The following is a 57,671-nucleotide window of genomic DNA, read 5'->3' as shown; positions in this document are numbered from 1 at the left end:
CGACGCGTCCCCGTGCCTTTTTCTCACCGAGTAGGAGTTGGACCATGACCGCCCCACTGATCCGTTCTATCCGCAAGACCCTGGTTGGCGCCAGTCTGGCTGCCGCCGCATTGATGTCTCCCCTTGCTGCGCAGGCAGATGATTCGCTGACCATAGGTACCGTGGTTTGGGCCGGTTATGGTCCCTTCTATGTTGCCGACAAGCTGGACTTGTATGAACAGTTCGGCCTGGATGTGAATCTGCAGTTTTTCAACGATCCGGCCTTAATTCCCTCGGCTATGGCTAGCCGGGCGGTGGACGGCGGCATGCTGACCTATGACCAGGTCGTAGGCTCGGTCGCAAAGGGGCTCAAGCACCGGGTGGTGATGCCGATCGATTTTTCCGATGGCGGGGACGCGATCGTGGCGGACAAATCCATCACTTCTGTTGCCGACTTCAAGGGTAAGCAAGTGGGCTACAACCCGCTGTCGCCTTCCGACTTCCTGCTTGCCTATGCGCTGCAGGTCAATGGTATGAGTGAAGTGGATATTCGTCCGGTCAACATGACTCCAGAGGCCATCCCCAGTGCCATGGCCTCGGGTAATCTGCCTGTGGGTGTGACCTACGAGCCCAACGTGTCGCAGATCGTGGGGATGGGTCAGGGTGAACGTTTCCATGTGGTCTATTCCTCGAAGGAGGCGCCTGGCCTGATCACCGACGTACTGGTGTTCGACGAGAAAGTCATTGCCAACAACAGCGCTGCCATTACCGCGATGATCAAAGGCTATCAGGCAGGGCTGGAATACATGGCCGCAAACCCCGAGGAGTCCGCCGTCATCATTGGTGAAGTGCTGGGTGTCAGCGGCGAAGAAGCGATCGAGCAGATGGAGGGTGTTTACAACATTCCATTGAGCGAAATGGCGCGGAATTTTGAAGAGTCCGAGTCGACGATGTCGTTCTTCGGTAGTGGCGCGGTCATTGCCGATATTCTGATCAAGAACCAGCAGATCAGTGTAGCACCTGACTTCGCCGATACCTTTGATGCCAGCCTCGTTGAAGCCCTGAACAAATAACCTGGGCCGCATCCTTAAAGCTGCCAACCGGAGGAGCTATGTCTACGTCCAAGCCCGCTTCCAAGCGAAAACCTCTGTTCCGTTATGCCGACGGCACCCTGCCCAATATGCTAGCCATGACCTACAGCTTGGCCGGGTATGTTGTGGGTATAGGTCTGTTGCTTGCCGACGCCTGGCTGCTGAAGGCGGGCGGCACACTGCTGCTTGCTCATGCGATGGTCATCGGCGCTTACTTGATACACGAATTCGCCCACGGCACCATATTCAGCGTGCCGGCGCACAACGCTCGGGCCGGCGTGGTGTTCAGCTGGATGACCGGTGGCTGTTATGCCGCATTCCAGGATCTGCGGCGCAAGCATATGCGCCATCATGTCGACCGTGCCGATGTGCTCACCTTTGACAGCAAGCGCTTCATCAACGCTTTGCCGGCGTGGGTGCGCAAGGCGATATTGGCCTTGGAGTGGGCCTACATTCCCGCCGTCGAGTTGCTGCTGCATGGCTACGTGATTCTGTTGCCGTTCATCAGCAAGAGCGACAAGCAACGCGCCCGTCGTCCCGCTGTCGCCTTGACGATGGCGGTTCGGCTTGCGGCTTTTGCGCTGCTTGGCTGGCTGTCCCCGGTGGCGCTGGTGCTTTACGCGGTGGCCTGGTTGATCATGATTACCGTACTGCGCTTTACCGATGCCTATCAGCACACCTACGACGCGTTCGCAGTGCTTGAGGAAGGGGACATCCCGGCTGACAAGTTGCGTGACCGGGCCTACGAGCAGCAGAACACCTTCAGCAATCTGGTGTCATTGCGCTGGCCGGTACTGAATCTACTGGTGCTCAACTTCAGTTATCACAATGCGCACCACGAGAAGCCGGTGGCGCCCTGGTATCGCTTGCCCGCCTTGCACGCGCAGCTTTACAGCGACGGCTACCGGCAGGTCGTGCCGATGAAGGAGCTGGTCAGCAGCTTTCACCGGCACCGGCTGCGCCGGGTCACCGATGACGACTACGGTCACTTCGGCGAAGGGCCCCAGCGCGCCCAAGGCTTTTACGGCGCCGTGGGCGTGTCGTTTCTGACGGCGGTCTGACCATGCAGACCCTCAATTACAGCAACCAGTGCGTGGTGATAAGCGGTGCCGCCAGCGGTATCGGCAAGGGCCTGGCTCAGGCGTTTGCCAGCCAGGGCGCAGATCTGGTGCTGCTCGATCGCAACGCGGAAGCTCTGCAGGTGGTTGCCCGTCAGCTTGCTGAGCACAGCAGCGCAGCGGCTAACCGGATCAGGTCTTTCTGTGTGGATCTTGCCGATGATGCCGAGGTATTGCGCTGTGCCGATTGGTTGCACGCAGACGGTATGCCCGTGGACGTCTTGATCAACAACGCCGGAATGGAATTGCCTACGCCGCTGATCGACGACCAGCCTATGGCCAATCAGCGCTGGCAGGCCCAGCTCGACAACAATGTGGTGAGCATGGTTCGCCTTACGCGTGCTCTGTTACCGCTGCTGCGCGATGGCGGCAGTGTCATCAATCAGGCCTCGATCTGGGGGCTTAGCGCGGTGGCGGGGTTCTCGGCCTATTGCGCGAGCAAGCACGCGGTAATCGGCCTTACCCGTTCCCTGGCCTGGGAATTAGGCAGTCGGCGTATACGCGTTAACGCGGTTTGCCCAGGTTGGGTCGGCACCGACGCAGCCATGGCCTCGCTGCGGGTAATGGCACAGGCCAGCGGCCGCAGCGAGGAGCAGGAGCTGGCACAGGTTCTTGCCGGGCAGGTGATTCCCGAGCTGCTGACGCCAGCGCAACTAGCCGGCACCTTCCTGTTTCTTGGCAGCCCACTGTCACAGGCGATCACCGGCCAGGCGCTGGTAGTCAGTCATGGCGAGGTGATGCACTGATGATTGATTACCGGCTTGATAACCAGCGCATCCTGATTACCGGAGCGACCACCGGGATTGGCCGGGCTTGCGCCCACCTGCTCGCCGCAAGTGGCGCGCAGGTGTGGATCAACCACCATGAACAAACCGAGCAGGCGGCCGGGCTCGTCGAGCGTATTCGCGCCGACGGCGGCCAGGCCTGGGCTGTCGAGGCCGATGTAACCCAGGCTGATGCGGTGAAGGTGATGTTTGCGCAGGTCTGCGCGGATGGTCCACTCCAGGGGCTGGTGAACAATGCCGGCATCATTCTGGAAAAACCTTTTCTGAACACCGACGAACAGGATTGGCAGCGAGTTATGGCGGTAGATCTGGATGGGGTTTACCGCTGCTGCCGGCATGGCCTCAAGAGTATGCAGGCGGCGGGGACCGGCAGCATCGTCAACGTCAGCTCTGATCTCGGTTTTCTCGGCCGCGAGCATTACGTTGCCTATTGCACCGCCAAGGCCGGGGTTATCGGCTTGACCCGTTCGCTGGCACGTGAGTTCGCGCCGCATATCCGTATAAACGCGGTGGCGCCGGGGCCTATCGAAACACCAATGCTGACAGCGGAAAACATGAGCGCGGACTGGCTGGCCAAAGAGCTTGCCATTCCGGCGCAGCGCTTCGGCAAACCGGAAGAGGTGGCCGCCGCCGTGGCTTTTCTGTTGTCGCCCACAGCGAGTTTTTTTACCGGACAGATACTGGGCCCCAATGGTGGCTCTTGGATGGGCGGCTAATGCTACGCCCTGAACCCATATTGACGAGGAGCACGGCCTGATGAACAACCTGTATATGGATCAGATTAGCTGGGTGGAATACCAGCGGCGCGTCGAGGCTGGCGCAGTGGTGTTTTTGCCCTGCGGAGCCACTGAGCAGCACGGCCCTCACCTGCCGCTGGGCACCGATGCGCTGTTGTCCACCGCGCTCAGTGCGGATGTGGCAGCCCTGGTCGGTGGCATCGTAGCGCCGGCGCTGGCGTACGGTTACAAATCCCAGCCCAAGTGCGGAGGTGGTCAGCATTTTTGTGGCACCACCAGTCTGGATGGCGCCACCCTGACCGCGCTAGTACAGGACGCCGTGCGCGAATTTTCCCGCCACGGCGTGAAGCGCCTGGTATTGGTGTTGGGTCATTATGAGAATCAATGGTTTGTGGCCGAAGGCATCCAGCTTGCCCTGCGTGAGCTGGGCCGCGACTGCGATCTGGAAGTGATGCGTCTAGAACATTGGGACTTCTGCCGCGAGCAAACCTTGGTCGATATCTTCCCCGATGGTTTTCCGGGTTTTGCGCTGGAGCACGCTGCGGTGATCGAAACCTCGCTGATGCTGCACTACCACCCGCAGATGGTCGCTCTGGATAGCATTCCAAATGACCCGCCAGCGGACTTTCCGCCCTACGATATGTATCCGTCTCGCGTGGACTGGGTGCCGCCTTCGGGCGTGCTGTCGTCGGCCAAAGGTTCCACGGCGGAAAAAGGTGCGCGCCTGGCCGGTGACATCGTCGAGGGTATCGCCGCCGCCGTGCGTCACGAATTTGCTCTGGCGCCATGAATATGCGCAGCGGACTGCACCCCGCCCACTGCGCGCTGCTGTTGATCGATATGCAGCGTGACTTCTGCGCGACCGGTGGTTACGCCAGCCAGGCTGGCCTTGATATTCAATGCCTGCGTGCGCCTATCGCAGCCCAGCAGGCGTTGTTATCGGCGGCACGCCGGGCGGGCATGCTGGTAGTACACACCCGTGAGGGGCACCGTCCGGATCTGACCGATCTGCCGGAGTGGAAGCGTCTGCGCGCAGAGCGCAGCGGAGCGCCGATTGGGCAGCAGGGCCCAATGGGCCGGTTGTTGATCCGCGGCGAGTACGGGCACGGTTTGATCGACGAACTGCAGCCACTTGAGTATGAGCCGGTCATCGATAAGCCAGGATACAGTGCCTTCGCCCATACCGACCTCGAATTGCTACTGCGCAATCGTGGCATCAGTTGCCTGCTGCTCGCCGGGGTCACCACTGAGGTCTGCGTCAGCTCGACCCTCCGCGCCGCGATCGATCTGGGGTTCTGGTGCCTGACGGTCAGCGACGCTTGCGCTTCGCCAGATCCAGACCTGCACCGCGCCGCGCTGCGGATGATCGGCGTAGAGGGAGGCATTTTCGGTGAGCAGTGCACCAGCGCAGAGCTGATAGAGCGGTTGGAGGCCTGCGCATGACCGAGGTATTGCAGCTATGGCCGTTGCCCACCGCGACACCGCCGCTCACTTGTGGCCCAACCACTATATGGCCTGCTGGCGGGGTCTTAAACGCTTTCCGGAGTATTACGCATGAATAATGTACCAGACGCCTATTTAGGCGTTTGGCAGCGCACTCTGCTGCGCACTGCCGATGGTATCGAAGATCGCGTCACCCGCGTTTTCTGGCTGCAGACACCCGCGTTGCATGCTGATGTGCGTTTGCCTGATCCTGCACCCACGAGCATTACCCAGCGCATCAGCCAGGCTGGCTTCGCTGGACTTACCGAGGTGCAGGGGGATCGCTGCCAGTGGCACCGGCTGGTGGACTTCCATCCCGATAGCGGCACGGACGTAGGCCTGATGACATTTATTACTCCGGATGAAGTGCAGGAGACGGCGCCGGATGGTAGCTATGTGGAAATCTGGCAGCGCCTACCTGAGTCTATTGGCTCTACTCAGGCCATCTGGCTTGCGGCAGCGGGCGATGCCCCGCGTCAGGGCTGCCTGCTGCTGGCCGGGGATTGCTTTATGTTTGTTGCTGACCGGCCAACGCCGGCACGCAAAGGGTTGTCGCTCGCGGCGCAGATCAATGGTCTGAGCGCTGATCAGGTCGAGCTCATGATGAGCTGTGAATTCTCCTTTGGCCGCATCGCTGGCGCGAAGGTGCCTTGGGAAATAACGCTTTCGACGGTTCCCGGACGAGCCGGGCGCTGCCTGTTACTCGACCCGCCTGAAACCAGCCTTGAGCAATGGCCGGTCGAGAGTCTGGCGACCTTGGGCGGTTACCCGCCGCCGACCGGTTGGCAACGCGCGCCGCTCCCCCTATTGAATCTGCCCGTAGAAGAGGTGACCCCATGAATGCAAAAGTCCCGATTCCGGAACAGAAGCCAGTGGCTGCTGCTCGCGTCAGCCGTCCGCGCTGGTGGGTCATTCGCGGCGACATGAGTGGCCGCACTACCGCTGTGCTGGCAGCCATAGGTCTTGCCGCGCCCTTTCTGGCCTGGTGGCTGTACACGCTGTTGGGCTTTGCCGATCCGCTATTCATGCCCGGCCCCGGCGCGGTAGCTGAACGCTTCTGGCGCTGGTGGGCCACCGAAGGACTGCTGAACGATACCGCGATCAGCGTCTACCGGGTTATGGTTGGGTTTCTGGTCTCGGCCTTGATTGCCTTGCCGTTGGGCTTGTATCTGGGCACCTATCGCCCGGTGCAAGCGACGCTGGAGCCGTTGATCGACTTCATCCGCTATATGCCAGCAGTCGCGTTTATCCCGCTGGTTATGCTCTGGGTGGGGATCGGCGAGAGCTCGAAAATTTTGATCATTTTCATCGGTACTTTTTTCCAGATGGCGTTGATGGCGGCCGAAGACGTGCGCCGGGTGCCCATGACGCAGATCGAAGCAGCGCAGACGATGGGCGCCAGCCGCAGCGAGATCATTCGCCTGGTGATATTGCCCTCTGCTCGCCCGGCATTGCTCGACACCTTGCGCATTACCTGCGGCTGGGCCTGGACATATCTGGTGGTCGCCGAGTTGGTGGCGTCCAACTCCGGGCTGGGCTACGCCATACTGCGCGCTCAGCGTTACATGCACACCGACAAGATTTTTGCCGGCATCCTGCTGATTGGCCTGATTGGTCTACTGACCGATCAGGCGTTCCGCTGGATCGGTCGTCGGGCCTTTCACTGGCAGAAGAGGTAATTCATGGAGCAGCCCTGTATCGCCATCCGGGACGTCGGCAAGGTATTCCGCACCCGGGAGCAAGACATTCAAGCCTTGACCAGCGTCAATCTGGACGTGCGGCCGAACGAATTTATTACCTTCGTTGGGGCCTCCGGTTGCGGCAAATCCACTCTGCTGAGAATCCTCGCCGGCCTTGAGACCCATTCCCATGGCGAGATTTTGCTGCATGACCAGCCCATCGACGGGCCAGGCGTAGACCGCGCGATGGTTTTTCAGCATTACAGCCTTTACCCCTGGCTGACGGTGATGCAGAACATCCGCTTCTGCCGGCAGTTGAAAGTCATATCGGATACTGTTTACAGCCAGTCGGATGTGGAAACGGCCAGTGGTCGGGCCGATGCGCTGCTCAGCCTGATGGGTCTCAAGGCCTTTGCCGACGCTTATCCCAGCCAGTTGTCCGGCGGCATGCAGCAGCGGGTGGCTATTGCCAGGGCGCTGATGCCGCGGCCGGATATTCTGTTAATGGATGAGCCTTTCGGGGCGTTGGACGCGCAAACCCGCGAGGTCATGCATGATCTGATTCGTCACGTGCATCGGTTGGAGAAGAGCACCATTTTGTTCGTTACGCATGACGTCGAGGAGGCTATCTATCTGGGAAGCCGGATCGTGCTGATGGCGCCAAGACCGGGCCGCATCGACAGTATCTATGATGTGCCGCTGCCCGCCGAGCGGCATCAGGACATGAAGCTTGAACCGGCGTTCATCGAACTCAAGCGCGAAATTCTCACGCGTATTCGCGAAACCTCCGGGGTGCAGACTGATCTGGACCAACTGGCGCGACTGACAAAAGGGGCTGGCGCGTTAAGCTGACAGAAAAAAATTGTCGCCAGTACTAGCCAAATTCTCCCATTGAGCTATAAATAGCGTGTTTTCCTTGGGAGGGGCTTGAATGAGTGACGATGATATTGATGAGGATGACCTGAACGCCGCGGATGATGATGGTGATTCGGATGATCTGCCGGAAGTAGAGGACGACGGTGGTGCTGAGGGTGATGAACCCGCAGCTAAAAAACGCAAGAAGGCGGCTACCGCCGAAGAGCTGCTCGAAGGGCTGTCAATTGAGGCCAAAGCGCGGGAGCGGGAAATGCTCGCGCGGCAGATGGAGGAGTTCATGGCCAGGGGCGGAAAGATCCAGGAAGTGGATCCTAACGTGGTTGGGGACCCGCCAAGAAAGCCTGACAGCAAATACGGCAGCCGGCCTATCTAAGCTGACTGGCACAGTGTGCTCGGCCAAGGTGCAAAGTGCCGTGCACATTGGCTGGTTTCAAGGCAGACGCTCGGCGGCGGTCTGTGCTGGTCTGAACAACGGCTCGGAACAGCCCGCTTTGAACGGCTGGCATTGTATGTGGATTATGTGCGCAATCCGGTTAATTTCGCGGTATAGCCATCCAGCCAGGCTGGTATCTGGCTGAGGCACCGCACTTCCCCATCAGGTCGTACTGCATCCGGCCACGCCGCGCCCATGCGGTTGAACCACAGCGTATGCAGGCCTGACTCGCGGGCACCCTGCATATCGTCTACCGGATGGTCACCGATATGCAGCGCATGCGCAGGTTCTACTCCAGCGCGCTCAAGGGCTGTCAGAAAGGGCGCGGGATCCGGTTTGCTAATACCGACTTCGTCCGCCGAGACAATCACGCTGAAGTATTTGGCCAGGCCCAGCCTGCGTACATCCGCGTTGCCGTTGGAGATGGTTGCCAGGGTGTATCGGGTCGATAGCTGCTCAAGCAGCGCCTCGGCGTGCGGGAACAGTGTCAGTGCATGGCGTGCTTCGAGAAAGACTTCAAAGCCCTTCTGCGTGAGCTCCTGCACCTGCTCTTCGGCATACCCCGCCCGCGTCAGCCCTAGCGCCATTACCGCGATGCGGAAGTCGGTGACCCGGTGCCTGAGCAGTGGGTCGTTGGCAAGCACCTCATGCCGCAACGCCTTGCGCGCGTCGCTGTCCAGACGCTCGGCAAACTGTGGGGCATGCTCGGCATACCAAGTCATCAGGGTCTGCTCGGCGGCAGCGACCACCGATTCGGTTTCCCACAGGGTATTGTCCAGATCAAAGGTCAGCAGGCGAATCATTCAAGTCTCGTTCTTGCGTTTGGCTCGGGGATGGGCCTGATCATACACCTGGGCCAGATGCTGGAAATCCAGGTGTGTGTAGATTTGTGTCGTGCTGATGTCGGCATGGCCGAGCAGCTCCTGTACCGCGCGTAGGTCGCCGGAGGATTCCAGCATATGGCTGGCAAAGGAATGCCGCAGCATGTGCGGGTGCAGGTTCTGGCCAATGTGCTGCACGCCCCAGGCGCGCACGCGCAGTTGAATTGCCCGGGCGCTAAGGCGCCGCCCCTGTTTGCCGACAAAGAGCGCGGGGTTGTCGCCAGCGACCAGCGTGCGTACTCGCAGCCAGCGTGCCAACGCCGCCAAAGCCAGACGTCCGACCGGGACCAGACGTGTCTTGTTGCCTTTGCCGAGCACCCGGACTTCGCCCTGGGCGCTATCCAGCGCGTGCACATCCAGACTTGCCAGTTCGGACAGGCGTAGCCCAGAGGAATAGAACAGCTCGAGCATGGCGTGGTCGCGCACGGCCAGCCAATCGTCATCGCTGTTGTCATTGAGTAATTGCGAGGTCAGGTCGGCGTCCAACGCCTTAGGCAGTTTGCGCGGTGATTTGGGCGCGCGCAGGTCAACCGCCGGGTTGTGCTTGCACAGCCGTTCGCGGATCAGATAGCTATAGAGGCTGCGCACGGCACTGAGCAGCCGCTGCAAGCTGCGGCCGGAAAGGCCTGCCTGGTGCCGCTGGGCGACGAATAGGCGCAGTTGTGGGCTGTCCAGCGCCTGCCAGCGGCCAATCTTGCGCTCGACGAGAAAGTCGCGCAGCCCCTCCAGATCATGCCGGTAAGCCTCAAGCGTGCGGGGAGATAGTTGCCGTTCGTTGCGCAGGTGCCGGTAAAAGGCATCCAGTTCTTTCTGCAGCAGTTCGGCGGGCATGCTCAGCCCCGACCCTCGTCTGCCAGCGGCCGCTGGCGCAATAGCACACGCGCCAGGGCGTCGGCGATATAGCCAAGAAACAGGGTGCCGGTCGCATTGCGGTAATGATTGGCGTCGCGGCTGCCCAGCGCAATAACCCCATGCATGCCCTGATGCTGGATTGGCGAAATCGCGGTGGAAGCGACCTGGGCGGCTGACTCGCCAAACAGGAAGGCCAGTTCGTGGGGGCGCAGTACGCCGCTGAGGGTCTTGCCGCTGTCGAGCAAGTGACCGATGGCGTCGCGTGCGGCGCTGTGAGTCACGCAGCGGGCGTTACTGAAACGCGGTGTTTCGCTGAACAGGATCAGGCTGACATAAGGCACCTGAAAGTCATCGCGCAGACTGTCTTCGATGCTGGCAATCACCTGTTCCAGGCTCTGTGCCTCAAGCAGATTGAGGATCAGCCGCCGACTTTTTTCAAATAAGCGATCGTTCTCGCGAGCCACGTCCATCAGTTGCCCGAGGCGATGGCGCACATCGATATTGCGTTCGCGCAGCAGCTTGACCTGGCGCTCGACCAGCGAGACCGCTTGGCCGGATTGATGCGGAATGATCAATTCCGGCAGCAGCTCATCGTATTCGGCAAAAAACGCCGGGTGCTGGCGCAGGTATTCCGCCACCTGGAGGGCATCCAGTTCAACAGCGGGCTGGCTCGGTTTGTCGCTCATACGCGTATTTGTCCTTCATAAACCCGAGTGGCGGGGCCGGTCATCAGCACCGGCTGGCCGGGGCCGGCCCATTCAATGTGCAGCGCTCCACCGGGTAGCTGAATGCTCACCGGCGACGCCAAGTGGCCGAGGCGGATGCCGGCGACGGCAGCGGCGCAGGCACCGGTGCCGCAGGCCAGGGTTTCACCAGCACCGCGTTCGTAGACGCGCAGGCGGGCGTTATGCCGGTCGATCAATTGCATAAAACCAGCATTTACCCCTTGGCCGAAGCGCGGGTGTTTTTCGATCAGCGGGCCAACGGACAGGACTGGGTAGTTGTCCAGATCATCCACCAGCGTTACGCAGTGCGGGTTACCCATGGATACCGTGGACACCTGCAGTTGCTGGTCGCCAGCTTCCAGCGAATAGGTTAGCGCTTCAGTATCGGCTTGAAACGGGATCTGCGCCGGGGCAAAACGCGGTGCGCCCATATCCACGGTTACCTGGCCATCGGCGTTGACGGTGAGGACGATCGGGCCACCGGCGGTTTCCACCTTGATCTCGGATTTGGCGGTCAGGCGCTTGTCCTGCACGAAGCGCGCAAAGCAGCGCGCGCCGTTGCCGCACTGCTCCACTTCGCTGCCATCGGCATTGAATATACGGTAGCGAAAGTCCATGTCCGGATTGCCCGGCGGCTCGACTACCAGCAATTGGTCAAAACCAATACCGGTGTGCCGGTCGCTCCATTGGCGGATCAGTTTGGCTGACAGCTGCGCATGCTGAGTCACCAGGTCGATGACCATAAAGTCATTGCCCAACCCATGCATTTTGCTAAATCGCAGCAACATCTCAGACCTCGGGTAACAGGGATTCGCCAGCAAAAAGCTCGCTGATGGTTTCACGGCGGCGCACCAGATGGCTGTGTTGACCATCGACTATGACCTCGGCAGCGCGCACACGGGTGTTGTAATTCGAACTCATGACAAAACCGTAAGCCCCTGCAGAGCGCACGGCCAGCAGATCGCCCTCGGCTAGCGCCAGTTCGCGGTCCTTGCCGAGGAAATCACCGGTTTCGCAGACCGGGCCGACGATATCCCACGGCAAAGGCGCAACATCACTACGCGGGGTTACGGCGTCAATGCCCATCCAGGCACTGTAGAGCGCCGGGCGGATAAGATCGTTCATTGCCGCGTCAATAATCGCGAAGTTCTTGTGCTCAGTTGGCTTGAGCAGATTGACCCGGGTCAGCAGCACGCCGGCGTTGGCGACAATCGACCGGCCGGGCTCAACCAGTACGGTCAGATCGCGGTCGGCCAGTTGCTTCTGCACCTTGCCCAGATACGCGGCAGGGGTTGGCGGTACTTCATCGCGGTAGGTCACGCCCAGTCCGCCACCCAGATCCAGGTGGCCGATATGGATGCCTTCTGCGGCCATCTGGTCGATCAGCGCCAGCAGCCGATCCAGCGCATCGATCAGCGGCGTGTCGTCGGTCAACTGCGAGCCGATATGGCAATCCACACCGCAGACGCGGATGTTCGGCATCTGTGCGGCGCGCCGGTAAACCTCGGGCGCCTTGGCGATATCGATACCGAACTTGTTTTCCTTCAGCCCGGTGGAGATGTAAGGATGGGTCATGGCATCCACATCGGGATTGACCCGCAGCGATATCGGCGCCATGAGGTTCATCTCGGCGGCGACCGTTTGCAGGCGCTCAAGCTCGGCGTTGGACTCGACGTTGAAACAGTGAATGCCTACTTCCAGCGCGCGGCGCATTTCATCGGCGGTTTTACCCAAGCCGGAAAAAACGATGCGCGAGGGTTCGCCGCCAGCGGCCAGTACCCGCTCAAGCTCCCCCATGGAGACGATATCGAAGCCCGCCCCCAGGCGCGCTAGCAGGTTCAGCACCGCCAGATTGGAATTGGCCTTGACCGCATAGCAGACCAAATGGGGAGTGCCGGCCAGGGCCTGATCCCAGGCCAGCCAGGCTTGTTCGATGGCCTGACGCGAGTAGACGAAACAGGGGGTGCCATACTGATCGGCAATCGCGGATAATGGCAGTGCTTCGGCGTGCAATTCGCCGTTCTGGTATTCGAAGGCTGTCATTGGTGCTTTCAGTTTTCCGTAGGTTGCTGGGTCATTTCCTCACGGGCCGGGTCTTCCGGTTGTCCAGAGGTCCCTTCAGGCATGTATAACGGGCCTTTCTGACCACAACCAGTTAATACCAGCAAAGCAAAGATCAACGCTGCGGAAAGCTTCATGGTGAAATCCTTATTGAAAAACGAGCAATATACGGCAGTATACCCAGCCGCCCGCCTTGGCGCACCCGACCGACGTCAGTATCAGACAGAAGAGAAGCACGCATGCATGAACTGAGCGAAGACGAGTTTCACAGACAGGCCGATCAGGTGCAGGACCAGATCGAGCACGCAATGGATGCCAGTGGGCTGGACCTGGATATGGAGCAGAAGGAAGGCTCGCTGGTGCTGATGCTCGCGGAAGGATCGCGGCTGGTTATCGGGCGCCAGCCAGCCTCACGCGAAATCTGGTTGGCCGCACCTGACAGTACCCGGCATTTCGGTTACCACCCCGGCGAAGGCTGGTTGCATGATAGCGACGATGAGCCACTGGCCTTAGTGCTGGCGGGCATACTGCAAGACCTCACCGGCGAGGAAGTAGAGCTGGAGCTGGACCTTGACGCGGAGTAACCAATCGCTGCCCGGCAGGCAGCCGTCGCCCTGTGTGCGTAAGTGCTGCCTGGACGATGACGAATGTGTGGGCTGCGGGCGCCTGATGGCAGAGATCCTCGAATGGTCTGCCGCCAGCAATCAGCGGCAGTTGCAGATTGTCGCCGCCGCCCGTCAGCGGCGGGAGCAACGCCAGCAGCCTTGGGTCAGTCGCTAATGGCCTGCATCGCGGCGTTCAGTGCGTCTTCCAGTTGCTGCCGGTAGCGTAGGTACTGCACTGTCTGCAGGACGCCAGCCGGATCGATAGCGGACAGATCCAGATCGGTAATGTAGCAGGGGTAGTGCTCGTTGCTGCGGCGCTTGTGCAGAATATGGCGGGCTACTTCGGCATACAGTCTGGTTCCGTATTCCAGTTCGGAAAACTCTCGCTGATCACAGAAGATACTGACCTGCAGCCGCTGGCCGGCGCCCGGTTCGGCGATCGCCTGGACAGCATAGTAATCTGCCTCGACGCCTTGTGCCGGTAGTTTTTGCCGCTCCAATCGCAGGTTTTTGCCTTCACTGACTGGCAGGATCGTGGTCAGTTGGATGGGCTCTTCGCGCAGGCTACTTTCCAGGCTCAGATTGACTTGCCGGCGCAACCGCACGCTATGCAGAAAGCGTAGCAGTGGCAGCAGCAGCGTTGTCTCGTCGCGATAAGCCTGGCGGTGAGTCCACGCCGAGCCGAGCTCGTCGAGCACGGTAATGTCGGCTTGAAACTGGGGCAGCAGGCGGTAAAACACCTGGATACGCTCGGCCTGCGCCTGTTGCAAAATCAGTGCTAGATCCTGGCCCTGCAGCGCGTAACGGTCGAGGATCAGCGCGCTGTAATCAGCCCGATTGGTACCCAGGTAGTGGGCCAGCCGTTCACGGTCGGCGATTTGAGTGACATCGATCTGATTACCTTTGCGCTCCAATACCTGATAGCTATTTTGCACCTGCAACAGGAAGCGCGCTGGCGGATCGCAGAGCAGCTCGCGTGTGGCATCGCGGAACAGACGCTCAACGCGCTCGGTTATGGCGCTGGAGCGGTTACGGCAAAAGCATGCAACACTTAGCTCAGCCAGTCGTTGATGTTCATGCCCTTTGTTCAGATAGTCGCAGAGCGCTTGAATGCAGGCCTGCTCGCCTTCGAAGCGAGTGACCAGCAGCTCATTCCAGCTGTTCAGCGTGACCTGGTCGATGCTCAGAATAAGATTCTCGCGCAGCCCCGAGTAGCCCAGTGCATCGGTGTGGCTACTGATCAGATGCAGGTTTTTCTGGCTGCTGGCCGGCAGGGGGTCCAGGCCAACGTTGATGAGTAGCAGGTTGTGGCAAGGCTGGCTGGCGCGTGACAGGGCATCCTCGGTGAGCGCCGGCAGCGGCAGGGGAAAGTTCTGTTGAATGGTCGACAGCAGATTGCCTAATTCGAACTCATTCAGGGCGCTGTCGCCAGGGTGCAGGGCTATCCGTGTTGCGGCGTCGATCAGGCCGTTGCGGTGCGCCCATGCCAGCAGCTCGATCAGTTGGCGGCTGCGTTTGAGCGGAGGGTGATCGCCGAGATCCTGTTGGTTGAGTGTGCCACGGTACAGGCTCCAGTGCGCCTGGCGGCCGTCTCCCCCTGGGCGTTGCGCTAGCGTCAGCAGGGCCTCGCTCAGATCGGGCGCGATGCCCGGATTGACCACCTCTACCTTGCCCGCCTTGCGTTCGAAGGCGGCGTAGAGCCGCCGTCCCAGCAATGACAGGTCGCGACTGTTGACCTGATTGATCACATTCTGACTGCGGCCGAATTGCGACAAAAAACGGTAGCTGTGGGTCAATTCGCTGACCAGTTGCAGGCGTTCCTGCGCCACTTCGCGCACGCGCCAGAACTGGCGATTGTCCATTTGCTGCAACTGGCGGGTATCCCACTGCCATTCTTGCACCAGCTTTTCCATCAGGCTGCGCTTCCAGCCGAGAGTCCCTGTGCGCCGGCTCAAGCGCACATCGGCCTTGATATACAGACAGCGGCGCACCAGCTCCAGCCGTTCATGCTCCTCGCGTTTGAGCAGATAGGCTTCGATGCGTCGGTAGAGCATGACGTAGGGGTCAAGCTCATCAAGGTTCAGATAGTTGGCGTAGACCTTACGCTTGAAATCCAGGCTCAGGCATTGCACGCCAGGGTGCTCGCTTGCGTATACCTCGGTCAGTAGCAGCTTGAGTACTGACTTGTATGGCGATTCGATGCCTTTGAACAGTTGCCAAAGTCCGGCGCCGACATACTCCCCGGCCGGAATGCACGCCATGTGTCCCAGGTCGAGGCTTTCCTGTTGGCGAATAAAGCGTCTGTCGATCAAGTGTCGAGTGTAGCTGGGGTAGTTCTTCTCTTCGCTGGCAGGCACCAGCCACCAGAGCGGGAAGCGGCCACCGATCAATATCGCCGTGCGGTAGAACTCGTCGAGCAGCAGGTAATGTTGGGTGCTGCCGCAATCTTCAATGGACAGTGCATTGTTACGGTAACCGAGGCTAAACGTCTCGGGGTTAACCAGGTGAAAATGCGCCTCATTGCCCTGCGTGGCGGCCCAGTCGGTAATCAGTTGGCATTTGCTGGACAGCTCCGCGATGGCCTGGGCGTTCAGGTCGGGGGAATGACAGACCCAGATATCCAGGTCGCTCTGGTCCGATTGGCCAATAGTGCCGCCGCTGCCCATCAGGTATAGCGCCTGTATGCCAGGGGTAAAGCCGGCGGGGTGGCGCCGATAGCTGAAGCTGCGAGTCAGCGCCTGGGCGCCGAGCAGCGTTGGCGGGCCGGGGATATATCCGGGTAGGCCGTGCGGTGTGTCCCGCGCGACATAGCCCGGGAGCAACGGGTGGTTCACATCAAACAGCAAAGGGATCAACTGCAGCACGTTGTACTGGCGCGGGGGCAGCGCTTGCAACACGCGTTGCAGGCGGCTCTGATTGATCCCCATAAAGCGTTTGCGCAGGGTTGTCAGCGCTTTGCGGTCAATGCCTTCGTCAAGCTGTAACTGAATTTCCCCACGCTGGGTCATAAACGGCTATTTCATCCTCACTCGGCGCGCAAGATAGTTAGCAGCGCCTGGCTGTGTTCAGCCGCATCCAGGCCCAGGCTGGTCAGGTAGCCACCATCTGGCAAGGTAGTCAATCCACGTTCATGCAATCGACCCGCGGCTGCAACGACGTCCGCAGACGCCTCGTGCTGATGAATCTTCAGTCCTTCCAGCGAGCTGGCCAGGTTGAACTGGTTCAACAGGTTGATTTCGGCAATTTCTTCCGGTTTCAGCATAGTGGGCAGTTCCTTTTTCGGGTGTTGTTCTCGCAGTCTAGCGCTAAACCCGGCGCAAAAGCATAGGGTTTCTCGTCTATTTGTATTAGTGGGCTGGGCATTCAGCGGGCTTATGCCGCTGGAAATTTTTCCGGCGCAGCGCTACAACAACAGTACACAAGAATAACCCGCCTCGGAGAGTTCCTTTCATGCTTAAGCTTCATGGTTTTGCCGTCAGTAATTATTTCAACATGGTCAAGCTCGCGCTGCTCGAGAAGGGCCTGGATTTTGAGGTCAGGGTTGTTCATCCCAGCCAGGACCCCGAGTTTCTCGCCATCAGCCCGCGCGGCAAAGTGCCGAGCCTGGAAACCGAGTACGGTTTTATCAGCGAAACCAACGTGATTCTGGAATATCTCGAAGAAACCCACGGCGGCAAGCGTCTGTTGCCGGAGGACGCCTTTGAACGTGCCAATGTGCGGGCGTTGACCAAGGAGATTGAGCTGTATATCGAGTTGCCGGCGCGTAGTTGTTATGCCGAAGTGTTTTTTGGCGGTAAGGTTGATCAGGCGATCAAGGACAAGGCCAAGGCTGATTTGCTCGCCGGTGTCAGCGCGCTCAAGCGACACGGCAAATTTGCGCCCTATGTGGCGGGCAGCGAGATGAGCATCGCTGATCTTATGTTTCTCTACAGTATCGATCTGGCCAGCGTGGTGGCGCGCAAATTGTTCGACACCGACCTGCTGGCGGATTGGCCGCAAGCGCAGGCGCTGCTGAAAAAACTCAGCGAGAATGCCAATGTGCAGAAGGTCGAAGCTGACAAGAATGCCGAAATGGCCGCGTTTATTGCGGCGGCCAGGGCTGGTAAGAAGTAGCACTTTCGCTTCGGCGACTAGGGACCTGTTTTCGGCAATGTTCCAAAGGTCAAAATGGATTCCCGCTTTCGCGGGAATCCATTGAAAATTCCGGAATCACACACCCGCGTCGGATTGACACCAGAGCCGCCTAAATCATGTCCCCAAAGCGATCATCCTTGCGGAACACCAGCGGCTTGTTGAAGCCGGGAACTCGGATATGGTCCCGGGTGATCTCGATGTGTTTATCGTCGATCATGTTCTGCCCGAAGTTGTAGATGATATCCAACTGGCCCTTCAACGCGCGCTGGTCATAGGCCTGGGCGGCGCTGCGGGTTTGTTCGCGGCGTGTCAGGTAATCGGCAAAAGCGGCCTCGCCATAACGCTTGCGCAGCATCCTTTCGACCACATTCGGCGCCAGTACCACGGCGCTGGCGTTGTTGCCGCCAAAGCCCTTGGAGTTGATAAAGCAGACTTCCAGCGGGTTATCCGCGCGGTCGACGTCGTGTATATTGATGCGCAGGTTTTGCTGAAACACGTCTTCAGCAACGGCATCGATGGTCTTGATACCGGGTACGATCTGGTACTTAAAGGAACCCAAGGCTGACGCCAGTTGGTCGGCGCTGGCGCTGGCCAGCGAGTGGCCGACAAAGGCCTTGACCGCGGTCAGCGGCAGCTCATGTATGCCGAAGGCGTCGGCCACACGGTCCAGCAGTTCCGATTCAGTTGTCCGGTTGGCTGGCGTGCTGGAGCCGTGGGCGTGGATGAAGCTGCGTTGCTTGACGGCGGCCTCACCGACAATCTGCATGGCGCTGTGGATGGACTTGGACATGGTCAGGTAGTTGCCCGGACCAGGGGCGGAAATGGACTTCTTGAAGCCGTCGGCGTTGACGAACACGTCGGGCACCGCGCCATGAATATCCGCGCCTAGCTGCAGCGCCAGCTCGTCGTCCATCAGCATGAAAAATTGGCTGGACTCGGCCAGGGTAAAGCCGCAGTTCTGACTGAACGGCCGGCTGGCGCGGCGGAAATCGACGGCGTCCCGGCCTTCGATGCTGCGCAGGCCTTCTTCGGTTGCCAGCGCGCCCATGGCGCCATAACCCTCGATACATTCCTGGGTAATCGGCGCTTCGCCATTACCCACCAGCACCACACGGGCGCGGCCACTGGTGATCATTTCGGTGGCTTTTTGCAAGTTGTACAGGAAGCTGGCGCAGGCGCCGCTGATGGCGCCGGTAGTGCCGACGCTGCCGAGGATGTAGGCGTTGATAAAGTCCGCCGGCATGCTGTTCAAGCCCAACGCAAGTTGCTTGGCGCTGACCCGATTGCCCTTCAGGCGCGACTGCATCAGGCCGCCAAAGCTGTTTTCGTCCAATTGGCTCATGGCGCTGCTGGCGAACACGGCGATCTCGTCCGGCTGCACACAGTTGACGATGGTCTCCCAGGCAATGCCGGTGGAGCGCAGAGCATCGGTGGCGGCGACGATGGTCATTTGCAGGCCGCGCGGATGGAAGCGTGAGGCGTACTGTTCACCGGGCTCGAAGCCACTGGGAAGCTGGCCGGCGGACTTGACCGGCAGCGAACGATAACTGTCGACCTTGATGTCACAACCGTCGTACACGGTAACCATGACTTCAGTATCGTTAAGGTTCTCGATCACCCAGTCAGTGGGCAGCGGCTCGGGCAGTTGTTTGGCCAGGGTGATGAAGGAAAATGGCTTGCCGGCTTCACCTGTGATGGTCAGGTTTTTCTGCCAGTGGGCGGCATCCACATCCAGGTAGCGCTTTTCGATGCGGCGCACCAGGGTGCCGTCGAGAATCTGCGGACCAAAGCGCGACTCGATGTCCGCCGGGTTCAGTACCTGACCTTCGGCGTCGACATACTGGTCGTTTTCTACCTGTACCAGTTTCATCATAACCGCCAGTCCGGCCAGGGTTTCCTGGCGCTCGGCGCTGGGCAGAGACTCGATCACGGTGCGGCGAAACCCGTGGTGAAAGGAACTGCGGCCGGCGGCGTTGTAACCACCGAATCCGACAATAACCGGCAAACGCGACATAACGCATGACTCCTGGCAGTGCCCAACTGCTCCGCCGGCATTATTGCCAAGCTGAGCATTGGTATGTTCTTCGATTGCTTATGCTGACGAGAACTGTAACTGCTTGGTCACGTTTAGACCATGCCGATTTCACTTTGCAGTGAGCCCGGCGGGTCAGTTATGCGCCGCCGTTTAGCTGCCGGACTGTTCGAAGATCACGTAGACCTTGCGGGTTGGCTTGAGCACTTCCCAGCTGCCGACAAAGCCCGCAGGTATCACGAAGCGGTCACCGGCCTTGAGCTTGCGACTGCCGCCCTGTTGATCATGCAGGATGGATTCGCCTTCGAGAATTTCGCAATACTCGTGCTCGCTGTAACTGATGCTCCAGTGGCCGGGCTCGCAGGCCCAGACGCCGGTGGAGAACTGGCCACAGGGGCTGCTGTAGTGGTTTTGCACGCTTTGCGCCGGGTCGCCAGCCAGTACTTTGGCCGGGTCGGGGCGGTAGTGTTCTGCCGGAGTGCTGGCGATTGCGAAGTCGATGATGTCTTTGATCGGCATGCTGGGTTCTCTTGAGATAGCTTTCGCGGCGAGGCCTGTGGGAGCGCCGGCCTCGGCGCGAAAAAGGATGAAAACTACTTCATGGTCGGAATGCTGAACTCCGCACCCGAGCGAATACCGGTCGGCCAGCGCGAGGTAATGGCCTTGCGCTTGGTGTAGAAACGTACGCCGTCCGGGCCGTGCATATGCAGCGGACCAAACAGTGAGCGCTTCCAGCCGCCAAAGCTGTGGAAGGCCATGGGCACTGGAATCGGCACGTTGACGCCGACCATGCCGACCTGGATCTCGTTGCAGAACTGCCGCGCGGCGTCGCCGTCGCGGGTAAAGATCGCCGTGCCGTTACCATACTCATGTTCATTGATCAGTTTTACGCCGGTGGCATAGTCGGGCACCCGGACGATACAGAGTACCGGGCCGAAGATTTCTTCCTGATAGATGCTCATATCGGCGGTGACCTTGTCGAACAGGCAGCCGCCCATAAAGAAACCACCTTCCAGCCCAGGCACGCCAACGTCACGACCGTCGATCACCAGCTCTGCGCCTTCCTTCACGCCCAGGTCGACATAGCCCTTGACCTTGGCCAGGTGCGCGGCAGACACCAGCGGGCCCATTTCCATGCCGTCGCGCATGCCATTGCCGATCTTCAATGCTTTTACCTGTGGGCCCAGCGCCGCCACCAGCTTGTCGGCGACTTCGTCACCGACCGCGACGGCTACCGAGATGGCCATGCAACGCTCGCCGGCACTGCCGTAAGCTGCACCCATCAATGCATTAACGGTCTGATCCAGGTCGGCATCGGGCATCACCAGCATATGGTTTTTGGCGCCGCCCAGGGCCTGCACGCGCTTGCCGTGGGCACAGCCGGTGGCGTAGATGTATTCGGCGATCGGCGTGGAGCCGACGAAGCTGACGGCCTGCACATCGGGATGAGTGAGCAGTACGTCGACGGCTTCCTTGTCGCCGTTGACGACGTTGAGCACGCCATCGGGCAGGCCTGCTTCAGTCAGCAGTTCGGCCAGGCGCAGGGGTGTGCTCGGATCTTTTTCCGAGGGCTTCATGATGAAGGTGTTGCCGCAGGCAATCGCGATCGGAAACATCCACATGGGCACCATCGCCGGGAAGTTGAATGGCGCAATACCGGCGCACACACCCAGCGGCTGATTGACCGTCCAGGCATCGACGCCGCCGCCGACCTGTTCGGTATGCTCGCCCTTGAGCAGGTGCGGGATACCGCAGGCAAACTCGACCACTTCCAGGCCGCGGGTCAATTCGCCCTTGGCATCGTCGAACACCTTGCCGTGTTCACGGGTGATCAGCTCGGCCAGCTCGTCGGCATGGGCTTCGACCAGCGCCTTGTATTTGAACAGGATGCGCGCGCGATTTAGCGGGGTGGTTTTTGCCCAGCCCGGTTGCGCGGCTTTGGCTACCGCAATCGCCTGCTCTACTTCGCTGACGTTAGCCAGGGAAACCTGGCCGCGCTGTTCGCCAGTGGCGGGTTCGAATACCGGCTGAGTGCGCTCGCTGGCGGCGGTGCGCTTGCCGTTGATAAAGTGGGTCAGTTGCAGGGTCATTGGGTCACCAGTTTCACATTAACTTCGATTTGGGTTTGTTGCCGCTACGCACGGAGCTAAGCAGATGCGGTGGCGGATAGCCTGGTCAGGACCGTCGATGGCAGGTCGAAAATTGCTCCTGCATTTTCGACACTTCCGCCTTCCCTGGCGGTCGGGATGCCATCGCCGAGCTACAGGGATGTACTTGCGCGTATCCTGACCAGGCTGTCCGTTACCGCACCTCCCGCAAGGCGTAACAGAATCTTGAATTTAAAAAACCGCTTACGGAGTACGACGAATCACGTCCCCAAGTATATTGATCATCCGGTCGATATGGCTCTTTTCGACAATCAGCGGTGGCGACATGGCAATAATGTCGCCTGTGCAGCGTACCATCAGGCCGTCCCAATAACAGGCTTCGAACACCTCGTAGCCACGTGCGCCGGGCTCACCCTCGCGGCTGGCCATATGCACAGCACCGACCAGGCCAATGTTGCGAATATCGATCACGTGATGCAGATCCTTGAGGCTGTGCAGCGCCTCCTGCCAATAGATCTCCAGCTCCTGGGCGCGGGTCAGCAGGCCGTCTCTGGCATAAATGTCCAGGGTCGCCAGCGCTGCGGCGGCGGCTACCGGGTGACCGGAATAGGTATAACCGTGGAACAGCTCGATCAGGCCCTTGGGGCCGTGCATAAACGCCTGCTGAATCTGCTCACTGACAAACACCGCGCCCATGGGAATGGCGCCGTTGGTCAAGCCTTTAGCGGTGGTCATGATGTCCGGGGTAACGTCCCAGCGCTGCGAGGCGAAGGCGTCGCCGACCCGGCCATAGCCGGTAATGACCTCATCGAAAATCAGCAGAATGCCGTGCTTGGTGGTGATCTCGCGCAGACGTTTGAGATAGCCGACTGGCGGCAGGATCACCCCGGCGGAGCCAGACATCGGCTCGACGATGACCGCCGCGATGTTTTCCGCGCCGTGCAGTGTCACCAGTTTTTCCAGCTGTTCGGCCAATTCCGCGCCGTGTTTCGGCAGGCCGCGGGTAAAGGCGTTGCGCTCCAGATCCAGCGTATGCGGCAGGTGATCGACGCCCGGCAGCTGTACGCCAAAGGCTTTGCGGTTGTTGACCATGCCGCCAACGGATATGCCGCCAAAGCCGACACCGTGGTAACCCAGTTCGCGGCCGATCAAGCGGGTTCTTGTGCCTTCGCCGCGGGCGCGCTGGTAGGCCAGGGCGATTTTCAGTGCGGTATCTACCGACTCGGAGCCGGAGTTGGTGAAGAACACCCGGTTTAGGCCCTTGGGCGCAATCTCTACCAGTCGCTCGGCGAGTTGGAATGGCAGCGGGTGGCCCATCTGGAATGTCGGGGCGAAGTCCATTTTGACGATCTGTTTGCTGACCGCTTCGGCAATTTCCTTGCGGCCGTGCCCGGCGTTACAGCACCACAGGCCGGAGGTGCCATCGATGATCTGCCGGCCCTCCACATCGGTGTAGAACATGCCTTCGGCGCTTTCCAGCAGGCGCGGACGGCTCTTGAACTGCCGGTTGGCGGTAAAGGGCATCCAGAATTCGTCAAGGCTCAGGTCCTGAGACTGGGAGGCGGGCTGTTGCATGATGTTCATGAGGCTTTCCTGGCGCTGTTAAAGCGGATGGCTACGGAGCAAAAGATTGTCCCGAGTTTATGTCAAAAATAACAAACGAAAAAGACCGCGTTTAGCATTTAAAAGCAATATTTAGCGACCTTCTGTCAAATATATTGAATTTAAAGGGTGGGCTGATTACTGTTTGCCAGATCGAAGCCGGTCCCTTATGCCTTTTTTTGCCCATTGATCGGCTACTCAGGGAGCGTGCACTGGTCTTACTGTTTCGCTCTTAAGGGTGGGGTAGGCACGAGTATGGATTGGAAAACCTATGGCGTTGTTACCACAGCAGTGATCTGTGTCGGGCTGGCGCTGGGTATTACCTTGCCGCTGGTGTCGTTACGGCTGGACGAGTGGGGCTACGACGCCTTTGCCATCGGCATCATGGCGGGGCTACCGGCGGTGGGCATGCTGATCGGCGCGAAAATGACCGCTGGCCGGTTGGCTGGGGACCGAAAATGCCATGCGCCTGGTCATGCTGTGCAGCGCAGTATCGGTTGGGTTGTTGGCGGTGTCGCCGAGTTATGCGTTGTGGCTCGCGTTCAGGCTGGTGCTTGGCGTGTCGCTGACGGTGACCTTTGTGCTGGGCGAAAGCTGGATCAATCAGTTGATCGAAGATCGCCTACGTGGCCGGTTGGTCGCGGTATATGGCAGCGCTTTCGCCCTTAGCCAGTTGTGCGGGCCGCTGCTGCTGGGCGTGATCGGCACCGATAGCGATATCGGCTTCTGGTTGTCCAGCAGCTTGCTGATGCTGGGTCTAGTGTTGCTCCTTCAGGCAACGGGTGCGCCGGTGGTGGATGCCGCGAGTACTTCGGGGAGGGCTTTAATGGGTTTTGTGCGCAAGCTTCCCGCTGTTGCCTGGGCGGTGATGTTGTTCGCTGCCTTCGAGGCCATGACCCTGACCTTGTTGCCGGTGTATCTGATTCGCGAAGGTTTCGACGCGCAGCGCGCACTTTTTATGGTTGGCGCCGTGGTGATAGGTGATGCAGCATTACAGGTGCCGATTGGCTGGTTGGCGGACAAATTATCGCGGACCACGCTGTATAAGGCCTGTGGTTTGGTTTTGCTGGCTTCGAGCCTGGCGCTACCGGTGCTGCTGCAGAGCGTGCTGATCTGGCCGGTCCTGGTGGTGTTTGGCGCCAGCGCCGGAGGGCTTTATACCTTGTCGCTGATTTTGATCGGGCAGCGTTATCGTGATGATGCGCTGGTGCGCGCCAATGCACATATTGCCATGCTGTGGGGTATTGGTAGTTTGCTCGGACCGTTGTCCACCGGTGCCGCCAGTCAGTGGCTGAGCAGCCATGCGCTGCCGCTGTTGATGGCTATGGCGGCTTTAATATTCATTGTTCTTGCCTGGCAGCGCGGCGCTTTTAGCGATGTGGCTGTTGTTGAGCCTACCGCTCAGGCCTGATGGGGGACGAGCTGCATCTTCACCTGGGGTGTTGTGGTTGAGCACGCTGGCCGAGGTGGAACTCGGCCTTCCCGGGAGCGGTGTTTGGGAGTTCGAGTTCCACCTCGACCCGCGGCGTGGCGGCAAATAAATAGGCGCCAGACCTATTGCCACTGATATTGCAAGCCGACCCCGACCAGCCATTGGCGGTCCGGTGCGGGCTCGTAGTAGCGGGCCCCGGTGCCATTGACGATCAACGAGCCGATATATTCACGGTCACCCAGATTGTCGATACGTGCGAAAGGTTCGACTTCCCAGCTGCCCACCGCATGGGTGTAAGCCGCACGCCAGTTGAATACGGCATAGCCGGAGGCCTCGGCGGTATTGTCATCCGTCGCATAGCGTTGGCTCAGGCTCTGGGCTTCCAGCGCGGTGATAAAACCGCTGCCGGGCGGCCGCCAGCTGAGCTCAGCGAACAGGCTGTGGCGCGGCACGCCGGGGAGATCCTTGCCGGACAGGTCATTGCCTTCACTGTCGATGTAGCTGTCGAAGCGGGCATCCAGCAGCGTATAGGCCAAGTAGGCGCTGATACCGTGGTCGAAGTTCTGTTCCACCGCCAACTCCACACCGCGTCGGGTCGAGCGGCCAGCGTTGACGAAAGTGCTACGCCCGGTACTGAGCTGATTGGGACCGGTGACGATTTCGTCTTTGACGCGGCTATGGAACAGTGCCAGATTGATGCGGGTCTGTTCATGGTGCAGTTTGAGGCCGACCTCGGCATTGCGTGACTCGCTGGGCCGCAGGCCGAAATTCAGTCCACTGCCCTGTTCCTGATAGGCCAACTCCTGAAAGGTCGGTGTTTCAAAGCCTTGGCCCAGCGCAGCATACAGGCTCACTGCCGGCGTCCATTGATAGCTTAAGCCCAGCGCGGGATTGGTCTGACTGTAGCGTACGCTGCCACTGTCGTCCTGGCCGTCGCTCAGATAGTCGTCGTCAGAGTCAAACTCAACGCGGCTATGGCGTACGCCGGCAGTCAGTGTCCAGCGTGGGTCTAGTTGCCAGGTGCTGATCAGGTATAGGTCCTGGCTGTCTACGGCGTTGAATTCATCTCGTCGTTGAGCACCCTTGTTGCCGCCACTATTAACAAAGCCCTCGCGCTGTTCGCCCTGATAGTCGTAGGTGATGCCCGCGGCCAGTTCGACGGGTAAGCCAAACAGCTCAGTATTGCGCTGCCAGCCGAGCTCGCCGCCGCCAAAGCCTCGATCAAGTTCGATAACGCCACCGCTGCCTGGACGAAACTCGTCGTCTACAATGGTGTTGTTGCCGGGAAACGCCAGATACTGCTGCACATATCGCTCGCCGCCATAGACCATCAACGTGAGCTGATCATCATTGCTCAGCCGGCGCTGATAATTAAGCCCTGCCTGGTTATGCCGCACTGTCTTACGTGTGTCGTACTCGTAGGCGCGGCTGAAGACCTGGCGCCGATCCTCGCGTACCTGCTGCGCGGTCAAACCCAGCGGGTCCTGGGTTTCGGGTTGGTCGAGGCTGTTGATCAGCAGGGTCAGGCTGGAGGCATCGTCGATATCCCAGCCCAGGCGCAGATTCGCGGTATCACGCCGCGTCTTGCTATGGTCGCGATAACCATCGGTCTCTAGCCGGGCGACGTTGGCGCTGATGTTCAGGGCGCCATGTTGGCCGCCGTAGCGCAAGCGCGAGCGGCGCAAACCGTCGGGGCCGAATGCCGTGCGATTTTCCAGCGTCGGGTAAAAGCTGCCTTCGCCGGTGAAGCCCTGAATGATGCCGCCGGAAGCATTGCCGTAGAGCGTGGTCAGCGGACCGCGCAGCACCTCGATACGCTGCAGGCTATCCAGATCGAACAGTGCCGGCTGGCCCTGGCCGTCGGGCATGGTCAGCGGAATGCCATCCTGGAGCAAACGCACTCCACGCACGCCAAACGCCGCACGCGCGCCGAAGCCGCGGGAGGATATCTGCAGGTCCTGGGCGTAATTCTGCCGGTTGACGGCCACCAAGCCGGGCACACGTTGCAGTGACTCGGATAGATTGGCGCCCAGATTGGCCGTCTCCAGTTGCTCGGCGCCGAGGGTGTCGCGAGCCAGCGGCAGCCGCCTATTCTGCTCCTGCGCCTCGCTACCGAGTATCACTTGAGCAGGCAAGCTGAGTTGCCGGTCCTGCGCGAAGCTGATGCTAGTGGCGCCAAGGCTGGCGAACAGGCCAAGGGCGCAGGGTGTGAGTTTTTTTATCAAGTTATACTATTCCGCTTCAGGCAAACCCTGACTATACCGCGCCAGGGGATGCCTGCCGATGATCAGGTTTTGGGTTTATGTTGCGAAAGAATGCGCTTTAACGGCGGCAATACGGTATCGCTGGCGCTGACGGTTTCGTCGCTCAGTTGCTCGCGGAAGTTCTCCAGCGGTGGGTGGTTTTTCTCGTCATGTTCGAATACCGGCGCGCTGAACATATAAGCCACTAGCAGACGGTTTAATGCGGCCAGGCTATCGCGGTGGGTGCGTTCGTAGCCGTGGGTCGCGTCCGTGCCAAAGCCAATCAAGGCTATACGCGTGTCGGTGCCGGAACGGATCGCTGATTCTGCGTCGCTGTGGTAATAGCGAAATAGATCACGGCGCACCGGTATCTCGTCGCGGTGGCAGAGGCTCTGCAAGTGCCGTGTCAGGTGGTAATCGTAAGGGCCGCCGGAGTCCTGCATGCACAGCGTGACCGAATGCTCGGTTGTGCTCTGGCCGGCAGCCGAGGGGGCGATATCCACGCCAACGAACTCACTGACATCCCAGGGCAGCACGCCAGCGGAGCCGGTGCCGGTTTCCTCGGTAATGGTGAATACCGGATGGCAGTCCATCGGCAGCAGTTCGCCACTATCGACCACCTGCTTGATTGCGGTAAGCAGCGCCGCCGCGCCAGCCTTGTTATCCAGATGCCGGGAATTGATATAGCCAGTATCGGTAAATTCGGGACACGGATCGAAGGCGACAAAATCGCCAACATGAATGCCCAGGGCCTCAGTTTCGGCATGGCTGGTAGTAGCGGCGTCCACGCGCAGCTCGACCGTATCCCAACTGACGGCCAGGCTGTCTACGCCCTCATTGAAGGCATGCCCCGAGGCCATCAACGGCAGTACGCTGCCGCGCAGGCAGCCGTGGTCGCCAAACAGGCTGACCCGGCTACCCTCGGCAAAGCGGCTGGACCAGTGGCCGATAGGGGCTAGCTGCAGACGACCGTTATCCTTGATGCCGCGCACCATGGCGCCAATAGTATCCAGATGGGCTGCTATCGCGCGGTCCGGGGTGGCCTGCTTGCCCTTGAGTGTGGCGCGAATGGTGCCACGCCGGGTCAGCTCATAGTCCACGCCCATGGCGTCCAGATGCTCGGCGACATAGCGCACGATGCCATCGGTAAAGCCGGTGGGACAAGGAATAGCGAGCATCTCCAGCAGGGTGCGCTCGAGAAATTCCATATTCGGTCCGGGGTAGATCTCGGTCATGCATTCCTCCGTTTTGTGCCTGTGTTTCTTGTGGCTATGTTGCCGTCATGATTGTGAACGGCTAAGCGGAAACAGCAGGTCGATAAAGCGTTCTGCGGTCGGTTGCGGTTCATGGTTGGCCAGGCCGGGGCGTTCATTGGCCTCGATGATGACGTAAGCCGGCTCATCCGGTTCTGGCACCATCAGGTCCAGCCCGGCCACGGGTATTTCCAATGCCTTGGCCGCGTCGATCGCGGCCTGCCTAAGCGTCGGATGCAGCTTGCGGGTAACGTCTACCAGCATGCCGCCGGTATGCAGGTTGGCGGTGCGGCGCACGAACACTTGCTTTCCATAGGGTATTACATCATCCAGGCTGAAGCCTTGGGCTTCAACCGTACGCCGAGTTTCGTCGTCCATCGGTATACGGCTCTCACCCTGAGTGCTGGTCTGGCGTCGGCGGCTTTGTTTTTCAATCAGTTGCTTGAGGGTTTTTACCCCATCGCCACAGACCTCGGCAGGCCGTCGGATCGCTGCGGCCACTACCTCGTAGTTGATAACCAGCACACGCAGATCCTGGCCTGGGTGATAGCTCTCCAGCAGCACCTCGCTGTCGAATTGATGGGCTGCAGCAATAGCTGACTCCAGCGCGTCGGCATCCCGGATATCTACCGCGACGCCCTGCCCCTGCTCGCCGTCGTTGGGCTTGACGACCAGGGCGTGGTGTTCGGATAGAAACGCAGCGTTATCTGTGGCCGCGCCCGCTAGCTGAAATTGCGGTGTGCTCAATCCGGCCCGGTGCAGCGTGCGATGGGTAAGATGCTTGTCCTGGCAGAGGGTCATGCTGATGGCGCTGGTCAGGTCGCTGAGCGATTCCCGGCAGCGGATTCGCCGGCCGCCGTGGGTCAGGCTGAAGAGCCCCGCTGCGGTATCGTGGATATTGACCTCAATGCCCCTGCGTCGAGCCTCGCGGGTGATAATCCGGGCATAGGGGTTCAATTCCTGATCCGAATCCGGACCAATAAACAGCACCTGATTGATGCTGTTCTTGCGCTTTAAAGCAAAGGTGCGCAACTTGCGAAAACCCAGCTTGCGGTACAGTGCCTTGGCCTGCTTGTTGTCGTGCAGCACCGAAAGATCGAGGTAGGAACAGGTGCGGCTCATAAAATACTCAACCAGGTGTCGAACCAGCGTCTCACCAACGCCGAAACGCTGGGTGCTGCTGTCTACCGCGAGGCACCAGAGGCTTGATCCCTGCTCCGGGTCATTGAAAGCCTTATGGTGATTAAGGCCCATCACGGTACCGATCACTTCACCGCTGTCCTCATCTTCGGTCAACCAGAAGATCGGGCCGCCGGCCTCGCGGGGGGTGATTTTATCCGGGTCCACGCAGGCCATATTCTGCGACTTGTACAATCGATTGATTGCCTCCCAGTCTGCATCGCCATGCGGGTGTCGTAGGTTAAATCCCTGGGGGCTCTCGTGCGCAGGCCGATAGTCGCTGAACCACAGGCGTAGGGTGTCGGATGGGTCGAGGAACAGCTGCTGTGGGGCGAAGGACAGCACTACCTGCGGATCTTCGACGTAGAGCACGATATCGCGCTCGCCGGTTTCTTCATCCAATAGCGTCCCGGCCAACAGGCGATAGTCGGAAAAGGTCTGCCCGAATAACAGCCTGCCCCAACCGCAATGCACCGTCGCATCGGTGGCCGCGCCTTGGCTGGTGCCCTGCTTGGCATGGCTGGCGCGCAGGCGCTCAAAGGTGGGGGCAGTACCGCGCTGCAGGCGTTGTTGATCCGGTGGCATGGGTCTGGACATGGTCAGTCATTCCTTACAGATTGTGCGCATCAAGCCACAAGCCCAACATCGCCAGCTGCCACAGTTTGGAGCCGCGCAATGGCGTGATGTGCGCCTTGGGATCGCTGAGCAAGGTGTCGATATAACCGGGATTGAACAGGCCGCGCTCAAGGGCGCGCTGGCTGGTAAGCGATTCTGTGACCCAGTCCAGGGTGGAGCCTTCCAGGTATTTCAGGCCGGGCACCGGAAAATAACCCTTGGGCCGGTCGATCACTGCGGCGGGAATCACCTTGCGCGAGGCTTCCTTGAGCACATATTTGCCATTGTCGGGCAGCTTGAAGCGGCCGGGCACACGAGCTGCCAGCTCTACCACCTCGTGGTCAAGGAAGGGCACGCGCGCTTCCAGGCCCCAGGCCATGGTCATGTTATCCACGCGCTTGACCGGGTCATCGACCAGCATCACCTTGGTGTCCAGGCGCAGGGCCTTGTCCAGGCCGCTGTTCGCGCCCGGTTGGGCAAAATGTTCGCGAATAAAATCGCCGGCATAGTCGTGTTTGGCCCAGCCTGGGCTGACGGTTTGCTGGTATTCCGCGAAGCTGCGATCCATAAAGGCCTGTTGGTAGGCGGCGACCGGATCGGCTGCTTGGTCCACCTGCGGATACCAATGGTAGCCGGCAAAAATCTCATCTGCGCCTTGGCCGCTCTGTACCACCTTGCAGTGCTGGCTGACTTCGCGCGAAAGCAGGTAGAAGGCGATACAGTCATGGCTGACCATAGGCTCATTCATCGCGCCGATGGCGCTGGGTAGTTGTGCGATGATTTCTTGCTCGGGGATCATCAACTGGTGATGCTCGGTGGCGAAGTGCTCAGCAATCAGATCCGAATATTGAAACTCGTTTCCCGCCTCGCCGTTAACGTCGGCAAAGCCGATAGAGAAGGTCTGCAATTTTTCCGCGCCGGCTTCGCGTAGCAGACCGACCAGCAGGCTGGAGTCGACGCCGCCGGAGAGGAGCACGCCGACATCCACCGCCGCCAGGTTGCGCCGTTTAACCGAGGCGCGCAGGCTATCGAGCACCCGCTCTTGCCAGTCATCAAAGGACAACGACTGTTCGTCGGCACAGGCACCGTATTCCAGATCCCACCAACGCTGCTGCTGACTGCTGCCGTCGCTTTCCACGCGCATCCAATGGCCGGGCGGCAGTTTCTCTATGCCGTTGAGCAGGGTCAGCGGCGGCGGTACTACGGCGTGGAAAGACAGATAATGATTCAGCGCGACCGGGTTGATGCTGGTATCAACGCCGTCGCCTTGCAGTAACGCGGTCAGGCTGGAAGCAAAGCGCAGACGCTGATCCGTGCGGTTCAAATACAGCGGCTTGATGCCCAGGCGGTCACGCGCAAGAAACAGCCGATGGGTATCGCGCTCCCAGATGGCCATGGCGAACATGCCGTTGAGGCGCGGCAATAATTTCTCGCCCCAGGCATGGAAGCCCTTGAGTACCACTTCGGTATCGCCGCCAGAAAAGAACCGGTAGCCCAGGCCCTCCAGTTCGGCGCGCAGTTGCGGGTAGTTATAGATGGCGCCGTTGAATACCAACGACAAGCCTGCTTCGGCATCCACCATCGGCTGCCCGGAGGCTTCAGCAAGGTCCATGATCTTGAGTCTGCGATGGCCCAGCCCCAGGCTTCCTTGCGCCCAAAGCCCCGACGCGTCCGGGCCGCGCTGGGCCATGTGGCGGGTGATACGGTCCAGGGTCGCCATGTCTGCCGGCAATCCATCAAAACGAAACTCTCCTGCAATTCCGCACATACTGACGCCCTTTTTAGGGGGTGAGTGTAAGTGGGCTGTTTCGCCCTGTTGCTAAGGTATGGACAGGCTGTCGGGCTTAGAGTTGCGTTTAAAAATGGCAGGTTGGTTGTGTAGTTAGTTGGGGAAAGAGGCGGGTAAAAGACATCAGCCGGGAGGGCCGGCTGATGTCGATAAAACGCTTACGACTTACGCGGAAATCGGCGTGCGCCAGTCGTCAGAGCCGGACGTGCCGGAGACTTCATGGGTCCAGACAATCTTGCGGTAAGTGAAGTACACATCTTCCAGGTGGGTAAAATGGGACTGAGCCGGATCCTGGCAGTTCGGCATATGCGACTGCACGTCGACGATGATGGCGTCTTGCAGTTCGATGGTGAAGTAGTGCTCCTGGGTTCCGGTAGAAGAGGTGCGGAACCACTCCAGACGGCAGCTGCTCAGACGCTCGCCGGAGGTCAAGGCGTTGAAAATCAGCGGGGAAGACTTGTCAAAGACCTTGGTGATCATCAGCGGTTTGTGCACGCGCTGGCCGGTGGGCTGACCCGATTGCGGATCGCGTGGAATGATGACTTGGTGATCAAAGGCCTGAACCAGAATCTGGTCTTCATGACCTTCCTGGAAAATGTTGCCTACCGAATCTTCGGTAAAGGTGCCGGCAGTGATCAGACCTTGCTTGGTACCTTCGATGGACATATATGCGGGTGTTGGCATTATAGCTCTCCTTGCCTGGTGGATTGGACTGGGTGTCCGGAAGCTCTAATCATTACAAGGCCCGTGCCATCATTTTTAAATCCATTTAAATCAATTGCTTATGGGTAGCCGTCAAAGTAGGGAAGCGCTGCTGTGACCTTGGTCACGGAAATGTGAGCAAGGGTTGGCGCACCGATGCGCAAAAAGTAGCGCACTGGCTTAAGCGGCCTGCATTGGCTGGGTTTACACAACTTATGCACAAGCTTATGCACAGACGGGTGTGCAAGGGCTGGCGCAGTATTTACTGGTGCTCTAGGGCCCTGCGGTGGTGGGCGGTTTATCGAAGCGCATTTAGCGGTACTGCCACATCTGATAAAAGCCGGCGAGAATAGTCAGGCTGGTCGGCTTATGCAGGGGCTTGAGTCGCAGCAAACTATTTTGAAGTAAAAATAAATTTGTTGTAATCTAGCCAGACGAAAAACTGGATTTATCGCAATAGCTGGGTTTAGATGGGCGCTTGATACCCCCGCACCCAGAAATCTAGTTACTACTGTAATATTTAGACTTTATGGCAAAATGCGCCCTCGATTGAGAGTGCGGCCGGGAGCTGAGCATGTATATGATGCACGACCTTTACCTTGCGTTGCGACGCTTGCAGCGCGCTACTGAAATACATGCCAAGCGCTTGGGCCGGCATAGTGGTCTTACTCCTATCCAATTATTGATCATGCATAGCATCCAGGCGATGGGGGAAGGTACTCTCGGCGATCTGGCAAAGAAAGTCAGCGTCTCTCAGGCTACGCTCAGTACCATTATTGACCGTCTTGAGAACCGTGAGTTGCTGCAGCGCATCCGTAGCAAGAGTGACAAGCGCAAAGTCCACCTGGCTTTGACGGTCAAGGGATCGGCTGCGATCCAGGCTGAGCCTGCGTTGTTACCGGCGGCGTTTCTTGAGCGTTTTGGCAAGCTGCCCGATTGGGAGCAGTTGATGATGCTGGCCAGCCTGCAACGGGTAGCCGGTTTGCTTGAGGCCGATCAACACGGCCCGGCTGAATTGTTTGAAAGCGAGTCTGCGGCCTGACCGTAGACGCGCCAGCCACCATGGCTATGCTGCGAAGGACCGCGGCCTGACATCACCGCGTTACAACATTCCCTTCGGTTTTCGATTCTCGATTTTTTGATTAGGGCTATTGCCTGATTCCTTTCTGCGCCTTAGCATGTTTGAAATATCAAACATCTATGTTGTAAATGCATTACGCCTGATGGGCGACTGCTTTACCGGTTATCAGAGAGGATTATCATGGAATTGCACGCCCCGGATCTGTTTCGGCAACAAGCCTTTATAGCTGGCCATTGGTGTGAAGCCGATCTCGGCGCGCGTACTGACATATTCAACCCGGCCAACGGCGAGCGGCTGGGCAGCGTGCCGAATATGGGTGTGGACGAAACCATTCGTGCCATCGAGGCCGCCCGGGCAGCCCAGCCGGCCTGGCGCAAACGCACGGCCAAGGAGCGGGCGGCAGTGTTGCGCAAGTGGTTCGATCTGATGATGCTGCACCAGGAGGATCTGGCGCGCATCATGACCGCAGAGCAGGGCAAGCCATTGGCTGAAGCCCGGGGTGAAGTCGCCTATGCCGCCTCCTTTATTGAATGGTTCGCCGAAGAGGCCAAACGCGTGTATGGCGAGACCATCCCTGGCCACCAACCGGACAAACGCATCATCGTGCAGAAAGAGCCGGTGGGCGTGACAGCGGCAATCACCCCGTGGAACTTCCCGGCGGCAATGATCACCCGCAAGGCTGCGCCAGCGCTTGCTGCTGGGTGCGCTATGGTGCTCAAGCCCGCTCCGCAAACGCCCTTCTCCGCACTGGCTCTGGCTGCACTGGCAGAGCAGGCTGGCTTGCCGGCCGGCCTTTTCAGTGTGATTACCGCGGATGTCGACAATGCCATCGCGGTGGGAGGCGAACTGTGCCGCAATCCGATTGTGCGCAAACTGTCGTTTACCGGCTCCACCGGGGTGGGTATCAAGCTGATGGAGCAGTGTGCGCCGACGCTGAAAAAGCTATCGCTGGAACTGGGCGGCAATGCGCCCTTTATCGTGTTTGATGACGCTGATCTGGATGCGGCGGTTGAAGGCGCGATGATTTCCAAGTACCGCAACGCCGGCCAAACCTGTGTCTGCGCCAACCGTATTTATGTGCAGGACGGGGTTTACGATGCGTTCGCCGCCAAGCTGGTCGAGGCGGTGAAAAAGCTCAAGGTCGGTGACGGTGCGTCTGCAGACGTGACCACTGGGCCGCTGATCAACGCGGCGGCGGTGACCAAGGTGCAACAGCATTTGCAAGACGCGACCGACAAGGGCGCCAAGGTGCTGATCGGCGGCAAGCCCCATGAATTGGGCGGTTTTTTCTTTGAGCCTACGGTGCTGGCGGATATCGACAGCAGCATGCTGGTGGCCCGTGAGGAAACCTTCGGCCCGCTGGCTCCGCTGTTCCGTTTCAGCGATGAAGAGGATGTGATACACCAGGCCAACGATACTGAGTTCGGCTTGGCAGCTTATTTCTATGCGCGCGATCTGAGCCGGGCTTTCCGGGTCGCCGAGGCATTGGAATACGGCATGGTGGGTATTAATACCGGCCTGATTTCCACCGAGGTGGCGCCTTTTGGCGGGATGAAATCCTCCGGGCTGGGCCGCGAAGGGTCCAGGCACGGCATCGATGAGTACGTCGAAATCAAATACCTGTGCCTGGGTGGCATCTGAGCCCTGCTTCAGGGTCAGCACTGTTGGAGGTTGAATATGAGCAAGACCAATGAATCCTTGATGCAGCGCCGGCACGATGCGGTCGCCCGTGGCGTCAGCCAGATCCACCCGATATTCGTGCAGCGTGCGGAAAACGCCACTGTCTGGGACGTCGAAGGCCGTCAGTATATTGATTTCGCCGGCGGTATCGCCGTGCTCAATACCGGCCATCGACATCCCAAGGTGATGGACGCGGTGAAAAGGCAGATGGAGCAGTTTACCCATACCTGCTTCCAGGTACTGGCGTACGAGCCCTATGTGGCGCTGTGCGAAAAGCTCAACAGCCTGGTGCCCGGCGACTTTGCCAAGAAGACGCTGCTGGTGACCACGGGCTCCGAAGCACTGGAAAATGCGGTAAAGATCGCTCGGGCGGCGACCGGGCGCGCGGGTGTGATTGCGTTTACCGGTGGCTACCACGGTCGGACGATGATGACGCTATCGATGAACGGCAAGGTCTCGCCCTATTCTGCGGGTATGGGCCTGATGCCCGGTGGTGTCTACCGCGCACAGTTTCCCTGTCCGTTACATGGCGTCAGTGATGATGACGCGATTGCCAGCATCGAGCGCATTTTCAAGAACGATGCCGAACCGCGGGATATTGCTGCGATCGTTATCGAACCAGTACAGGGTGAAGGTGGTTTTTACGTTGCCAGCCCGGCGTTTATGAAGAAGCTGCGCGAACTCTGCGATCTGCATGGCATTGTGCTGGTGGCTGATGAGGTGCAGAGCGGTGCGGGGCGTACCGGCACTTTCTTTGCGATGGAGCAGATGGGTGTCGCGCCGGACCTGACCACTTTTGCCAAGTCGATTGCCGGTGGCTTTCCGGTCGCTGGGGTCTGCGGTCGTGCCGAGTTGATGGACGCGATTGCGCCTGGCGGCTTAGGTGGCACCTACGCGGGTAATCCGCTGGCCTGCGCTGCGGCGCTGGCGGTTATCGAAGTGTTCGAGGAAGAGAATTTACTCGCGCGCAGTTGCACCCTGGGCGAGATGATCATGGGTCGGTTGCGTGACATTGCCACGCAGGACAAGCGCATTGGTGATGTGCGTGGCCTGGGTGCAATGGTTGCATGCGAACTCTTCACTCCCGAGTGCCGGCCGGACGCCGAACTGGCTGCCAAGGTAGTAGCGCTGGCCCGTGATAAGGGCTTGATCCTGCTGTCCTGCGGCCAGTACGGCAATGTGATCCGTATTCTGGTGCCGCTCACGGCCAGCGATATGGAAGTGCAGGCGGGGATGGATATCGTCGCTGCGTGTTTTGCCGAGCTAGGGGGCAACTGAGCTACAAGCGGCAAGCTTCAGGCTTCAAAAAAGGCAGGGACGCTACTTTTGCTTGCCGCCGCGCCAGCCTCTGCTGGCGCCTAGAACGTCGATATCCCGGAAAACTCCATAAACCGGTAAAGCGCATAACGCCAGCGTGAGTGGTCGGCAAAGTCGGCGTAGGGCAGGCTGTGCTGCTCGCCATTCGGGTTATTCCAGCTACGTTCAAATTGTTCGCGTGCCGCGTGCATGACAGCCTGTTGGGCTGGCGCCAGTAGCCTCACGCTGGTTTCCAGGTTCAGGTCGTCCAGATTGCGCCGGGTAAAATTGGCTGAGCCGCTAATCAGCTCGCTGGTGCCATCGGCGCGATCCAGCCGCAGCCATTTGCGGTGGCACTGCTCGCCCTGGGTGGCGCACCAACGCACCTCGATCCCGGTCTTGTGCAGCTCCCAGGCAACCTGCCGGTTAGGCACGCCGTTCTTCTCCCGGCCGAAAGCGTCACGGTTAGCATCCATCAACACGCGCAATTGCACGCCCCGCTGCTGCGCGCGGATCAGCGCTTCAATCAATGGGCGATGGGAGAAATAGAATACTTCCAGATCAAGCCGGTCACCCGGTTGCGCACTGTCGATCAATTCCAGCAGCGCGTCACGTATCGCCGCCTCGGTCAAAACCTGCAGCTGTGCGCCTTCGTTGGCGGTGGCTGGTGGCGGGCTCGGCCAGTCAGAGGTCTCTATCTCAGAGGAAAAGTGCAGGACCGCCGCCTCGCTGGCCAGCAGGTCCAGCGCCGCAGCGCCACTGAAGCGCAGGGCATTGTTGCTATGTCGGCTGCTGGCGTCATGTGGGTTGCCTGAAGTGACCAGTCCGGTCCAGCTGTCACCCTCATCGACAATCAGCGTCTTGCGGTGGTTGGCGCGGAAGTTGAGCAGGTGCAGATAGCTGCGCAGCGTGACTTTGCCTGCACCGACCGGATTGGGTACCCAGCCGCTTTGTGCATCGTTGCCCAGGTAGCTGCAACACAGGCGCCAGATACCCGACCATACTGGATTGGACGCCGGGAGTTGGCCGATGTCGGTCATCACCAGCGTCACGCCGCCGTCTTCCAGCGCCTGCAGGTGGGCATTGTGCACGCCACCGTAGAGTGTATTGAACGGGTCGGTGATGACCACGATGGGCATGTTCGGATGGCGTGAGCGTGCCTGTAACAGACTTTCCGTCAGCTGTGCCGAAAGGGGCCGATAGCTATCCTGGCCGGCGAAGTCATTGAACAAAAACATATCTACGACGATCAGTTTTCGAGCCTGGCTTATCAGGTCCAGCACCTCGTCGAATACCTGTTGCTCGCTGACGCGCTGCTGTTCGCTGGTCACATAGGTTTGGTCAATCAGTAAGCCGACATCCTGCGCTTCGCGCAGCGGTGGGCTGTTCGATAACCCCGGGGGTAGCGGTTGAAACGCCTGGCAACCGCTCGCCAGTAGCCAAACGCAAAGACCTGCTAACACGATCCAGCGTAATGGCCGGTAGCTTGACCGGCGGCGGACGAAGAAGAGCGGTGAGGGCATGCACATTACTCGGGGGAAGAGCGAGCGGTTGCTCGCTCGCGGGACGATCAGGCGAGCGTTTCGCCATCCATGCCCTTGGGGTCAGGGCCGTATTGGTTGCTGCCTGGCTTACTGTCGAGCACGGTAAAGACCAGCAATACCAGCGCGCCAATCAGCGGTATAAAGGCAATCAGTATCCACCAGCCGCTACGGCTAATATCGTGCAGCCGCCGCACGGTTACCGCGAGACTGGGGATAAGAATCGCCAGCGCGTAAATGCCGCTTAACAGCCCCATGCCAGCCTCCATGCTGTAGAGTCCGATCATGCCGTCGACAAATGACAGCACCAGCATGGCGAGCATATTGAACAAGGCAAAAAACCAGTATTCCTTGCGCCGCGCTCGACCGCTGAATACGGCGTATTTTCTCAGTACTTCAAGATACCAATCCATAGTGTCTCCTTGGTTAGGCCGGGTTACCGACCACAGCGTGCAACCAGTCCCTGTGACAAGTTGCTAGGCCGAGTGATTATAGGGAGGGTAACGGCACTCTGCTACTGGAGTAGATCAGCAATGTGCGCTGTCTTACATGCTAATCTGGCGAAAACACCGACAAGAGGCAGTGCATGCGCAAGGCGTTGAGCATAGTAGTGGGGCTAGTTTGCCTGATTCTGCTGCTGATGGCGGTCGCTGTGTTTCTCGCCCAGCGGGCGTTGACGGCGGCGGGCGTCGAGCAACTCGATTGGCAGGGCCTGCGCTTGGATCACAGCGGCTTGCAGATTGAGCAGTTAAGCGGCCGTTATCGTGACCAGCAGGGGCTGTTGGGCTTCCAGTTCGGCGAGCTGACTGTGCGCTTGGGCGGCGAATCGCCGCTGCGTCTGGCGGCGCTTGAGGTACAGAATCTGGCTCTTGATTGGCAGCCCGGTGCAACGCTGGCGCAGGAAGATGCCGGAGCCGTACCTGATCCGCTGGCGTGGGCCCAGCAGCTCGCATGGCTGCCGGACCGCGTGCAGGTTGAGCAGCTTCAAGTGCGGCTACCCTGCGCAGCTGGGCACTGTACAGCCGAGGGTCAATTGCAGCTAAGCAGGGCCGAGGCCGAGCGTTTTGTCTCGCGAGTGGTACTGCGGGCCGCCGAGGGCACGCTGGAATTGGACGCTCAATTGCAACCCGGCACCGATGCCTTGGCGTTACAGGCGCAACTGCAATTATCCGGTCGCCCTGCTGCGGTGCTTGAGGGGCGCTGGTCCGAACCGGAACAGACGCCTGTCTGGGAAGGCCGGCTGCAGGTGTTGGAGTGGCCGCAGGCTGACTGGCTATTGACCTATATAACGCCCTGGTTAGGCCACCAGAATTACCCTTTTCAGCAGTTACCTACGGGCATGCAGGCGGACATGGAATGGACGCTGGCGGCCCAGGTGCAACCGCTGCAATGGACTGATCTATTTGAAGGCCAGGTGCAGCTACGTGCGGAGATGAGCTTGCCACAACCTTGGTTCTGGCAGGACGTTGGCGAGTTGCAGGGGCGGCTTGAACTTGATCTGGATGGAGATAACGGCCGTTGGCAGTTGCGCCAGGGTACAGCCCGGCTGCTCATAGAGCAGCCGGCTTTCAAGGTGCTGGCGGATCTGCCTGCCGACCTTCGCCCTACTCGCCTGAATGTACAGATCGATCCGCAAAGCGGCAGTGTATTGGACGCAGCCACGGCGATTTCGCTGGAAATTAAGGGGCAGGCCAGCGGGCCGGTGGAGTTGAGTTTGGCCGGAGGCATCGTGTTGGCTTCACAGCCGCAATGGCAGGCGCAATGGCAGCAGTTGATGCTGACGGGCAGTGCCGACAGGCTGGAACTGGAGGCACTGAGCTTGCGCGGGATCAAGCTGCAATGGCCCCTGAAAGGCAAAGTCAATGCGCAGCAACTGGATGTGCAGCTCGGCAGCGGCGCCACATTGCGCGCGGCTTCCGCCTCGGCCCCCTCAGCCGACATGCTCTTGGCCACGCCCAGCCTGGATCTGAGTGGATTGCAGCTACGTACGCCGCTGGACAACCCGCAAGACACCATCGCGCAAGGCCGGCTTAATCTGTCGGCGGCCAGTGCCAGTCACGCTCTGCTCAAGCCACAAGGGTGGATGCTCGAGGGTCAACTGGATTATGCCGCTGAGCGTATTGGCTGGAAGGGTGTGGTCAAGGGTGAGCGCGGCTTAGCCATGGATGTGCAGTTTGCTTGGCCCAGTGGTGGAGCGTGGCAGGCAGACGTGGCCTTGCAGGAAGTGTTTCTGCGTGCGGCCAATCCGCTGGCCGCGACGCTCGCTGATTGGCCGGCGCTGCTGAGCTTCGCGAGTGGCAGACTTACCGGCCAGGTGCAGGCGGTCGGATCCTCTGGCCTGGACAGCCTGACAGGACAGCTAAGGCTATCCGGCGGCAAGGGCATTTATGATCGGCTGACGTTCGAAGGTATGACGGCCACCGCAGCGGTGAGCCTCAAGGGCGAGGCACTGCTGGTTGATTTTCCCAATCTGCGACTGCAAGCGCTAGACCCCGGGATGCCGCTGGGCCCACTGACCTTCACCGGTGATTACAGCGCGACGCTAGCGGCGCCTGACAAGGGCCGGATTAGGATCAAGGCGGCGCAGATGGGCATGCTCGGCGGCGAACTCAGGCTGATGCCGACCACTCTGGTCCTGGCAGAGCCTCGGCAAAGCGTGATTGTGGAATTGGCAGGCGTTGAACTGGCCAGTCTGTTCGAGGTCTATCCTGCAGAAGGGTTGAGCGGGCGTGGCACGCTGGATGGTCGCCTGCCAGTCAGCTTGGAAGCGGGTAAATTATTAATAGATGAGGGTCAGCTGCAGGCCCGTGAGCCCGGTGGTTTTTTGCGCTATCGGTCGGCAAAGTTGGAAGATCTGGCGCGTACCAACGTTGGCATGCGCCAAGTGGCGGCCGCACTGGATGATTTCCATTACAGTGTATTGTCCTCGGATGTAGCTTATGATCAGGATGGCTTGTTGATTCTGGGTCTGCAGCTGCAGGGGCGCAATCCTTCTCTGGAAGGCGGCAGGCCGATTCATCTGAATATCCGGCTGGAAGAAAATGTGCCGGCGCTGTTGGCCAGTTTGCAGCTTAGCGGGCAAGTCAGCGAGATTATCCAGAAGCGGGTGCAGGAGCGATTTTTACAGCAGCGCTTGGCACCAGCCCCATGATCAAGGAGTAGTAAGCATGCGATGGCGTCTGATACCGGTAACGGCCGTGGCGTTCTGCGTTCTGGCGGGCTGCACGCCGACAGTGCAATTGGCAGCCCCCAACGAGCCGATCAATATCAATCTGAATGTGAAGATCCAGCATGAGATCTATATCAAGGTCGACAAGCAATTGGACGAACTTTTCAGTGAATCCAGTGGCCTGTTCTAGGGGGAAATGACATGCGCATGAATAGTCGGTTTTTTGCAGTATTGCTGGCGCTCCTGATGAGTTCGCCAGTGTGGGCGCTGAGTCTTAATGAGGCGATGTCGGCCCTGCCTGCGGCCAAGTCGGCGGGTCTGGTTGGCGAGCAACCTGATGGCTACCTCGGGGTGGTGAGTGCGTCCGGTAACGCCGGTGATATTGCGCGCCAGATCAATCAGGCGCGGCGTCAGGAATATCAGCGGCTGGCCCAGGAGAACGGCATCCAGCTGCGCGACGTGGAATCTATTGCCGGGAAAAAAGCCTTGGAACGCACGCCCTCTGGCCAATACATTTTGCTCAATGATGTGTGGATGAAAAAATAACGCCGGGCTGACTTCGGCGGGTCTAGTCGCCCTCGGCATGCCAACTGATGCTGCCATACCAACCCGTTGCCGGCTGTTGACTATTGTCGCAGTCGGTCATGATGGCAATGCCATCGATACTGCCTGGGTCCATCCCGTGGTAGGTTTGAAAATCCTCTCGCACGTTGCGCCGTTCACTGACCAGCTTACCCGCAGCGGGCGGCTCACCGCTGCGCAGCGCCAGCATATGTGCGTTAGCGGTGTAGGCATTTGGCCAATCAGACCCGGCCGGCTGCGTACTTGACCATACATAGTTCAGCGCTTTGGTGCGCCAGGGCAATAGGCCGCCGTCCTTAACCACATACAATCTCACCGGATAATCGTCACCGGCCTTGCTGGTTTCATCAATATTGGCGAAGGTGTTTGCCACTGCCCAGGACCATCTGAGCACCGGCGTCTGTTGCAGATCGATGCTCTGCTCCAGGTACAGCGCCGAAGCGCCATTGATACATTGCGCACGCAGCAAGGTCTGGTTATCGCGTTGTTCCAGGCTGTAACGGGTGGCGCCAGAAAAGTCGCGGCTGTCCCAGGTGAGCATCTGGGCGGGGGATATGTCAGCAGCCGTGGTCATGGACACTACCAGCAGGGTTAGCACTATGGTCATCGCAGGCAGAGCTGATTTAATCATGATTCGGCTTTTTCTCAGTCGATTTGGCCTGAGCCCTCCGGGTTTCACTAGCCTGAAACGTCGCCCAGCCCTCCCAATCATGTGGGGCGCCACTGCGCGGTCCGGGTGCAGTGGCAAGCAGTTTTGGCGTCTGTCGGCCTATTCAGCCGCCATATCGAGCAAGCTGCTGACTCGAACGCGCTCGTTGGCGCTGAAGCGGCTCTCAAGTAGCTCCTCAATCGCGGCGTGCTTATCCTCTTCGGCCAGGCCATGATAGCGCAAAATCGCTTCCCGCTCGGCGCTGAAGGCATCCATACGTTTTTGCCATTGCAGGCGTTCCTGGTCCAGTTGTTCCAATCGGCCGGTCGCTTCGGGGCCGACCAGTGACAAGCGCAATTCTCGCACTTGACTCGGCTCCGCGCCCTGCTCAAGCAACTGCTCGGTCTGCACCGTGAGTTCCTGATGAATCTGCGGTATGAGTAGATCCTGTACGTCCTCGGGCAGGCTTTGGCGCAGGTTTTCGATCATCGCCGCCTTGTCCACATCGTTCAGGTTGGGGTCTTGCAGAATCGCCAGCCGCTCCAGGGTGAAGTGGTTGTAGACCTCTTCTGCGGCAAAAAAGGCAGCATGGGCTTGCGCGCTGAACAGCCGGGCACGCAGCCGCTGTACCTGGTCTTCTCTGGCACGTAATGCGGCAATGTCAGCCACTACCGGAAAGCCCTGCTCCAGCTCTACGAGCTCGGTCTTGTAGTCAATATAGTTTTGCAGCAATGCCTGTGCCTGACCCAGAGCCGGCTGTTGCAGTTGGCTGGCCAGATAGATGCGGATGCGCTCGGCGGCTTCGTCAAAGCTGATTTCACCGACGCTGGTAAAAAAGTAATCAAACAGGTAACGCAATTGCTCGCTGATCACCAGATTGCCCTGGGCATCGACTTCCAGGGTGCCATCTACTTCTGTATCGCGCAGTGAATCAATCCCGTCAGTTGGCGAGGACAAGCCCAGACGCTGGCTGGACGGCTGCGTGGGTTGGTAGGTCGGCGTTGGGGCTGCCGCCTGCGGCGCTTTTGCGTGTTCGGTTACGATCAGATCTTCTGGCGCGAGCAGTTGCCAGCCGACGAGCAATGCTGCGGCGGCGAAGGGGAGGTAGATCAGTGCTTTCATTCAGGCTCCATTGAGCAGAATTGGCAGGAAATAGCGCGGCCGGCCCGTCAGGGTCGGCCAGATTGCTATAGACCGGTTCCTACAGACCAGCGTTCTTCAGCCGGTTGGCATGTTGGCGATAGACCGACACCGGATTGGTTTCAAAGATGCTGGTCAGGCCAAAGACTTGGTTGACTTCATCCAGGTGATTCATGCGGTAGTTATCGCGAATGACCGTGCCTAGCCGCGAGCTGCAACGACCCACCAGACCATCGTTAGCCTCGAAGCCGAACGGGATGGCACTGGCACCCAGCATTACATCAGACACGTCAAAGACGTTGGTCAGAGGGCTGGTACCGCTCCATGAGTAATAGCGCACACCGTTCACGCTGGCCGCTCCGCTACCACAGGCACTGGTTGGCAGGCCCTGGGGGAAGCGCGCGTTGAACTGCGCAGCACCCACAGAGTTCAGCGACTCCAGCGCACCCAGTGCGTTCTGCGGCGTCGTGGTGTTGCCGCCGGAGAGAAAGTTGATCAGCCCACCCAGGCCGTTGACGATACCGGCAAGAACCGTCTCACCAGCTGAACCAGGCGGTACGTTGCGGATAAAGTCGGCGGTTTTTGATCCCTTGTGCGGCGCACCGACGCTGGTCACCGAAGCAATCAGGTCGGGCCTGACGGCAGCAACGTAGCGTATGGTCGGTCCGCCATGGCTATGGCCAATCAAGTTGACCTTGGGCTTGCCACTGATCGCGACAATGTTCTGCACCTGTTGCAACAACTGCTCGCCGCGCTTTTCCGAGGTGTCCAGTTGGCTTACGGAGCTGACATACACGCTGGCACCGCCACTGCGCAGGTTTGCCGGAATGCCATACCAGTAATTGATGCCCAGAATGTTATCGAAGCCGAGCATGCCGTGGGCAAGGACGATGGGGTATTGGGTTTTGGTGTAGTTGGCCTGTGCTTGACCGCAGACGGTCACGGTGGCGACCAGCCCGAGTGCCAGGGCGAGCCTGGTTCTGATTTGCATAAGGAAGTGTCCTTTGTGTCTTGGAGCATTATTTTTGTTGTGTGCGACGACATCTGACGATACGCCGGATCAGCATAGACGGGGGCTGGAATGAATTGAAGAAGCGCCGGGCGGGATCGAGGTCAAGACTAAGGGTCTGTTTTATGACTCATCAGTCGCGGCGTCTGCTCCGGCATGATTCATTAGATAAATCAGATGAACGGCAATTCAGCTGTTGGTTGTTCTTATCAGCGCTCATATGCTTTGCGTTTGCTCAAGCAATTCCGGCTGTGTCTGAAGGATTAAAATGGCGCGTCATCTGTTAATGTAAATGCCTTGTACGCGCCAGTAATAAGGATTGAGACCATGGTGGAAAGCACGCTGTTTAACGGATATGCCTTCTGGCTGCTGCTGGGGCTGTTATTGCTCGCCTCGGAGTTCTTTGTCCCTGGGCTGATTGCTGCGTTTTTCGGGCTGGGCGCGTTGGTAGTGGGTCTGCTCACCCTGTTGGGCATAATCGAGTCGGCTAGCGTTCAGTTGATCTGCTTTGCGGCCGTCAGTCTGGTCGCCCTCTTTGGCTTGAGGCGGCACTGCCAACGCTGGCTCAAGGGCACCGAGGGCGATCGCTCGCTCAAGGATATGGACGATGCTGGTTTTATTGGCGCGCGGGTGCAGGTGCTTGAGGATTTCGTCGATGGCGTGGGCGATGTATTGCTCAACGGCGCGAAATGGGACGCTGAGTCCAATGAGGCGTTAATCGCAGGTGAGCATGCTTGGGTGACGGATCATAATGGCATCGTACTCAAGGTCAGCCGGCAGCGGCCATGAGCAGATTTCAGTTTTTTAATAAGTAATATATAACGGAGCAAGTACATGGATATTGCAACAATGATTTCGTTGGCGTTTCTGGTATTGGTCGTCATCGCGGTGGCCAAGACAGCCCGTATCGTCCCGCAGCGATCAGCCTTTATTGTCGAGCGTCTGGGCAAGTATGCGAAGACCTTGGAAGCCGGTTTTCACTTGCTGGTACCCTTTGTTGATCGGGTTTCCTACAAGCACACGCTAAAGGAAGAGGCCATTGATGTGCCCAGCCAGGCCTGCGTGACCAAAGACAACATTCAGGTTGTGGTTAACGGCGTGCTCTATCTTCAGGTGGTGGATCCCAAGCTGGCCAGTTATGGCATTAACGATTATCGCTATGCGGCCATGCAGTTGGCGCAAACCACGTTGCGTTCGGTGGTCGGCAAGATTGAACTGGACAAGACTTTTGAGGAGCGTGAAACCATTAACACCCAGGTGGTGTTAGCGCTGGACGAAGCGGCCCAGCCATGGGGTGTCAAGGTGTTGCGTTATGAGATTGCCGATATCGAGCTGCCGGCAACCATTCTGGACGCGTTGGAAAAACAGATGCGCGCCGAGCGGGAACGTCGCGCCGTAGTTGCCCAGTCTGAAGGTGAGCGGGAAGCCAAGATCAACGTGTCCGAAGGTATGAAGCAGGAGACGATTAACCTGTCCGAGGCTGACAAGCAGCGTCAGATCAACGAAGCCGAAGGTCGTGCCCGTGAAATCCAACTGATCGCCGAAGCGACTGCAGAAGGCCTGCGACGTGTTGCCGAAGCGATTAACACCGAAGGCGGCAAGGATGCGGTCGGCCTGCGGGTTGCCGAGCAGTACGTACGTGAGTTCGGCAAGCTGGCCAAGACCAACAACACCATGATTTTGCCCGCGGAGTTGACCAATATCGGCTCTGCCGTGGCTGCGATTACCAAGACCATGGAAAGCGTCAAGCAGTCCTGATCTGGTCTATTGATCAGCGCTTGAAAAAAACCCGGCAGATGCCGGGTTTTTTCTGCGCGATGTTTAGCTGGTGTGCGCTGGGCGGGGGCTGCGGCGTTCCTTGAACTCTTCCAGCACCGACATCAGTGCGGGGATTACCAGCAGCACCAGCAGGGTCGAGAAGCCCAGGCCGAAAGCAATGGAGGTGGCCATCGGAATCAGGAACTGGGCCTGCAATGAGGTTTCAAACAGCAGTGGCAACAGGCCGCCGATGGTAGTTAGCGACGTCAGCAACACCGCTCGCAAGCGTTGCACCACGGCCTCATTCAAGGCTTCGCCAATATTCAGACCGCGCTTGCGTTGCTGTTGATAAAAACTCACCAGAATAATCGAGTTATTGACGACAATGCCGGACAGGCCGAACAGCCCAAACAGCGACAGTATTGTCATGTTCAAGCCCATGAACCAATGCCCCAGCAAGGCGCCCACTAGGGCCAGTGGGATCACTGCCATGACGATCAATGGCGTACTCCAGGACGAAAAGACCCAGACCAGCACCGCATACATCAGCAGCAGGCCGATGATCAGACCGGTGCGCATGTCGCCCAGGGTTTCGCGCTGATCGGCCGAGCGCCCCTCGAAGCTGTAGCGCACATTATATTGGGCCGCGAGTTCTGGCAGCGCGTTGGACAGTGCGGCGATCACCTGGCCGGCAGTGGTCTGGGTGGCGTCGAGATCAGCAGTGACCTCTACTGCCAGGCGTCCTTCCGCGTGGCGTAGGGCTTCAAAGCCCTGGCGTGTGTCGAACTCGGCGACCTGATTGAGGGGTACGAAGCGGCCATCGTCCAAGCGGATAGCCAGATCATTCAAACTGCCCAACTGCTCGCGCTCGGCGCGCGGCAGTTGTACGCGAACCTCGATCTCATCCGATTGTTGCTGGTAGATCTGCGCCAGACGACCGTCATAGGCGGCGCGTAGCTGTCGGCCAAGACTCTGAGTGCTCAGCCCTAGTGACTGACCATAGGGCGTCAGGCTGTAGATCAACTGCTCGCGGCCCCAAGGCATATCGTCTTGTGTACTGACGACCCCAGAGATACCCGCGAGCATGACCGACACTGCTTCGGCCGCTAACTTGAGCTGGGTGGGGCTGTCGCCGGTCAGTCGCACGTTAACGTCCTTGCCCGGCGGGCCGCCGGTGCGTTCGGTAATGATCAACTGATCGATACCGGCGGGCAGCTGGATGCGTTCGCGCCAGGCGCGGATAAAGGCAATATTACGCACGTCGCGATGATCCGGCGAGGCCAGCTCCACGGTGATCGAGCCCAGTTGGTCGCCCAGGCGTCCGGCACCTGATGCGCCCACGGCTTCACCGCGGCGGACGATGGCGTTGTCGATCAGATGCACGCCGAAGCTGTCTTCGGTTTGATTCAAGGTGTCCTGCAAATGCTCCAGGAAGGCATCGACCTGTGCTTTGGGTGTGCCCGCAACAAAATTGGCGTTGGCGTAGATCGCCTGCGGTTCGGGCGTGGGGAAAAAGCTGAAACCGATGCGCCCGCCGCTGATCAGGCCGATGGTCAGAATGATACTGACCAGCGCGCAGGCCAGGGTGGCGCTGCGATGCCGGAGGGTAAGTTGGGAAAAACGCCGGAAGCGGCCCTCGCGGAAGTGGTCGAAGTGCCGATCAAAGCCCTGGCGGACGCGATCCACACGGCGCCCGCCACGTTGCAGCAGGCTGTTCCCGGTTGATACCGCCGCCGGCTTGAAAGCGTTGCGCAGATGATGCGGGAGTACTACAAAACACTCCAGCAATGAGGCAATCAGCACGCAGATCATCACAATCGGAATGTCGCCGAGAATATTGCCGAAAATGCCACCCACGACCAACAGGGGCATGAACGCGGCGATGGTCGTCAGTGACGAGGCCACCACCGGCCAGAGCATGCGGTTGGCAGCACCCTCCGAGGCATACGCCGGGTTCTCGCCGTGGCGAAAGTGCGCATCGGCGTCCTCTCCAACCACAATGGCATCATCAACGATGACCCCCAGCGCCATGATCAGCGCGAACAGCGAGATCATATTGATCGAGCCACCAATCAGCCAGAACACCCCCAGCGCGGCGAGAAAGGCCGTAGGAATACCTACCGCAACCCAAAGTGCGACGCGGCCTGGCAGGAACAGATAGAGCAGCAGCAGCACCAGCGCCAAACCGCCGATGCCGTTGCTGACGAGCAGGCTGATGCGGTCATTGATCAGTTGCCAGGCCTGGTCGTAAACGTCAACGGAAATACCCGGAGGCAGCGTTGGTTCGACTTCTTCCAACCAGTTGGTGAGAATATTCGCCGAGGCCAGGGAGTCGCCATTTTCGGCGCGCTGAAGCAGTAGTTCGACTGCGGGATAGTCCTTGTGCCGGAGTTCCAACTGATTGCGCATCGACTCCTGACGAATAGCGGCAACGTCACCGAGGCGGACATAATTGACCCCGCCGGGTTGCAGTGGCAGATTGGCAAACTGCTCCGGATTGCGCCGCTGCTCGATCGCGCGCAACTCGCGCGCGGAGTCAAGCTCACCCGCCAGGCCAGCGGGCAAGTCGCTGGATTCCGCCGCGACCCGCTCGGCGATCTGATCCAGCGACATGCCCATTTGTTGCAGCTGGCTGTTAGGCACTTCGATGCTGATCTGCTGGGCCGGCAAGCCGCGAATGTCGATACGATCAATACCCCGGCTGAGCAGGTCGCGTTCGTAACGGTAAGCCAGGCTGCGTAGTTCATGGTCGGCATAGGGTCCGTAGATCACCAGCGTCGCGATGGGGTCGAAGCGCGCCACGCGCATGACTTCCGGACGCTCAGCATCAGCCGGCAGGTTACGGAACTCATCAACCTGCTGGCGCGCATCATCCAGCGCGATGATCGCATCGGTGCCCTCGATAAACTCCAGGGTAATGTTCGAGATACCCTGGGCGGAGGTAGAGGTCATCGACTTCAGCCCCTCCAGGCTGCGCAGGCGTTGCTCCAGTGGCTGGGTAATAGCCTGTTCGATATCCTCTGCCGCGGCACCGCTCCAGACCACACGTACGGTGACAAAATCCAGTGCAAAGGTAGGGAAGAACTGGATGTTCATCCGCATCAAACCGAGCACGCCGACCATCAGCATGACCAGCATCACCAGGTTGGCAGCGACCTTGTTCCGAACAAAAAAGCCGACCGGACTGGTTGGGCGGGTCATTCAGCGGCCTCCGCAGGCGTTACTACCTCGCCTACCTCGCCGGTCTCCACTTTCAGCCCCTGCAGGGCGTTAGGCAGATGCGTAGTAACAACCCGCATGCCTGGCTCCAGTGCATCTGAATGCACGAGGATCCAGCGCTGCCCATCGTCCCGACGTGTTTCCCCTACCCGCTGGACCTCGACGCGTGACAGCCGACCGTCTACCAGTGCATATACGGTGTCGTTGCCGTAGAGCGCGCTGTAGGGCAGCGCCACGCTATTTTGACTGGCTGGCTTGGACACACTGATGGCCAGCAGGTTGCCGATTCTCAGTCCGGCGACGGGCTGGTCGAGGGTAAACAGCGCCTCCACCCCGCGGGCGTCTGCCTGACCGGCAATGCGCTCTAGTGTCATGCTCAGCGGCGGCAGCGTTTCCAGAGTGCGGGCAACCAGTTGCTGGCCCGCAGCCAATGCCTGGATAAATTCCTGAGCATGGATTTGCGGTAGGCTGGCGCGTAATTCCATACCGTCGATGGGGTAGAAGTCCAGCAGCGGCGCGTTGGCATTGACCTGATCACCCTCGGCGACTTCGACACTGCCAACCACGCCAGCAAAAGGCGCCATAAAGCGGCTGCGGTTGGCATCGCGGTGCATGCTTTCCAGGGTCGCCTGAGCACGCTCGGAGCGCGCCTGCAATGCCGCCAGCCGTGAGTCGTGACTATCGAGACTGCGTTGCCGGGTAGCCACCGTCAGGGCCGCGCGCTCGACCACATCCTGCGCATTATCCAGCTCCGCGCGGGACACCAGCTCGCGACCGACCAGTTGCTCTATACGTTTAAAGCTCTTTTCGGCGTTTTCGAGTATGCGCCGCTCCAGGGCGAGCGCTTGCCGGTCATTGCGGTGGTTCAGCTGTTCGCTGAGCAGTTGTGCCTGAGCGTCGGCCAGGTCCGCCTCGGCTTGTTTAACCCGCGGGACTATGTCTGCTTCATCTAATGCCACCAGCAAGGTGCCCTGCTCAACGGTCTGCCCGTCACGAACCGACAGCTCGCCAATTCGCCCGGCCATGGGTGCCACCACGGTGAAGCGTCGTGGTGATTCAAGTTGGCCATAGAGCGTCAGGCTCGATTGCAATGCCTCGGGTTGGATGTCCATGACGTCAACTCGCCAGCTGCGTTCCTGGGGCTCGACTGGCGCGGGTACGTCGCGGGTGACGCGCAGCACTACGAACACAAGAATGCCGAAGCTGATGATGAGTATGGGTACGAGGCGCTTGCGCATGGATGATCCTGACTGAGCGAAATGCCGTTCTGTATAGCCTGCTTGCTTGTGCTGGGGCAATAGCTGCAGGAGAAAAGGATATTGCCTAGTGTGCCTTTATAAATACTTTAATAGCGCTTTCCCGTGCTAGTTCTTGCGCGTCCAGCAAAAAAAAAGCCCGCATTGCGCAGGCTTAAAGTCGGAGCAGCTTACCCAACCAACACACTCAGTTGCCGGTAGCGCGCATGTGCTGAACGCTGAACATATCCGGTGTGCTCAAGCTAGGATTAACTTGGCCCTTGAACTGGCCGGTGGTGCAATGCATTGCCTGGACGTCGATCATGCTGAAGCTGTCATCAATCGATACGCCCGTGCCCTTATTGGCAGGCAGGTGGTGATCGGGGTGCGCCTGCCCGATGGTGAAGGTCTTCCACAGGTTGCCGCTGCGGTCATAGGAAACGGTACGCGGGATAGTGAAGGTTTGTGCATCGATGAAATGCACGCGCTTGGACAGTGGGTGGCTGCTGTCAACCGGCGATGCCTCTACCTCATAGACCTTGCGCAGTTGCCAGGTAATGTTCGGGAAACAGCCGCCTTGACCACTAAAGGCCACTACCTGATAGCCGTCGCTGTCGCTGTGGGTTTCCGCATCCAGTTTTAGGTCGTTGTGGTTGTAGAAGGGCATCAGCATGTGACGGGTGCCTTTGTAGCTCCAGTTCATGTCGGAGATGCGGCCGTTGTACCCTTCGAAATCTTCAATCATCAGATCGGAGCCGAGAAACGCATCGGTTACCTGACCCGTTGCCAAACGGCGCACGCGGCGCTGAAAGCCCAGATACAGCCAGGAGTTGTCACGCTTGAGGTCATCCTGCGCGCGGTGAATCAATAGCTGAGTGTTGCGTACGTCATAGGGCTCCAGTACCTGCACGTAGATGCCGCGAAAAAGTTCAGAGGGGTTGGGCGTTACCGCCGGGACCGGCTGGTGGTTGACCCGGCCAGTGAAATTCAGAAAGTGGAAGTTGAACTTGATGGTTCGCTCCAGCTTGCCCGAATTCATGTCCCGGTATTTCCAGTAGAAAGGCGCAATTGCTGCACTATCACCCCAGTTGTAACCGTACTTGTAATTCCAGGCGAGCTTTTCGCCCGCCCGGGGGTCGCTGGCATCAGGTTCTTCAAGGAATGGCCGGCCAGCGACCCAACCGTTTATTTCGCCTGGGGTGGCACCCAGGGAGACCTGGCCCAGACCGCTGCGGCTGGCCTCGATGTAGCCTGGGTGCAGATCGAAGGAGGTGGTCTCGCCGACAGTAACCTCCAGCCAGCCCTGTTCGATAAAGGAGGCAAAGGCCGGATCGATGATGTCCTTGAACTGGGCCAGGTTGCCCTGGTTGATGACCAAGCCAGCTTGGAGGCCATCATGAGAGGGCACCTCGTCCTTATAGGGATGGAAGCTGCTGTCTATCAATGCGTCATTCGCCAACACACTGGCGCTGAACAGACTGGCGACTATGCCGGCAGTAAGGATAGCGTGGGTAAAATGTTTGAGATTCTTGTTCATTGTTGTTCCTCGTAATCAGAAGCTGTAACGAACGGTCAGCTGCAGTTCGTCTTCTTTTTGCGCCATGCCAATCGGGCCCGCGCGGAAACGTCCCAGCGGTTCATAGCCACCTAAGCCCAGGCTCTGGCCTGCGGGGTGGCCGGAAAAGGCGGCGGTGAAGGGGTCCCAGGGGTTGCAGCTGCGGCAGTCGTCAAACTCGCGGGCCCCGCGCCCGACCTTTATGTTGGCGCCGCCGGTGATTTTCAGCCGGTCGTTGACTAGCCATTCGATACTGGGTGCGATGGCAGTGGCTTCGGCCTTGAAGTCATGTGCTGCGAGGATTTGCGGGCTCAAACGGTCGTTCATCCACCAGCCCTTGACCAGCAGGGTGCCGATAAAGTTGTGTTTCCAATCCGGCATGCCAACCTTGCCCGCCGGGCCGTCCTTCACCTGATGCTCGTGAATTTTTTGACCGAACAATTGACCAGAGAACAGGAACGCGCGCTTGCGATTAAGGAAGGGCAGGAAGATGTTCTTGTCTGCCCCGACCACAAAGCGGGTTACATCAGACTCGGAGTACAGGCGTGACTGCAGGGTATTGGCGAACTCCTCACCTTCGGTATGCGCTACTTCCATACGGAATACGGTGTCGATTCCTTGCGCGTAATAGTCCAGCGAACCACCGATCAAATTGACCCGTGGGAAGTGGATATCGAAGGCGATCAGGCTTGGCCAGGCTGCGACCTCGCCGGTGAAACCGTTCTGACCGGGAACGCCACCGCGCAGCGATGGCAATTGCGATCGGTAGGTCAACGCGTTCAGCGAAAAGCCGATGTCGCCATAGACCCCTTCCAGTTTGATGCCGAACTGACCGTTGGAAAGGCTCCAAGCGGGCATATGGGCCTTGCGAATACCAATTTGGCCGGGGCCGAAATCAGTCGCCAGCACGCCGCCGGCAAAGTTGGAGACGGTACCGCCGTTTTCCCAGAGGTTGTTCATGCCACGGAAAAAGCAGGCGGCATCGAGGATATTGTTCGGCGAGCCGCATTGACCAATATCATGTGGCCGGAAACGGTCGAAGTTCCAGACGAAGGACAGGTTCAGGTCATCGAAAATCTCCCCCGGACCCATGCGGTAGTCAGTTTTTAGTATCCACATGGGGATGCGAATATCCTGCAGCTCGTCATAGATATTATTGCGCGAAAAATCCACCGGGTTGATTACGTCAAGTACACGGAAAAGATCGGTGCGACCCCAGACGACCTGCTGTTTGCCCAGTCGGGTACTGAGAATATGACCGTTATCCAGACCATAGTCGAAGTCCACGTACAGCTCGCGGATAAAGTCCAGACGATCATTGAACTCGCTGTAGCGCAGGTCGTCGGTGTCCTTGTCGAGGTAGCCTTTGATACAGCCCCGGCTGTCTACATCACAGGGGCGTACCGGTACGCCAAAGGCGACGCCACCGTCGGTGTTATGCAGGTGTTCGCCCAGTACCACCATGCCTTCGTTGGGGTTGTTGGCCACATCGAAGGTGTTCGGCAGCTTCAGGCCGCCGCCATGGGGCACGCTGTTGCCGCCGCCGATATTTTCAAGCATCACTGGGCCACCAGCGTTGCGCCCGTATTCGTTCTTGTTCAGGTCATAGACGCCGTCGTAGGAGCCGCGCAAGACGGCGTTCCAGGAAACGTTACTGAACAGACCAAACTCACCGATCTTGCGCTCGGCATTCAATTGCATGGTATTGCGGAATTTGGACAACCCCACGCTATCGCGAACGAAGGTGGCATTCTCGTAGTAACCGGAGTATCTGATTTCCTCATCAGCGATCGCGCTGGCGAGGGGCGTCAGAACCAGACCGGCGCTTCCAAGCAGAGACAGGCTCCAGTGCTTCAGGCCTTTTATTGTTGTTTGCATGGCAGTTCCTCTTGCAGGGTGGAATGGGTGCGCTGACGGGGTGCCGTCAGGTGGCGCCCTGTATCAGCCCATCCCCCGCCCCATGCCGGGCAGATGACGGGAATGCTTCGTCGGGGTAACGGTCGGCATGCAGCACGCCGTCCTCATCCACGTAAACATCGGTAATAAAGCGCGGGCGCATGACCAGAACCCATGCCGGGACCAGCAGCATGGCGGCAATGCCGTTGATGACGATCATCACGCACAACAGCATGGCCGCATCGGCCTGGAAGCGCAGGTCAGAGAGCAACACCCACATGATGATCCCGGCCATCAGGGTGATCGCGGTAAAGCTGATCGCCATGCCGGTGGTGGCAATGGAGCGCCGCACCGCGTCGCGCAGATCACCGGTCTTGGCCATTTCTTCGCGGATGCGATCCATCATGTAGATCGAGTAGTCGATGCCGACGCCGATGCCTACGGCAATCACCGGCACGGTATTGATGTCGATGCCCAGCCCGCTGATGCCCATATAGCCGTAGGTCAATGCGGTGGCGAAAAACATTGCCAGCAGCATCATCAGGCCAGCGTGCCAGGAGGTGTAGAACAGCATGACAAAGGCAAAAATCAGCAGGAATACCAGGGGCAGTACAATCAGGTTGGTCTCGAACGCGGACTCGTTCATCGCTGCTGCCACGCCCATGGTGCCGCCGGCCAGGCGAATTGTCAGACCCTCAACCTTGCCTTGGTTGGCATCGATCCACTGCTGCGCCATATACATGGCCCGGCGGATCGTCTCGCCCTGCCGGTCTTTGTAATAGAAGACCAGGTTGGCGATGCGATCGTCGGTATCGTTGAACTCGTTCAGCGCGCCGGGAATGGGGCTGGAGGCCATGTAGGTGAACATCAGCCCGCCTACATAATCTGCATCGTGGGGGATCTGGAACCAGCGCGGGTCATCATTGTGCATTAGCCGGTTGACCTGTTTGACCAGGTCGGGGAGTCCCTTGCTGCCACCTACGCCTGGGTCGCCAAGCATATGCGCCTGCAAGTCACCCATAGCTCGCAGTACCTCCGGACGCTTTAAGCCGCCAACTTCATCGTGCTCGGCAATGATGTACAGCTCTTCCGAGCCGGGGAAACGGTCGTTCACCTCCTTCGAGGAAAGGTTGTAGTCATGCTCTGGATAGAGGATCGGCGAGCCGGGCTCCGAGTCCCCGATGCGCACGTTGGAGGCGGAGATCAGCCCGACGATGATCGCCAGCGCGGCAATGCCCAGCACGATCGGTGCCGCGCCGGGACGTGATAGGGTGCGTGCACAGGCGCCGCCGACATAGCGCAGGGCCGTTTCGCGCAGTTCCGGATTTTTTGGCGTGGGCAGAATCGACAGTAGCAGCGGCACGCCGATCAGTACCGTGAGGATGACGGTCGAGGCCCACAACGAGGCATAAATACCCAGTTTGGTATTCAGCGCGATGGAGCCGATGGCAATCAGCGACAAGCCGACCGCGTCCGAGACCACGCCCAGCGAGCCTGGCCGGAACAGGCTCTCAAAAGTGGCACGAGCGGCCAGTTGGCCATTGCCTAGCGTGCGCACTTCGGCGTAGTAACGCTCGACCAATTGCACGCCATGGCTCATGGCGCGGGCGGCAATCAGGAAGGGGATAACCAGGCCCAGGGGGTCAAGATTGAAGCCCAACAGGCTGATGATGCCTAGCCCCCAGATCGTCGAGACCATCACGCCACCTAGCGGGATGAGCACGCCATAGGCCTTGCGAAAATGAAAGATCAGCAGCGCGAGCATGATCAGCACCGTGAAGATGAAGATCTGCAGAATCTGGTCCATATAGGTGTAGGCCCAGCCGACCAGCACCGGTTGGCCGGTGGCGTAGATGGTCATCCCGTCGCGGGCTTCTTTTTCCCGCAGCAGTTGCAGTTGAGCGAAGGTGTTTTCGTAATCCAGCTGGCCTTCGATCAATTGCGCCTTGACTAGCGCCATCTTGAAGTCCGGCGATACCAGCGGCCCGTAGATGCGTGGGTTGGCGGCCACATCGGCGCGCATGTTGGCCAGTTGCTCTTCGCTGTACTCATTCTGCTGGGCGTCGAAATAGGGCTCTGAATTGATCGATCCGACCTCGGTCAACCAGATCTTGCGTGAGTTACGATGGGTTACGCTGGTGACCAGGTTATGGTTGACGCCGGACAGGTTGTCGACTGCGTGGGTGATGCGGTCAATGGTGGCCAGATTGGTGTTGCTGAAGATGTCGCCCTGTTCAAAGGCAACCCCCACCACCAGCACGTTTGCGCCGCCGAAGCTGTCCTTGATGCTGTTGTGCAGCTCGATATAGGGATGCTGTTGGGGTAGCAGATCGGCAAAATCGGTGTAGATTTTCAACCCCGGTATGCGTAGGGCAAATAACAGCGTGAGCAACGCAATGGCGACCAGTACCTTGCGTGGATTGTTGAAAACCCACACTTCGAGGCCGTGCATGGCATGGGTAAAGCGGTGCATTCCAGGCATGTCGGTATCCTCAGTCAGTGCTGGCCGCCAGGGCCTTTGGGAGTGCGATATTCAGCAATAGTCCGCGGCCACCAGCGGCCAACAGATGTTGATTGGGCAGCAAGCGTCCGGCTCGTAGGTACAGGGGCTGTTCGGGGGTAGGCAGGGATGTCCAGTGCTGGCCGCGTAGCTGCAGTACGGTGGCGTTCTCGCCGACCGCATAGAGACCTTGTGGCCCATCGATAAAACCAAATACCGGCGCTTCGGTCCCGGTCGGCTGGCGATGCCAGGTTTCCCCGGCATCACCGGTGTACCAGATAAAGCCGTTCAACCCGCCTACCCAGCCCTGCTCCAGGGACAGGTAGTGGCTGGCGTGCGGGTAGAACTCATCCGGCAGGCTGCCGGAGGGCTCCCAGTTGCGACCGCCGTCGTGGGTAATGAAGCGCAAACCGTATTCACCGCTGACAATCGCCTGCTCGGCATTGATGAATTGCAGCGTGGTGAAAATGGCGTCCTCGTCTAGGCTGACCTCGTCCCAGCTCTGGCCTTGATCAGCACTGCTCTGCAGGGTGCTGAATGCACCGGCGGCCCACCAACTGCCATCCGGTGCGCAGGTCGCGGCCATCATCTGCTCACTGCTGGGTAAGGCGTGAGCAGTCCAGGTCTCAGCTAGGGCATCGGCATACCAAAGCTGATTGTCGAAACTCAGGGCAATAAAACTGCCATCCGGGCAGACATCCAGATCGATCAGACTCATGTCGGTAGGTAACTGCTGGCGCTGCCATTGCTGGCCATTGTCCAGGCTGCTGATCACCACACCTTGATTGCCTACCAGCAAGGTGATCTCAGCGTTGCTGGCCATGGCCTGGTAGAAGTCAGTGCGCTGGGTGGATTGTTCTGCCTGTCGGGCAACAGCGTTCAGATCAAGGGCGGCTTCGCAGCCGGCTAGCACAGCGCCAAGGCTGGCAAGAGCGAGAGGGGGAAAAAGCCGGGGCGGCGGCAAAAAC

General features: G+C 59.2%; 49 protein-coding genes and 1 pseudogene. 22 read left to right on the top strand and 28 right to left on the bottom strand.

Features of this window, described 5'->3' with window-relative positions; translation table 11 throughout:
• Positions 1-44 precede the first annotated feature (44 nt).
• From K787_RS0116485 to K787_RS0116440, 10 genes are all read left to right on the top strand, one after another.
• Entirely contained in the window at positions 45-1,052 is a 1,008-nt protein-coding gene (locus K787_RS0116485) for an ABC transporter substrate-binding protein (RefSeq protein WP_022963916.1), read from the top strand.
• A 38-nt stretch (positions 1,053-1,090) separates the two neighbouring features.
• Positions 1,091-2,131, top strand: a complete 1,041-nt coding sequence (locus K787_RS0116480) for a fatty acid desaturase family protein (RefSeq protein ID WP_022963915.1) — start codon at positions 1,091-1,093, stop codon at positions 2,129-2,131.
• Between the two features lie 2 nt (positions 2,132-2,133).
• Entirely contained in the window at positions 2,134-2,934 is an 801-nt protein-coding gene (locus K787_RS0116475; RefSeq protein ID WP_022963914.1) for an SDR family NAD(P)-dependent oxidoreductase, read from the top strand.
• Positions 2,934-3,689, top strand: coding sequence for an SDR family NAD(P)-dependent oxidoreductase (locus K787_RS0116470; protein ID WP_022963913.1), 756 nt, complete (start codon positions 2,934-2,936; stop codon positions 3,687-3,689). The genes K787_RS0116475 and K787_RS0116470 overlap by 1 nt, the downstream gene beginning before the upstream one ends.
• 40 nt (positions 3,690-3,729) lie before the next feature.
• Positions 3,730-4,500, top strand: coding sequence for a creatininase (locus K787_RS0116465; protein ID WP_022963912.1), 771 nt, complete (start codon positions 3,730-3,732; stop codon positions 4,498-4,500).
• Positions 4,497-5,153 carry a cysteine hydrolase family protein gene (locus K787_RS0116460; protein WP_028615024.1) on the top strand — a complete coding sequence of 219 codons (657 nt, stop codon included), beginning with the start codon at positions 4,497-4,499 and terminating at the stop codon, positions 5,151-5,153. The genes K787_RS0116465 and K787_RS0116460 overlap by 4 nt, the downstream gene beginning before the upstream one ends.
• A gap of 111 nt (positions 5,154-5,264) precedes the next feature.
• A complete protein-coding gene (locus K787_RS23455; RefSeq protein WP_022963910.1) occupies positions 5,265-6,032 on the top strand; it encodes a hypothetical protein in 768 nt (255 codons plus the stop codon).
• Positions 6,029-6,871 carry an ABC transporter permease gene (locus tag K787_RS0116450; protein ID WP_022963909.1) on the top strand — a complete coding sequence of 281 codons (843 nt, stop codon included), beginning with the start codon at positions 6,029-6,031 and terminating at the stop codon, positions 6,869-6,871. Before K787_RS23455 ends, K787_RS0116450 begins: the two co-directional genes overlap by 4 nt.
• Positions 6,872-6,874: 3 nt before the next feature.
• Entirely contained in the window at positions 6,875-7,723 is an 849-nt protein-coding gene (locus tag K787_RS0116445) for an ABC transporter ATP-binding protein (protein ID WP_022963908.1), read from the top strand.
• 79 nt (positions 7,724-7,802) lie between these two features.
• The gene (locus tag K787_RS0116440) at positions 7,803-8,120 is read left to right on the top strand and encodes a hypothetical protein (protein ID WP_022963907.1); all 318 of its coding nucleotides are present in this window, start codon (positions 7,803-7,805) and stop codon (positions 8,118-8,120) included.
• A 143-nt stretch (positions 8,121-8,263) separates the two neighbouring features.
• Here the strand turns inward: K787_RS0116440 and K787_RS0116435 are convergent, their stop codons facing one another.
• From K787_RS0116435 to lptM, 6 genes are read right to left on the bottom strand one after another with little or no spacing between them, the layout of a single operon-like run.
• Entirely contained in the window at positions 8,264-8,983 is a 720-nt protein-coding gene (locus K787_RS0116435) for an HAD family hydrolase (RefSeq protein WP_022963906.1), read from the bottom strand.
• A complete protein-coding gene (gene xerC, locus K787_RS0116430; protein WP_028615022.1) occupies positions 8,984-9,877 on the bottom strand; it encodes a tyrosine recombinase XerC in 894 nt (297 codons plus the stop codon).
• Positions 9,878-9,894: 17 nt separating this feature from the next.
• Positions 9,895-10,599, bottom strand: a complete 705-nt coding sequence (locus tag K787_RS0116425) for a DUF484 family protein (protein WP_022963904.1) — start codon at positions 10,597-10,599, stop codon at positions 9,895-9,897.
• Positions 10,596-11,426, bottom strand: coding sequence for a diaminopimelate epimerase (gene dapF / locus K787_RS0116420; protein WP_022963903.1), 831 nt, complete (start codon positions 11,424-11,426; stop codon positions 10,596-10,598). The genes K787_RS0116425 and dapF overlap by 4 nt, the downstream gene beginning before the upstream one ends.
• 1 nt (position 11,427) lies before the next feature.
• A complete protein-coding gene (gene lysA / locus K787_RS0116415) occupies positions 11,428-12,681 on the bottom strand; it encodes a diaminopimelate decarboxylase (protein ID WP_022963902.1) in 1,254 nt (417 codons plus the stop codon).
• Between the two features lie 8 nt (positions 12,682-12,689).
• Entirely contained in the window at positions 12,690-12,836 is a 147-nt protein-coding gene (lptM, locus tag K787_RS24825) for an LPS translocon maturation chaperone LptM (protein ID WP_022963901.1), read from the bottom strand.
• Positions 12,837-12,938: 102 nt separating this feature from the next.
• On the opposite strand from lptM, the gene cyaY reads away from it, so the two are divergent.
• Complete coding sequence (gene cyaY, locus K787_RS0116405) at positions 12,939-13,283, top strand: iron donor protein CyaY (RefSeq protein ID WP_022963900.1); 345 nt, start codon at positions 12,939-12,941, stop codon at positions 13,281-13,283.
• On the top strand, positions 13,270-13,479 hold the full coding sequence (locus K787_RS0116400; protein ID WP_022963899.1) for a DUF1289 domain-containing protein: 210 nt from the start codon (positions 13,270-13,272) through the stop codon (positions 13,477-13,479). Before cyaY ends, K787_RS0116400 begins: the two co-directional genes overlap by 14 nt.
• Here K787_RS0116400 and K787_RS0116395 read toward each other — a convergent pair.
• Both K787_RS0116395 and K787_RS0116390 read right to left on the bottom strand, forming a co-directional pair.
• Positions 13,469-16,312, bottom strand: a complete 2,844-nt coding sequence (locus tag K787_RS0116395; protein WP_022963898.1) for a class I adenylate cyclase — start codon at positions 16,310-16,312, stop codon at positions 13,469-13,471. The genes K787_RS0116400 and K787_RS0116395 overlap by 11 nt on opposite strands.
• Positions 16,313-16,329: 17 nt before the next feature.
• Positions 16,330-16,566, bottom strand: a complete 237-nt coding sequence (locus tag K787_RS0116390) for a TIGR02647 family protein (RefSeq protein ID WP_022963897.1) — start codon at positions 16,564-16,566, stop codon at positions 16,330-16,332.
• 188 nt (positions 16,567-16,754) lie between these two features.
• Between K787_RS0116390 and K787_RS0116385 the strand changes: the two genes are divergently transcribed.
• A complete protein-coding gene (locus tag K787_RS0116385; RefSeq protein WP_022963896.1) occupies positions 16,755-17,417 on the top strand; it encodes a glutathione S-transferase family protein in 663 nt (220 codons plus the stop codon).
• A 130-nt stretch (positions 17,418-17,547) separates the two neighbouring features.
• Here the strand turns inward: K787_RS0116385 and K787_RS0116380 are convergent, their stop codons facing one another.
• The 4 genes from K787_RS0116380 to aptA all read right to left on the bottom strand — a co-directional run bounded on the left by K787_RS0116380 (position 17,548) and on the right by aptA (position 23,153).
• Positions 17,548-19,452: a beta-ketoacyl synthase gene (locus K787_RS0116380; RefSeq protein ID WP_022963895.1), complete on the bottom strand. Its 1,905-nt coding sequence runs from the start codon at positions 19,450-19,452 to the stop codon at positions 17,548-17,550.
• 171 nt (positions 19,453-19,623) lie between these two features.
• A complete protein-coding gene (locus K787_RS0116375) occupies positions 19,624-19,989 on the bottom strand; it encodes a cupin domain-containing protein (RefSeq protein ID WP_022963894.1) in 366 nt (121 codons plus the stop codon).
• 74 nt (positions 19,990-20,063) lie between these two features.
• Positions 20,064-21,560 (bottom strand): CoA-acylating methylmalonate-semialdehyde dehydrogenase, encoded by a 1,497-nt coding sequence (locus K787_RS0116370; protein ID WP_022963893.1) that lies wholly within the window; start codon positions 21,558-21,560, stop codon positions 20,064-20,066.
• Between the two features lie 261 nt (positions 21,561-21,821).
• The gene (aptA, locus tag K787_RS0116360) at positions 21,822-23,153 is read right to left on the bottom strand and encodes an omega-aminotransferase AptA (protein WP_040641081.1); all 1,332 of its coding nucleotides are present in this window, start codon (positions 23,151-23,153) and stop codon (positions 21,822-21,824) included.
• Positions 23,154-23,435: 282 nt separating this feature from the next.
• Here aptA and K787_RS23450 point away from each other — a divergent pair.
• A pseudogene (locus tag K787_RS23450) lies at positions 23,436-24,591 on the top strand (MFS transporter).
• 143 nt (positions 24,592-24,734) lie between these two features.
• Here K787_RS23450 and K787_RS0116350 read toward each other — a convergent pair.
• From K787_RS0116350 to K787_RS0116330, 5 genes are all read right to left on the bottom strand, one after another.
• Positions 24,735-26,837 (bottom strand): TonB-dependent receptor family protein, encoded by a 2,103-nt coding sequence (locus K787_RS0116350; RefSeq protein ID WP_022963891.1) that lies wholly within the window; start codon positions 26,835-26,837, stop codon positions 24,735-24,737.
• Between the two features lie 62 nt (positions 26,838-26,899).
• Complete coding sequence (locus tag K787_RS0116345; protein ID WP_022963890.1) at positions 26,900-28,090, bottom strand: osmoprotectant NAGGN system M42 family peptidase; 1,191 nt, start codon at positions 28,088-28,090, stop codon at positions 26,900-26,902.
• Positions 28,091-28,135: 45 nt separating this feature from the next.
• On the bottom strand, positions 28,136-29,884 hold the full coding sequence (ngg, locus tag K787_RS0116340; RefSeq protein ID WP_235801951.1) for an N-acetylglutaminylglutamine synthetase: 1,749 nt from the start codon (positions 29,882-29,884) through the stop codon (positions 28,136-28,138).
• A 13-nt stretch (positions 29,885-29,897) separates the two neighbouring features.
• Positions 29,898-31,670, bottom strand: a complete 1,773-nt coding sequence (locus K787_RS0116335) for an N-acetylglutaminylglutamine amidotransferase (protein WP_022963888.1) — start codon at positions 31,668-31,670, stop codon at positions 29,898-29,900.
• A gap of 186 nt (positions 31,671-31,856) precedes the next feature.
• Positions 31,857-32,375, bottom strand: coding sequence for an Hcp family type VI secretion system effector (locus tag K787_RS0116330; protein WP_022963887.1), 519 nt, complete (start codon positions 32,373-32,375; stop codon positions 31,857-31,859).
• A gap of 592 nt (positions 32,376-32,967) precedes the next feature.
• Here K787_RS0116330 and K787_RS23445 point away from each other — a divergent pair.
• The 3 genes from K787_RS23445 (at position 32,968) to gabT (ending at position 36,432) form a co-directional block, all read left to right on the top strand.
• The gene (locus K787_RS23445; RefSeq protein WP_022963886.1) at positions 32,968-33,435 is read left to right on the top strand and encodes a MarR family winged helix-turn-helix transcriptional regulator; all 468 of its coding nucleotides are present in this window, start codon (positions 32,968-32,970) and stop codon (positions 33,433-33,435) included.
• A 219-nt stretch (positions 33,436-33,654) separates the two neighbouring features.
• Entirely contained in the window at positions 33,655-35,115 is a 1,461-nt protein-coding gene (gene gabD, locus K787_RS0116320) for an NADP-dependent succinate-semialdehyde dehydrogenase (RefSeq protein ID WP_022963885.1), read from the top strand.
• 36 nt (positions 35,116-35,151) lie between these two features.
• Positions 35,152-36,432, top strand: coding sequence for a 4-aminobutyrate--2-oxoglutarate transaminase (gabT, locus tag K787_RS0116315; RefSeq protein WP_022963884.1), 1,281 nt, complete (start codon positions 35,152-35,154; stop codon positions 36,430-36,432).
• A gap of 80 nt (positions 36,433-36,512) precedes the next feature.
• Here gabT and K787_RS0116310 read toward each other — a convergent pair whose 3' ends face one another.
• Together K787_RS0116310 and K787_RS0116305 are read right to left on the bottom strand one after the other, a co-directional pair.
• Entirely contained in the window at positions 36,513-37,973 is a 1,461-nt protein-coding gene (locus tag K787_RS0116310) for a phospholipase D family protein (protein ID WP_052185398.1), read from the bottom strand.
• 47 nt (positions 37,974-38,020) lie between these two features.
• A complete protein-coding gene (locus K787_RS0116305) occupies positions 38,021-38,404 on the bottom strand; it encodes a DUF805 domain-containing protein (protein WP_022963882.1) in 384 nt (127 codons plus the stop codon).
• Positions 38,405-38,577: 173 nt separating this feature from the next.
• Here K787_RS0116305 and K787_RS0116300 point away from each other — a divergent pair, with 173 nt between their 5' ends.
• Genes K787_RS0116300 through K787_RS0116290 form a run of 3 tightly spaced genes read left to right on the top strand, consistent with a single transcriptional unit; the run spans position 38,578 to position 41,706 of the window.
• A complete protein-coding gene (locus K787_RS0116300) occupies positions 38,578-41,142 on the top strand; it encodes an intermembrane phospholipid transport protein YdbH family protein (RefSeq protein WP_022963881.1) in 2,565 nt (854 codons plus the stop codon).
• Positions 41,143-41,158: 16 nt separating this feature from the next.
• On the top strand, positions 41,159-41,350 hold the full coding sequence (locus K787_RS0116295) for a YnbE family lipoprotein (RefSeq protein ID WP_022963880.1): 192 nt from the start codon (positions 41,159-41,161) through the stop codon (positions 41,348-41,350).
• 11 nt (positions 41,351-41,361) lie between these two features.
• Complete coding sequence (locus K787_RS0116290) at positions 41,362-41,706, top strand: YdbL family probable chaperone protein (RefSeq protein WP_022963879.1); 345 nt, start codon at positions 41,362-41,364, stop codon at positions 41,704-41,706.
• A gap of 22 nt (positions 41,707-41,728) precedes the next feature.
• Here K787_RS0116290 and K787_RS0116285 read toward each other — a convergent pair whose 3' ends face one another.
• The 3 genes from K787_RS0116285 to K787_RS0116275 all read right to left on the bottom strand — a co-directional run bounded on the left by K787_RS0116285 (position 41,729) and on the right by K787_RS0116275 (position 44,522).
• Entirely contained in the window at positions 41,729-42,373 is a 645-nt protein-coding gene (locus tag K787_RS0116285) for a DUF3047 domain-containing protein (protein WP_022963878.1), read from the bottom strand.
• Between the two features lie 138 nt (positions 42,374-42,511).
• Complete coding sequence (locus tag K787_RS0116280) at positions 42,512-43,513, bottom strand: lipase secretion chaperone (protein ID WP_022963877.1); 1,002 nt, start codon at positions 43,511-43,513, stop codon at positions 42,512-42,514.
• 79 nt (positions 43,514-43,592) lie between these two features.
• Entirely contained in the window at positions 43,593-44,522 is a 930-nt protein-coding gene (locus K787_RS0116275; RefSeq protein ID WP_022963876.1) for a triacylglycerol lipase, read from the bottom strand.
• A 345-nt stretch (positions 44,523-44,867) separates the two neighbouring features.
• Here K787_RS0116275 and K787_RS0116270 point away from each other — a divergent pair, with 345 nt between their 5' ends.
• Entirely contained in the window at positions 44,868-45,329 is a 462-nt protein-coding gene (locus K787_RS0116270; protein WP_022963875.1) for an NfeD family protein, read from the top strand.
• 45 nt (positions 45,330-45,374) lie between these two features.
• Positions 45,375-46,298, top strand: a complete 924-nt coding sequence (locus K787_RS0116265; protein ID WP_022963874.1) for an SPFH domain-containing protein — start codon at positions 45,375-45,377, stop codon at positions 46,296-46,298.
• Between the two features lie 63 nt (positions 46,299-46,361).
• Here the strand turns inward: K787_RS0116265 and K787_RS0116260 are convergent, their stop codons facing one another.
• The 6 genes from K787_RS0116260 to K787_RS0116235 form a co-directional block, all read right to left on the bottom strand.
• A complete protein-coding gene (locus K787_RS0116260) occupies positions 46,362-49,499 on the bottom strand; it encodes an efflux RND transporter permease subunit (RefSeq protein WP_022963873.1) in 3,138 nt (1,045 codons plus the stop codon).
• Complete coding sequence (locus K787_RS23440) at positions 49,496-50,755, bottom strand: efflux RND transporter periplasmic adaptor subunit (protein ID WP_022963872.1); 1,260 nt, start codon at positions 50,753-50,755, stop codon at positions 49,496-49,498. The genes K787_RS0116260 and K787_RS23440 overlap by 4 nt, the downstream gene beginning before the upstream one ends.
• Positions 50,756-50,960: 205 nt before the next feature.
• Positions 50,961-52,289: a DUF1329 domain-containing protein gene (locus K787_RS0116250; RefSeq protein WP_022963871.1), complete on the bottom strand. Its 1,329-nt coding sequence runs from the start codon at positions 52,287-52,289 to the stop codon at positions 50,961-50,963.
• A 15-nt stretch (positions 52,290-52,304) separates the two neighbouring features.
• Positions 52,305-54,185 (bottom strand): DUF1302 family protein, encoded by a 1,881-nt coding sequence (locus K787_RS0116245; protein WP_022963870.1) that lies wholly within the window; start codon positions 54,183-54,185, stop codon positions 52,305-52,307.
• A gap of 46 nt (positions 54,186-54,231) precedes the next feature.
• Entirely contained in the window at positions 54,232-56,685 is a 2,454-nt protein-coding gene (locus K787_RS23435) for an efflux RND transporter permease subunit (protein WP_022963869.1), read from the bottom strand.
• Between the two features lie 10 nt (positions 56,686-56,695).
• Positions 56,696-57,671: WD40/YVTN/BNR-like repeat-containing protein (locus tag K787_RS0116235; RefSeq protein WP_022963868.1), on the bottom strand; the 976-nt coding region annotated here is incomplete at its 5' end.

The sequence above is a fragment of the Halopseudomonas pelagia CL-AP6 genome (assembly GCF_000410875.1).
GTDB lineage: Bacteria > Pseudomonadota > Gammaproteobacteria > Pseudomonadales > Pseudomonadaceae > Halopseudomonas > Halopseudomonas pelagia.
This window is presented reverse-complemented; position numbering and strand designations above follow the sequence as displayed.

Excerpts from the sequence above, each read along its gene's own strand:
- K787_RS0116485 (WP_022963916.1), top strand. The coding sequence starts at position 45 with ATGACCGCCCCACTGATCCGTTCTATCCGCAAGACCCTGGTTGGCGCC.
- K787_RS0116480 (WP_022963915.1), top strand. The coding sequence starts at position 1,091 with ATGTCTACGTCCAAGCCCGCTTCCAAGCGAAAACCTCTGTTCCGTTAT.
- K787_RS0116475 (WP_022963914.1), top strand. The coding sequence starts at position 2,134 with ATGCAGACCCTCAATTACAGCAACCAGTGCGTGGTGATAAGCGGTGCC.
- K787_RS0116470 (WP_022963913.1), top strand. The coding sequence starts at position 2,934 with ATGATTGATTACCGGCTTGATAACCAGCGCATCCTGATTACCGGAGCG.
- K787_RS0116465 (WP_022963912.1), top strand. The coding sequence starts at position 3,730 with ATGAACAACCTGTATATGGATCAGATTAGCTGGGTGGAATACCAGCGG.
- K787_RS0116460 (WP_028615024.1), top strand. The coding sequence starts at position 4,497 with ATGAATATGCGCAGCGGACTGCACCCCGCCCACTGCGCGCTGCTGTTG.
- K787_RS23455 (WP_022963910.1), top strand. The coding sequence starts at position 5,265 with ATGAATAATGTACCAGACGCCTATTTAGGCGTTTGGCAGCGCACTCTG.
- K787_RS0116450 (WP_022963909.1), top strand. The coding sequence starts at position 6,029 with ATGAATGCAAAAGTCCCGATTCCGGAACAGAAGCCAGTGGCTGCTGCT.
- K787_RS0116445 (WP_022963908.1), top strand. The coding sequence starts at position 6,875 with ATGGAGCAGCCCTGTATCGCCATCCGGGACGTCGGCAAGGTATTCCGC.
- K787_RS0116440 (WP_022963907.1), top strand. The coding sequence starts at position 7,803 with ATGAGTGACGATGATATTGATGAGGATGACCTGAACGCCGCGGATGAT.
- K787_RS0116435 (WP_022963906.1), bottom strand. The coding sequence starts at position 8,983 with ATGATTCGCCTGCTGACCTTTGATCTGGACAATACCCTGTGGGAAACC.
- K787_RS0116425 (WP_022963904.1), bottom strand. The coding sequence starts at position 10,599 with ATGAGCGACAAACCGAGCCAGCCCGCTGTTGAACTGGATGCCCTCCAG.
- dapF (WP_022963903.1), bottom strand. The coding sequence starts at position 11,426 with ATGTTGCTGCGATTTAGCAAAATGCATGGGTTGGGCAATGACTTTATG.
- lysA (WP_022963902.1), bottom strand. The coding sequence starts at position 12,681 with ATGACAGCCTTCGAATACCAGAACGGCGAATTGCACGCCGAAGCACTG.
- lptM (WP_022963901.1), bottom strand. The coding sequence starts at position 12,836 with ATGAAGCTTTCCGCAGCGTTGATCTTTGCTTTGCTGGTATTAACTGGT.
- cyaY (WP_022963900.1), top strand. The coding sequence starts at position 12,939 with ATGCATGAACTGAGCGAAGACGAGTTTCACAGACAGGCCGATCAGGTG.
- K787_RS0116395 (WP_022963898.1), bottom strand. The coding sequence starts at position 16,312 with ATGACCCAGCGTGGGGAAATTCAGTTACAGCTTGACGAAGGCATTGAC.
- K787_RS0116390 (WP_022963897.1), bottom strand. The coding sequence starts at position 16,566 with ATGCTGAAACCGGAAGAAATTGCCGAAATCAACCTGTTGAACCAGTTC.
- K787_RS0116385 (WP_022963896.1), top strand. The coding sequence starts at position 16,755 with ATGCTTAAGCTTCATGGTTTTGCCGTCAGTAATTATTTCAACATGGTC.
- K787_RS0116380 (WP_022963895.1), bottom strand. The coding sequence starts at position 19,452 with ATGTCGCGTTTGCCGGTTATTGTCGGATTCGGTGGTTACAACGCCGCC.
- K787_RS0116375 (WP_022963894.1), bottom strand. The coding sequence starts at position 19,989 with ATGCCGATCAAAGACATCATCGACTTCGCAATCGCCAGCACTCCGGCA.
- K787_RS0116370 (WP_022963893.1), bottom strand. The coding sequence starts at position 21,560 with ATGACCCTGCAACTGACCCACTTTATCAACGGCAAGCGCACCGCCGCC.
- aptA (WP_040641081.1), bottom strand. The coding sequence starts at position 23,153 with ATGCAACAGCCCGCCTCCCAGTCTCAGGACCTGAGCCTTGACGAATTC.
- K787_RS0116345 (WP_022963890.1), bottom strand. The coding sequence starts at position 28,090 with ATGACCGAGATCTACCCCGGACCGAATATGGAATTTCTCGAGCGCACC.
- ngg (WP_235801951.1), bottom strand. The coding sequence starts at position 29,884 with ATGTCCAGACCCATGCCACCGGATCAACAACGCCTGCAGCGCGGTACT.
- K787_RS0116335 (WP_022963888.1), bottom strand. The coding sequence starts at position 31,670 with ATGTGCGGAATTGCAGGAGAGTTTCGTTTTGATGGATTGCCGGCAGAC.
- K787_RS0116330 (WP_022963887.1), bottom strand. The coding sequence starts at position 32,375 with ATGCCAACACCCGCATATATGTCCATCGAAGGTACCAAGCAAGGTCTG.
- K787_RS23445 (WP_022963886.1), top strand. The coding sequence starts at position 32,968 with ATGTATATGATGCACGACCTTTACCTTGCGTTGCGACGCTTGCAGCGC.
- gabD (WP_022963885.1), top strand. The coding sequence starts at position 33,655 with ATGGAATTGCACGCCCCGGATCTGTTTCGGCAACAAGCCTTTATAGCT.
- gabT (WP_022963884.1), top strand. The coding sequence starts at position 35,152 with ATGAGCAAGACCAATGAATCCTTGATGCAGCGCCGGCACGATGCGGTC.
- K787_RS0116310 (WP_052185398.1), bottom strand. The coding sequence starts at position 37,973 with ATGCCCTCACCGCTCTTCTTCGTCCGCCGCCGGTCAAGCTACCGGCCA.
- K787_RS0116305 (WP_022963882.1), bottom strand. The coding sequence starts at position 38,404 with ATGGATTGGTATCTTGAAGTACTGAGAAAATACGCCGTATTCAGCGGT.
- K787_RS0116300 (WP_022963881.1), top strand. The coding sequence starts at position 38,578 with ATGCGCAAGGCGTTGAGCATAGTAGTGGGGCTAGTTTGCCTGATTCTG.
- K787_RS0116295 (WP_022963880.1), top strand. The coding sequence starts at position 41,159 with ATGCGATGGCGTCTGATACCGGTAACGGCCGTGGCGTTCTGCGTTCTG.
- K787_RS0116290 (WP_022963879.1), top strand. The coding sequence starts at position 41,362 with ATGCGCATGAATAGTCGGTTTTTTGCAGTATTGCTGGCGCTCCTGATG.
- K787_RS0116285 (WP_022963878.1), bottom strand. The coding sequence starts at position 42,373 with ATGATTAAATCAGCTCTGCCTGCGATGACCATAGTGCTAACCCTGCTG.
- K787_RS0116280 (WP_022963877.1), bottom strand. The coding sequence starts at position 43,513 with ATGAAAGCACTGATCTACCTCCCCTTCGCCGCCGCAGCATTGCTCGTC.
- K787_RS0116275 (WP_022963876.1), bottom strand. The coding sequence starts at position 44,522 with ATGCAAATCAGAACCAGGCTCGCCCTGGCACTCGGGCTGGTCGCCACC.
- K787_RS0116270 (WP_022963875.1), top strand. The coding sequence starts at position 44,868 with ATGGTGGAAAGCACGCTGTTTAACGGATATGCCTTCTGGCTGCTGCTG.
- K787_RS0116265 (WP_022963874.1), top strand. The coding sequence starts at position 45,375 with ATGGATATTGCAACAATGATTTCGTTGGCGTTTCTGGTATTGGTCGTC.
- K787_RS0116260 (WP_022963873.1), bottom strand. The coding sequence starts at position 49,499 with ATGACCCGCCCAACCAGTCCGGTCGGCTTTTTTGTTCGGAACAAGGTC.
- K787_RS23440 (WP_022963872.1), bottom strand. The coding sequence starts at position 50,755 with ATGCGCAAGCGCCTCGTACCCATACTCATCATCAGCTTCGGCATTCTT.
- K787_RS0116250 (WP_022963871.1), bottom strand. The coding sequence starts at position 52,289 with ATGAACAAGAATCTCAAACATTTTACCCACGCTATCCTTACTGCCGGC.
- K787_RS0116245 (WP_022963870.1), bottom strand. The coding sequence starts at position 54,185 with ATGCAAACAACAATAAAAGGCCTGAAGCACTGGAGCCTGTCTCTGCTT.
- K787_RS23435 (WP_022963869.1), bottom strand. The coding sequence starts at position 56,685 with ATGCCTGGAATGCACCGCTTTACCCATGCCATGCACGGCCTCGAAGTG.